The organism is Stomatobaculum sp. (genome assembly GCF_057248925.1).
This window is the reverse complement of the sequence record NZ_DBHIHF010000010.1, coordinates 1-57,671: the sequence shown is the minus strand read 5'-3', so window position 1 is coordinate 57,671 and position 57,671 is coordinate 1. Positions and strand designations below refer to the sequence as shown.

The following is a 57,671-nucleotide window of genomic DNA, read 5'->3' as shown; positions in this document are numbered from 1 at the left end:
AGCGCAGCTTACGCGCATCGCGGCGTTGCAGGAGAAGGTGGCAATCCTTCGGAGCGCAAATATGTCGCTCGGCGTGAATCTTCTGATGAAACTCGCAGCCGAGGCGGCGACTGTGCTCGCGGCGAAGGGCTTTGACATTGAGATTGTCGAGAAGCACCACAGAAGAAAGGTGGATGCGCCGAGCGGAACGGCACTTGCCATCGCCGACGAGATTAACGCGGCCTGCGACGAGCGCTTTCACTATGTCTACGACCGCGAGTCGCGCCACACGGCGCGGGAGCAGGACGAAATCGGCATTTCCGCGGTGCGCGGCGGCACGATTCCGGGCGACCACGATGTGATTTACGCGGGCGATGACGAGGTGTTGACCCTGAGCCACCGCGCATACTCGCGCCGCATTTTCTCACAGGGCGCGGTCGAGGCGGCAAAGTTTCTCGCGGAACAGAAGCCGGGGCGTTATACGATGGCGGATGTGATTGCCGCAAGTTTACAGGTTTAAGAGGAAAGACGGGATGGAGAAGAGAGAGAGTATCGGCGGCACGGCCGTGACGCGGTGCTATGCGACGGATACCGAGGGCGTGACCCTCGTCGAGTGGCTGGATCAGGTCGCGGATGCGGACGGCAGAACCGAGACCGTCGCCGACAAGGGGATAGTCGCGAGCCGCATGACGGCCAGCCTGTTTCGCCATCTCGAGACCAAGGGGATACGGACAGCTTTTCTGGAAGAGATTTCGGCGCGGGAATTAAGTTTCCGCGCCGTGCATCGTTATTCCTTTGATCTCGTGGTGCGAAATTTCAGTGCGGGCAGTTTTGCGGAGAGAACCGGCGTGGCAGAGGGCAAAGCGCTCTCGCGCCCCACGGCGGAGCTCCGGAACCGGAAAGACGGCGGACAGCGGTATTTCTTAAACGGTTATGACGCGCTCGCGCTTGACCTGGTCAAAGAGGAGGACTTGCGGAAGATGACACAGCTCGCTTTCCGCATCAACGAGATTCTGATTTCCTACTTTGCGGAGCGCCGGGTGGATTTAATCGACCTCTCGCTTGCCTTCGGCAAAAACAAGGAGGAAGTGGTATTGACCGGGGCCCTGTCGCCGGACAATATGCGCCTCTGGGACCGGGATACGCACGAGCGCCTGGATGCGGACCGCTTCCGCCGGAATCTCGGCAATGTGCGAGAGGCCTATCTCGAAATTTACAAGCGCCTCGGCATCGGCTCCTTAAAGCCGGAGGAACTGCTGGGCGAGTAAGGAGGAAGCGTTTGGAAGAGACCAGAATTGCGGTGATGAGTATCATCGTGGAGGACAGAGACAGCGCGGAGCCCCTGAATCAGCTGTTGCACAGCTACGGGAGTTATATCATCGGGCGCATGGGACTGCCGTACGAAAAGAAGAATATAAGCCTCATGGCGATTGCCCTCGACGCGCCGGAGAACACGATTGCGGAGCTCGCCGGGAAGGTCGGGAATCTGCCGCATGTGAGTGTCAAAACTGCCTATGCGAAGCGCTGACGAGAGAGCCCTCGTCCTGCTCGACAAATTGGAGCGGGAGCGGGGGCTTGCTTTTTCGGAATATGCGGAATTAATCGGTGCCGAGACGGAGATACTCCGGCAGGAGGCGGCCGAGAGAGCGGTGCGGCTTCGAAAAAGGATTTACGGAGATCAGGTGTTCACGCGGGGCCTCATTGAATTTACGAGTTACTGTAAGAACGACTGTCACTACTGCGGTCTGCAGCGGAGCAACGCGGAGGCGGAGCGATATCGACTTTCGGAGGAGGATATACTGCTCTGTTGCCGCGAGGGTTACCGGCTCGGCTTTCGCACCTTCGTTTTGCAGGGCGGCGAAGACCCGTACTTTACCGATGACAGGCTGATCCGGATTGTCCGCGCAATGAAGGCGCAGCACCCGGACTGCGCGATTACGCTTTCGATTGGCGAACGAACGCACGAGAGCTATCAGCGGCTCTTCGATGCGGGCGCGGAGCGCTATCTCCTCCGCCACGAGACCGCGGATGAGGCACACTACCGGAAGCTGCATCCGGCGGAACTCTCGCTTCGCCACCGACTTGACTGCCTCGAGGACCTGAAGCGCATAGGCTATCAGGTGGGCTGCGGCTTTATGGTCGGCTCGCCCGGACAGACGGTCGAGACACTCGCGGAGGATTTCTGCTTCATTCAGGAATTCAAGCCCGCCATGTGCGGCATCGGCCCCTTTATCCCGCAGCACGCGACTGTGTTCCGGGACGAGAAGCAGGGGGATTTGCATCAGACCCTGTTTTTGCTCTCCCTGCTCCGGATATTGCAGCCGAATCTTTTATTGCCGGCCACCACGGCGCTCGGCACCATACATCCCATGGGGCGGGAGCTGGGCATACAGGCGGGGGCAAACGTCGTGATGCCTAATCTGTCTCCGGTCGAAGTCCGGAAAAAATATCTGCTCTATGACAATAAAATCTGCACCGGAGACGAGTCGGCAGCTTGCCGTTCTTGTTTAAGCCGGCGCATGGAATCCATCGGCTACCGGCTGACCGAGACACGCGGGGACGTGAAACCGCTCCCTTCGCCATCGGCGCTTGAGTAGTACCTCAATCCTATTTCAATCTGAACGGAACGGGTCCCCCGGACCGCAAGAAAGGAAACCCTTCATGGCTACATCTGCAAGCACATCTTATAACCCTGCCTCTCTCAGGGCAGAGGAGTTTATTTCCCACGAAGAAATCTTAGAGACCCTTCGCTATGCGGAGGAAAACAAACGAAACGAAGAACTGATCGATCGCATACTCGAAAAGGCGCGCCCCAAGTATGAGGGCGGGAAAGTCCGCTGTGAGGGACTCACGCACCGGGAGGCCTCGGTCTTATTGGCGTGCGATCTTCCCGAAAAAAATGCCGAGATGATGAAACGCGCAGAGGAAATCAAGCTTGCCTTTTACGGAAATCGTATTGTCCTCTTTGCGCCGCTCTACCTCTCGAACTACTGCGTGAACGGCTGCACCTACTGTCCCTATCATGCGGAAAATAAGCACATCAAGCGGAGAAAGCTGACGCAGGAAGAAGTGCGGCAGGAGGTCATTGCGCTCCAGGACATGGGGCATAAGCGCCTTGCGCTCGAGGCGGGCGAGGACCCGCTGCACAATCCGATTGACTATATCCTGGAGTGCATCCATACCATCTACGGCATTCATCATAAAAACGGCGACATCCGCCGCGTCAATGTGAATATCGCTGCGACCACGGTCGAAAACTATCGAAAACTCAGGGACGCCGGCATCGGCACCTATATTTTATTCCAGGAGACCTACCACAAAGAGAGCTATGAGGCGCTGCATCCCACCGGCCCGAAGCACGACTATCGCTACCACACCGAGGCGATGGACCGCGCGATGGAGGGTGGAATCGACGATGTGGGAATCGGCGTGCTCTTTGGACTCGACAAGTATCGCTACGAGTTTGCGGGGCTCTTGATGCACGCGGAGCATTTGGAAGCCGTGCACGGCGTGGGCCCTCACACCATCAGTGTGCCGCGCCTCAAAAAGGCGGACGATATCGATCCGAGCAAGTTCGAGAACGGCATTGACGATGAGACTTTCCTGAAGATCATTGCCTGCATCCGCATTGCGGTTCCCTATACGGGCATGATTATCTCGACCCGTGAGTCGGAGGCGGTGCGCGGCAAAGCGCTTCGGGTCGGCATCTCGCAGATTTCCGGAGGCTCCCGTACCTCGGTGGGCGGCTATGCCGAGGAAGAACGCTTGCATGACACCGAGCAGTTCGATGTCTCGGACCAGAGAACCCTGGATGAAGTTCTGCTCTGGCTTATGCGGGACGGCTTCCTGCCCTCATTCTGCACGGCCTGCTACCGGGAGGGGCGCACGGGCGACCGCTTCATGAGTCTCTTAAAGAGCGGTCAGATTCATAACTGTTGCCATCCGAATGCACTCATGACGCTCGCGGAATACCTGACCGACTATGCATCCGAGGAGACCAAGGAAACCGGCAAGGCCTTGGTGGAAGCCGAACTTACGAGCATTCCGAACGAAAGAAGCCGCGCAATCGCAGCGGAGAATATCAAAGAGATCTACGCCTCGAACCGCAGAGATTTCCGCTTCTAAGTCGCAGCGTTGCGGGAGAAAAGAGCAGGTTCTGCTGGACAAGAGAGAGAAGTCGGGATAAGATGGTAGTTCAGTAGTCATAGCTAATCTGAAACAAAGGAGGTATACGCCACGAGACAAACAAAATGGCTTGTTCTCTGCCTGATACTCGCAGCGCTGGCCTCGGCGCTCGTCACGCTTTGCATGGGGGCGGTGCGAATTCCGGTCGAAACGACCTGGGCCGTTTTACAGCGCCATCTCTTCGGGCAAAGCGGTCGCAGCATTCCGGTTTCGATGGAGCAGATTGTCTGGCAAATCCGCGTGCCGCGAATTATCCTCGGTTTTCTCGCGGGGAGCGGTCTTGCGCTCTGCGGCTGCGTGATGCAGGCGGTCGTGCAGAATCCAATGGCAGACCCTTATATTCTTGGGGTGTCGGCCGGGGCGACGCTCGGCGCAACGGGCTCTCTGTTTCTCGGTGTCGGTATTGTGTCGGGTTTCTGGGCATTTCTCGGCGCAGGTTTCGCCTGCTTTCTGGTGCTCACACTGGCCTCGGCGGACGGAAAGACCACTTCGGTTAAGTTAATCCTCGCCGGCATGATCGTGAACGCGCTGCTCACTGCCTTTTCCAATTTCATCATTGCGGTCGCGGGCAATTCCGACGGCATCATGTCGATTAAGTTCTGGACCATGGGGGCGCTGACGCGTGCTGCTTGGAAGAACATCGGGCTCATTGCCGTGATTGTTCTGCTGGCAACGCTCTTTTTTATGAGTCAGGCGAGGACTTTAGACGGCCTTTTGCTCGGGGAAGAGGCAGCTGTCACGATCGGCATCGATACCTTTCGCTGCCGCCTCGTGTATTTGCTGGTGCTCTCGCTGCTCACGGGCGCTCTGATTTCAGCCTGCGGCACGATAGGCTTTGTGGGGCTCATCATTCCGCATCTCGCGCGGGCTCTGGTCGGTACCGCACATCGAAGACTCTTGCCGATCGCGGCGCTCTCCGGGGGGCTCTTCATGCTCTGGGTCGATGCGCTTGCGCGGAGTTTACTGCCGAACACGGAGCTGCCGGTCGGCATATTCACGGCGTTAATCGGTGCTCCCTTCTTTGTCTATGTGATGGTGCGGAAACGCTACGGATTCGGAGGCAAATAAATGAGACTGGAAGCAGAAAACATCGCGGTCTCGATCGCCGGAAAATCCATTGTGAAAAACGTGACGCTCGATGTGCCGGAGCACAAGTTCTCGGCCCTCCTCGGTGCAAACGGGAGCGGCAAGACCACCTTGCTTCGCGCGATTTATAAGACCCAGAAGACGGACAGCGGCACGGTGAGGCTTGACGGCGAGGACATTGCCCGCTTTTCGGGCAAGAAAATTGCGCGCCGCATGGCGGTCATGGGGCAGTTCAATCAGATTAATTTTGACTATACGGTCATGGACATTGCGCTGATGGGGCGCTATCCGTTTCACACGCTGCTCGAGCGGGAAAAGGACAGGGATTACGAGGCGGCGCTCGAGGCGCTTTCGAAGGTCGGCATGAAAGACTACCGCGATCGGAATTTTCAGTCCCTCTCGGGCGGAGAGAAGCAGCGCGTTGTATTGGCACGCGCGCTCACACAAAACCCGAAGGTATTGATTCTGGATGAGCCGACGAATCATCTGGACATACGCTACCGAATTGAAATTCTGTCGATCATCAAAGATCTCGGCATCACGGTGCTCGCGGCGCTGCATGATCTCGGCCTTGCCGCGCAGTACTGCGACTATCTGTATCTCATGCGACAGGGCGAAATCGTGGAGAGCGGTGTGCCGGAAAAGGTGATGACACCCGAAACCATACGGCGGATTTTTGAAATTGAGGCAGCGGTGTATCCGAGCCCCATTGACGGAAAACTCATGATTCAGTATCTCTGACAACAGCGTTTGGCAACAGAAGTTTTAGCGGAGATCCCGCAGAAAGAGAAGGGCTATGAAGAAAAAGACGATGCTTTTACCGCTCGCGGCAGTCGCGGCGGCACTGATGATTACCGCTTGCGGACAAAAGGCAGCGAGCTCCGAGACGAGCGCCGCAAACGCTTCGGAGACGGAGAGCAAGGCAGGTACCGAGAACGGTGCTTCGGCAGAGAGCAGCACTGAGGCGAAAAACAGTGCGGCTGCAAAGACCGCCTATCCCCTGACGCTCAAGATTTACGACGCCGAGGGCAAGGAAGTCGAGATGAGCTATGCCCATGCGCCGGAACACGTGCTCTCGACCCAGCTCTCGATGACTGAGCTTCTGATTAAGCTCGGATTAAAAGATAAAATTGTCGCGGTCTTTGACAACGACAATGCGCTGAAGGGCGACATTGCGACCGAGATTGCCTCGTTAAAGAGTCTCGGCGACAAGAAGTCGGTCTCGAAGGAGAGTATACTGGCGCTCGAGCCGGATTTGATTCTCGGCAAGGGTCCTCTCATGTTCACCGACACGGCAATCGGCACGGTGCAGTCCTATCAGGAACTCGGCATTCCGGTCTATACCGAACTCGCAAGCGCTTCGATTGAGCAGTCGCTCAAAAACATTCCGGAGGATGTCCGCAACATCGGCAAAATCTTTGATGTGCAGGAGAAGGCGAATGCGTATGCGGACGAACTTGACAAGCGGATTGACGCGCTGCTCACCAAGGTCAGCAACCAAAAGGGAGAGCCGAAGAAGGTGCTCTTTATGGCGGGCTATACGGACGGTACCTTTGCCGGCTTCAACTCGAAGATGAGCAGCTGCATGTTAAAGACCCTGAACGCGGAAAATGTGCTCGAGAAGGGCGGCAACGGCCTCACGCTCGAAAATCTGATTTCGATGAATCCGGATGTGATTGTCTATGTGCGCTCGGATCGCTTTGCGGCGGCGGATGTGAATGCGGTCGCTTCGCTCAGCGAAAACGCGGTGGTGCAGGATGTGCCGGCAATCAAGAACAAAAAGATTATCGAGATGGACTATGACGATGTGATGGATTACGGCGCGCGCGTCATTGACTCCGCCGAGAAGCTCTATGACTTCATGTATGAGAAATAAGCGATTTACCCGAGGAAGGCGGATGGGCGGAGAGCTCATCCGCTTTTTTTCGGAAGCATACAAGAATAAAGCAGAACGAAGATAGACAGGCTTCAGAAAGCCGGAAGTCAGAGAGACAGAAATTAAGAGAGACAGAAATTAAAACAGAAAGAAATTAAGACAGACAGAAATCAGAGAGGAAGCAGCGCATGCAAGAATTCGGAGCAAGCGAAAAATTTCGCGTGAATATAGGTATTTTCGGCGCGAGAAATGCGGGCAAGTCGAGCCTCTTCAATGCGTTGAGCGCACAGAAGGCCGCGCTGGTCTCGGATACGCCCGGAACGACCACAGATCCGGTGAAAAAGACCATGGAGATTTTGCCGCTCGGGCCCGTTACCTTAATCGACACCCCGGGCATCGATGACGAAGGGGAACTCGGCAGAGAACGCGTGCGGCGCACCGAGGAGATGCAAAAGCGCTGTGACGCGGCAGTGCTCTGTCTCGCGGGAAAAAAAGAGGCGGGAGCGGCGGAGGAGCGACTCTTTTGTGCGCTCGCGGCACAGGGAATTCCGCTTTTAGCGGTCATCACCAAGGCGGAAGCGCTCACGGAGACCGAGCGCAGGGAGGCAGAGGCTTACTTCAGAGGGCTTATTACACGCTGCGGGGCCAAGGTCAAAGAAATTTATCTTTGCTCTGCCGTGAGCGGAGAAGGCATAGAGGAAGTTAAGACTGCCATCGGCATGCTTCCGCGTAAGGCGGAAAAGAAGGCGCTGCTCATGGATCTCGTTGCGCCCGGGGATACGGTTGTCCTCGTCTGTCCGCAGGATGAATCCGCGCCGCGCGGTCGCCTCATTCTGCCGCAGCAGATGGCGGTGCGGGAACTTCTCGATGGTGGAGCCTTTCCCTTTCTCTGTCAGCCGGAAGGGCTTTCCGCCTTGCTTGCGGCGCTTAGAACAGCGCCGGCTCTCATCATCACGGATTCGCAGGCCTTTGCGGAGGTTGCCGCTCTGATCCCCGACACACAGCCGCTCAGTTCCTTCAGTATGCTGCTTGCCAGACAGAGCGGTGTACTCGAAGAAGCGCTGGTCGGCGCGGAGGCCATACGGAGACTCGAGGACGGCGCTGCCGTATTAATCTCCGAGGGCTGTACCCATAAGCGCCAGTGCAAGGACATCGGCACGGTGAAGCTCCCGAAGCTGCTCGAAAAGGCCTCGGGGAAAAAGCTCCGCTTTTATTTCAGCTCGGGGCACGAGTTCCCGGACGACCTGCGCGAAAAAAACATAAGCCTGGTGGTGCACTGCGGTGCCTGTATGCTCGGGGATACGGAGCTTTTGTCGCGCTTTCAAGAAAGCCGCAACGCGGAAATACCGATTACCAATTACGGCGTGGCACTCGCCGCGATGCAGGGCATACTGCCGCGCGCGGCCGTGCCGCTGCTACAGGAAAAGCAATCCCGGGATTAAGTCGAAGGGTATTTGTGATTGCGACAAAGCGTGTAGGCAGAACAAAGCGGGGAGCAGTCGTCAACGGACAGCGGTAACAGAGATGTTTCCGTTTGTTCTCGGAGGAACGGGGAAGCACGCTTTCACGGCGTGCTTTTTGTGTGTGCGGTTCGGAGTATGTTTCCTGTATGCAGTGGGACTGGAGTTAAGCCTGTATTCGTGTTAAAATACAGAGTGTTATGGAAATTGGAGTAGTCTGCCAATCGGAACAAGAAGGAGACCGCATATGCAAAAAGAATACAATAAATACCTGAGTCCGCTTTCCGAGCGCTATGCCTCGGCGGAGATGCAGTATTTGTTTTCACCGGAGAAGAAGTTTCGCACCTGGAGAAAACTCTGGATTGCACTCGCAGAGACAGAGAGGGAACTCGGACTTCCGATTACGGAGGAGCAGATTGCGGAATTAAAGGCGCATGCCGAGGATATCAACTACGAAGTCGCAGAGGCGCGAGAACGTGAAGTGCGCCACGATGTGATGAGCCATGTCTATGCGTACGGCAAGCAGTGCCCGAGCGCAAAGGGCATCATCCACCTCGGCGCAACCAGTTGCTATGTGGGCGATAACACGGATATCATCCTCATGACGGAGGGGCTCCGCATTGTGCGCCGCGAACTCCTGAATGTCGTTGCGGAGCTCGCAACCTTCGCGGAGAAGTATAAGACCCTTCCGACCCTCGCCTTTACCCACTTCCAGCCGGCACAGCCGACCACGGTCGGCAAGCGCGCCACGCTCTGGATCAACGAGCTCCTTCTGGATCTTGAGGATCTTGACCATGTGCTCGCAAACATGAAGCTGCTCGGCTGCAAGGGCACCACGGGCACGCAGGCTTCGTTTAAAGAGCTCTTTGAGGGCGATGAAGAAAAGATTAAGAAGATCGATCCGATGATCGCGGAGAAGATGGGCTTTTCGGCCTGTGTCCCGGTCTCCGGCCAGACCTACTCGCGGAAGATCGACACCCGCGTGTTGAATGTACTCGCGGGCATTGCGCAGAGCGCGCACAAGTTCTCGAACGACATTCGCCTCCTGCAGCACTTAAAGGAGGTCGAGGAGCCGTTTGAGAAGAGCCAGATCGGTTCCTCGGCCATGGCCTACAAGCGGAACCCGATGCGCTGTGAGCGCATGGCGAGCCTTGCGAACTATGTGATGAGCGATGTGATGAACCCGATGCTTGTCGCAAGCACGCAGTGGTTCGAGCGCACGCTCGACGACTCCGCGAACAAGCGCCTCTCAATTCCGGAGGGCTTTCTCGCAATCGACGGCATCCTCCACCTGTACATGAATGTCGTGGATGGCCTCGTGGTTTACCCGAAGGTCATTGAGAAGCGTCTCATGGCGGAGCTTCCGTTCATGGCGACCGAGAATATCATGATGGACGCGGTCAAGGCGGGCGGCGACCGCCAGGAACTGCACGAGAAGATTCGCGAGCTCTCGATGATTGCCGGACAGCATGTGAAGGCAGAGGGCAGGGACAACGACCTTCTGGCGCTGATTGCCGCAGAGCCTTCGTTCCACCTGAATCTGGCGGATCTCGAGAAGACCATGCAGCCGGAGCGCTACATCGGCAGAAGTGCGGAGCAGGTCACGGATTACCTGAACGAAGTGGTGAATCCGCTGCTGAAAGAGAATCAGGATGCACTTGGCGAAAAGGCCGAGATTCAGGTCTAAGGGTCGAAAAGAGAGAGGAGTTTATCATATGTCAGTCAAAGCAATTGTCGGTGCCAACTGGGGTGATGAAGGCAAGGGAAAGATTACGGATGTGCTCGCGCAGGATGCGGACATTGTGGTGCGCTTCCAGGGCGGTGCAAACGCGGGTCATACGATTATCAACCACTACGGTAGATTTGCACTGCACCTTCTGCCGTCGGGCGTGTTCTCCGAGAATATCACCAATGTCATCGGCAACGGTGTCGCATTCCACATTCCTTCGTTCGTGAAGGAACTCGCGAGCATCGAGGAACAGGGCGTGCCGGCACCGAAGATTCTGGTCTCCGACCGCGTGCAACTTTTGATGCCCTATCACATTTTACAGGACAGCTACGAGGAGGCGAGACTCGCGGGTAAGGCCTTTGGTTCCACAAAGTCCGGCATCGCGCCGTTCTATTCGGATAAGTACGCGAAAATCGGCATTCAGGCGGCCGAGCTCTTCGACGAAGAGGCACTGCGCGAGAAGGTCGAAAACATCTGCACCATTAAGAATGCGCTCTTTGTGCACCTCTATCACCAGGAGCCGCTGAAGGCGGATGAGATTATGCAGACCCTGGCGGAGTACCGCGAGGCGATTGCTCCCTATCTCGCGGACACGGGTGCTTTCCTCACCGAGGCGCTTCGCGCAGGCAAAACGGTTCTTGTCGAGGGCCAGCTCGGCTCCCTCAAGGACCCGGATCAGGGGATTTACCCGATGGTCACGAGCTCGCACACGACGGCGGCTTTTGCGGCGGTCGGTGCGGCCTTCCCGCCCTATGAGTTAAAGGACATTGTGACGGTCACCAAGGCTTACTCGAGCTCGGTCGGCGCAGGTGAATTTGTCTCCGAAATTCTCGACGAGACCGAGGCAGAGGAACTCAGAAAGCGCGGCGGTGATAAGGGCGAGTACGGTGCGACCACCGGAAGACCGCGCCGCGTCGGCTGGTTCGATGCGGTCGCGACGCGCTACGGCTGCCGCGTTCAGGGCAGCACGGAGGTTGCGCTCACGGTGTTGGATGCACTCGGCTATCTCGACGAGATTCCGGTCTGCACGGGTTACGAGCTGGATGGTAAGATCATAGACTACTTCCCGGTCACGCCGCTCTTAAAGCGTTGCAAGCCGGTGCTCACGGTCCTGCCGGGCTGGAAGCAGGATATCCGCGGCATCACGCGCTATGAGGAGCTGCCGGAGAACTGCAGGAAGTATGTCGAGTTCATCGAGAAAGAGATCGGCGTTCCGATTACGATGGTCTCAAACGGACCGGGCAGAGAGGAACTCATTCACCGCAAGAAGTAAAAAGAAGGTTTCGACAGGGCACAGTCATTTGAGAAAAGGAGGATTTTGCCATGGATCTCGCATTGCTTCGCACCTTAGTTCCTGTTATCCTCATTGTTTTCTTTCTGATCGTCGTACTCTCCGGTTATGTCAAGGCACCGCCGGACAAGGCGTTCATCATCTCTGGGTATCGGAAGACGCCGAAGATTTTAATCGGACGGGCCGGCGTTAAAGTTCCGTTCCTCGAGCGCCTCGATGTGCTCTACCTCGGTCAGATGACGGTCGATATCAAGACCGAACAGTCGGTGCCGACGACGGACTTTATCAACGTCAATGTGGATGCGGTCGCGAAAGTGCGAATCGCGCCGGACAGTAAGGGCATTGAAAAGGCGTCTCGCAACTTCCTGAATAAGAAACCTGAGCAGATTGCGATGGACTTGCAGGACTCTCTGCAGGGTAACATGCGTGAGATCATCGGCACGCTGACCTTAAAGGACATCAACACGAACCGCGATTCCTTCTCGGATCAGGTGATGATGAAGGCGGCTGCCGATATGGAGAAACTCGGCATCGAGATTCTCTCCTGCAACATCCAGAACGTGACGGATGAGAAGGGGCTCATCAACGACCTCGGCGCGGACAACACTTCGAAGATTAAGAAGGACGCCGCGATTGCGAAGGCGCAGGCGGACCGCGATGTCGCGATTGCACAGGCCGAGGCAAACAAGGCCGCAAACGATGCGCGTGTCCAGGCGGACACCGAGATTGCGCAGAAGAACAATGAACTTGCGATACGTCAGTCGGAGTTGAAGGTCATTTCTGATACGAAGAAGGCAGAGGCGGATGCCGCTTACGAGATTCAGAAGCAGGCGCAAGAGAAGAATATCCAGATTGCGACGGTCAACGCCGCAATTGCAAAGGCAGAGCGCGACTCGGAGCTGAAGAAGCAGGAAGTCGCGGTCATGCAGCAGGCCCTCGACGCCGAAATCAACAAGAAGGCCGATGCCGAGAAGTACCGTGTGGAGCAGGCGGCTGCCGCTGAACTCGCAAAGCGCCAGAGAGAGGCGGAGGCGAGAAAGTACGAGCAGGAGCGCGAGGCAGAGGCGAGAAAGGCCGTCGCAGAGGCTGCAAAGTACGCTGCGGAGCAGGAGGCAAGCGGTATCCGCGCGAAGTACGAAGCGGAGGCAAGCGGTATTGCCCTGCGCGGTAAGGCAGAGGCAGAGGCGAGAAGAGCCGTGGGTCTTGCGGAAGCCGAGGCCATGGAAAAGAAGGCCGAGGCTTACCAGAAGTACAACAATGCCGCAATGGCGGAGATGCTGATCAAGGTGCTCCCGGACATTGCGAGTGAGATTGCGAAGCCGCTCGCGCAGATTGATAAGATTACGATCATCGGCGGCAGCGGCAGCAACGAGAACGGCGTGTCGCAGCTTGCGTCGAATGTCCCCGTTGTCATGGGCAAGCTCTTTGAGTCGATGAAGGAGACCACGGGCATCGATCTCGGCGAGATCATGCGCGCAGGTACCTATGACGCGAAGGTAAATCGGAATCTCAATGTGACCGGCCTGGAGCACGCGAGTGTGTGCGCGGAGGGCGGCAAGGAGGCGGAGGCTGCGCATCCCGCAGGCTTTGTTCCGGCCAAGGACAGCGAAAAGAAGAGCGGCGAAACGGCAGGTGCCGCGGCACCTGAGAAAAAGGCCGCAGAGAAAGAGCCGCAGCAGCGAAAACAAGATTGAGGACTTAAAGACAAAAAGGCGACAGCGCAGGCTGTCGCCTTTTTGTAGCAAGGGGAATTTCTCCGTTATTTTCCTCTTCTGTGTTTGGTGATCAGCAAAAAGCCGTAGAGGATCACGGGAATCGTGACATCCATGAAGATCAGAGCGCGGAGCAGCGGAAGACCGCTTGCGCCGCCAAAGAGCCCCACCAAGAGGGTCGATAGCAGAATGACAACCAGAAACAGCACGAGTGCGAGGCTGAAGACACGTTTCATAGGCAGCTCCTTTGATGACAGTCAGTCGGCGAGCGTTTCCCAGCGCTCATAGCAGTCGGCGAGTTCCTCTTCGGCGCTGTCTTTTCGCTTTTGAATCGCGAGGAGAGCAGCGGCGTCTCTCTGGTTTTCGGGGAGCAGGAACTCTTCTTCAATGCCGCGGAGTGTGTCCTCGAGTTCGGCGATGCGCTTCTCGCAGGCTTCCAATTCGGCGCGGCGCTTTTTCTCGGCGGCTTTCTGCGCTTTCTGGGTCTTATAGTCCTCGGCACTCGTCGGCGGCGCATCGATTTCGCGCTGCTCGGCCGCGACCGTGTTCGCGGGGAGCGCGGCGCGCTCGGCATCCGCTTTTTTCTCGAGATAGTAGTCGTAATTGCCGATGTAGTTCACAAGGCAGTGTTCGGTCAGATTCAGAATGCGAGTCGCTGTGCGGTTAATGAAATAACGGTCGTGGGATACGTAGAGCACCGTGCCCGGAAAGGCGCGGATGGCGCGCTCCAGGATTTCTTTGCTCTCCATGTCGAGATGGTTGGTCGGCTCGTCGAGGAGCAGGAAGTTTGCGTGGGAGAGCATGAGTTTTGCAAGAGACACACGGCCGCGCTCGCCGCCGGATAAATCCTTGATGCGCTTAAAGACATCGTCCCCGGTAAAGAGGAAGGCTGCGAGCATATTGCGGACCTCGGTGTTGGTCATGTCCGGCCAGGTGTCCTGAAGTTCCTCAAAGAGTGTTTTCTCGGGGTGCAGCACCTGGTGCTCCTGATCGTAGTAAGAGCAGAAGACCTTGGTCCCGAGGGTCACCGTGCCGCTGTCCGGCGGAAGCAAACCGTTGATGATTTTCAGAAGCGTGGTCTTGCCGGTGCCGTTTCCGCCCATAATGGCGACATGTTCGCCGCGCTTTAAGGAGAAATTGAGGTCAGAAAAGAGGACATTGTCGCCAAACGCTTTGCCGAGGTGCTCGACCGAGAGAACATCGTTGCCGCTGACCTCGTCCGGCGTAAAGTAGAGCGCCATGTCCTTTTTCGTTTCATACGGATTGTCGAGGCGCTCCACCTTGTCGAGCAGTTTTTCGCGGCTCTCGGCGCGCTTAATCGACTTCTCTCGGTTAAAGGCGCGGAGTTTCTGAATCACGGCCTCCTGGTGTTTGATTTCGGCCTGCTGGTTTGCATAGGCGCGGGCGGCGGCTTCGGCGAGCGCTTCTTTCTTCTCGGTGAATTGTGTGTAATTGCCGTCGTAGCTTGTCACCTTGCCGTGGTTTAAGTCAAAAATCTTATTGACGATGCGGTCCAAGAAGAAGCGGTCGTGCGAGACAATCAGAACTGCACCGGCATAGTTCATGAGATAGGTCTCGAGCCACTCGATGCTCTCGAGATCCAGGTGGTTGGTCGGCTCGTCGAGCAGAATCAAATCGGGCTCTTCGAGCAGAAGTTTGCCGAGAAACACACGGGTCTTCTGACCGCCGGAGAGCGAGGAGAGCGGCCGCGCGGCATCGGCCTCGCTGAAGCCGAGACCCCGGATAATACCGGTCACACGGCTTCTGACCGCATAGCCGTCCATCAGCTCGTAGCGGTGCTCGGCCTCGGTATAGGCGGCGAGCAGTTTTTCGAGCGCCGCGCCTTCGGCGTGCTTCATTTCTTCTTGTAATGCGGCGAGCTGAGATTCTAAGTCCAGGATGGGCTGAATGACTTTGGTCAGCTCCTCCTCGATGGTGAGCGCAGAGTCGAGCGTGTTGTCCTGGTGAAGATAGCCCATGGTAGCGCCTTTTTTCAGCGTGACATCGCCGCCGTCACGTGACAGTTCACCGGTCAGAAGATTTAAGAGCGTGCTCTTTCCGGCGCCGTTCGGACCGACAATCGCCGCCTTGTCATGTTCGTTCAGGAAAAAGGAGGCGTCGTCAATGACGGTCTCCCCCACAAAACTCTTTTTTAAATGCGCGGCATTCAGTATCATAAGCACCCCATTTTCACGCAAGCTTTACAATGAATACTCCGCTGTAGTATAGCGAAATGCCGTCGGATTGACAAGGCAGAGAAAACTCCCTATACTTTAAACTTAAGCGCCAAACGGCAACTGGGTTTTAAGACACAGGAAAGCAGGAAGTGAAGTCTTGAAAGATAAAGTATCCACGGCGGTTATTCAACGCCTACCGCGCTACTATCGTTATCTCTCGGATTTACTGGAGGAAAATGTAGAGCGCATTTCTTCAAGCGATCTCGCGGCGCGCATGCACGTCACGGCGTCACAGATACGCCAGGATTTGAATACCTTCGGCGGATTCGGACAGCAGGGTTACGGCTATCATGTGCCGCATTTGCATGCGGAGATCGGGAAGCTGCTCGGCATCGATCAGCAAAAGTATATCGTTATTGTCGGCGCCGGGAATCTCGGACAGGCACTCGCAAATTATCAGAATTTTACAAAGCGCGGATTTCAGGTCAAAGCGCTTTTTGACATCGATCCGGAAGTAATCGGCAGAACCATTCAGGGCGCGCAGGTCTTCCCGTTGGAATATCTGGAGGCATATCTCGAGAAGAATGCAATCGATATCGCGACGCTGACGCTCCCGAGAGATCGTGCAATCGAGGTCGCCAAGCGGCTGTGTCGCTGCGGTATCAAGGCAATCTGGAATTTTGCACACACGGATCTCCAGGTGGATGAGGATGTACTTGTCGAGAATGTGCACCTCTCGGAGAGTCTCATGCAGCTCTCCTACCGGATGATTGCAGCCAGACGGAAACAAAAGAAGACGGAGGAGACGGGTGATACTGGGACTGGGGTGCGATCTGATTGAGATTGCCCGCGTGGAGAAAGCGGCGCGAGAGGAGCGTTTCCTCGTGCGCACCTTTACAGAGGAGGAACGGCGGCAGTCGGGGGGAAACGTGGCTTTTCTCGCCGGCTGTTTTGCTGTCAAGGAAGCGGTCGTGAAGTGCTTCGGGACGGGGTTCCGGGGGATTGAACCGGCGGAAATCGAAGTGCTGCGCGATGCGCTCGGGAAACCCTATGTGCGGCTTTCGGGCGCTGCGGCGGCACGGTGTGCGGCGTTCGGCGGACAGACACCGCTGGTCAGCATCAGCGATACCCGGACGCACGCGATGGCAGTCGCCGTGTTCGAGCGAGAAGACGGAGGAGAAACAAAATGAGAAGGGAAGCGGACGACGCACTGGTGCTGGAGGAGAGTGATCTCTGCAGAATTCCGGCGAGACAGAGAGACTCCAACAAAGGGACTTACGGTCCCCTGCTCTGCATTGCGGGGAGCGAAGGCATGGCGGGGGCAGCGTATCTCACGGCACTCGGCGCCTACCGGAGCGGCGCGGGGCTGGTGCGCATTCTGACACCGGAGGTGAACCGCTCGGTGCTGCAGATTCAGTTGCCCGAGGCCATCGTGGAAAGTTACGATCTGGAAACAGAGGAAGTCACGGCAGAAAACCCCGGGAGACAGTTTCTCGCAGAGCGGCAGGGGAGCATCACGGTCTCCGAAGAGGAGGAACCGGCGGGACAGGCGAAAAATCAGCGTCTGCCGCTCCCGCTTGCGAGGCTTGAAGAATTGCTCGCTTCGAGTAAGGCGGTTGTGATTGGGCCGGGGCTCGGACAGACGGAGGCCGCTGTTGCCTTGGTCAAAGAGACCCTTTCCCGCTGCAAGGTTCCGCTTGTGGTCGATGCCGACGCGCTGAATCTGATTGCGCGCCGTCCGTCCCTTTTGTCCTGCCGGAAGAGCAACTGGATTTTTACGCCGCATCCCGGCGAGATGTCCCGGCTCACGGAACATGAGATACCGGAAATCCTGTGCGAGAGCCGTGCGATTGCGGCAGCCTATCGGGACCACTACGGGGTGACGGTCTGCCTGAAGACTTCGGAGAGCATCATTGCGATTGCGGAGAGTCAGAACATTTACCGGAACGAGAGCGGAACGCCGGCGCTCGCAAAGGCGGGGAGCGGCGATGTGCTGAGCGGCATCATTGCGGGCCTGCTCTGCCTCGGCATGGAGCCCGGTGCAGCGGCGGCCTACGGTTCTTACCTGCACGGGCGCGCCGGACAGGTCGCGGCGGGCAAGTTCTCGCTGCACGGTATTCTCGCGCGGGACATTGCCGATGCGGTTCCGACGGTGATGCGGTCCGCGCAGACCATTGAACCGGAAGATATGGGAGAGGAGTGAACGGAAGTGCAGCAGGAAGAGAGAGAAAAGCGCCGCGTCTATGCCAAAATCAGCAAAGCGGCGCTCTGTCACAACATGGAGGCCATGCAGGCTTCTCTGCCTGCAGGCGTCAAAATGGCCGGTGTCGTGAAGGCCGACGGCTACGGGCACGGCGCGGCTTCCGTCTGTGAGGTGATTGCGCCCTATGTCGCGTTTTACTGTGTTGCGGCGGCAGAGGAGGCCTTGGAGCTGCGGAAAAAGGGAATCGAAAAGCCGATTCTGATTCTCGGCCCCGTGCCGGGCGACGATTATGCGGCGCTGATTCGCGCCGGAATCCGTCCGTCGATCTTTACCGAAGAACAGGCTGCGGCGCTCTCGGCCGCAGCGGTTGCGCTCGGTATCCGGGCGCCGTTTCACCTCGCTGTCGACACGGGCATGAACCGCATCGGGCTCAGAGCGGACGAGACAGGGGTTGCGCTCGCCGAGAAGATTGCGGCCTATCCGATGCTCGACTTTGAGGGGATGTTCACACATTTTTACCGCGCGGATGAGTGGAATCTCGAGACCACGGAGCGCCAGACGGCGCGCTTCCGGAACTTTAAGACAGCGCTCGCCGCAAAGGGCTTAACCGCTCGGATTTGCCATGTCGCGAATTCCGCAGGCATTCTGAACCTGCACGGGACGGACTTTGACATGGTGCGGGCCGGCATCGCGCTCTACGGCATCTATCCCGCGGAGGAAATGGCGCACACGGTGCGCCTTGAACCGGCGCTTTCGCTGCACAGCACGGTGACCTATGTGAAAGAAGTGCCTGCCGGAGAGGCAATCAGCTACGGCGGCACCTATGTCGCGGCGTCCGCGAGATGGGTGGCGACGGTTCCGGTCGGTTACGGCGACGGCTACCCGCGTTCGCTCAGCAACAAGGGCGAAGTTTTGATTCACGGCAAGCGCTGTCGCATTCTGGGGCGGGTCTGCATGGATCAGCTTATGGTCGATGTGAGCGAGGTGAGAGAGGCAGCGCCGGGATCGCCGGTTACCTTGCTCGGCGCAGACGGGAACGAGTGCATCACGCTCGAAGAACTGGCGGAGAAATCCGGGCGTTTTCCCTATGAGTTTATGTGTTGTCTGAACCGAAGAGTGCCCCGCATATATTGCTGAAGCGGAGAGAGGAGTTTTTTTGGACAGTTTACTGCCGAGTCTGATCGGCTTTTTGCTGGCACTGTTGCTTTGTAATGCGGGCTTTTCGTTTGGCGCGGCCCTGCAGAATCTGAGTGAGAAGGAACTCGCGGCGGCCCTCGAGGAGGGCGATAAGCGCGCCGGGGAGCTGCTCCGGCAGAAAGAGCGCCCGGGCAGGTTTGTGCGCAGTCTTCAGCTGCTCACGGTGCTCCTCGGCTTTCTGGTCGGAGGTCTTTGTCTCCTTCCGCTCACCGCACTGCTCGCGAAGGCGGCTTTTTGGCACGGCCTGTCCGCGGCGCGGGTTGTGTCGGCTGTGCTGGTCTACGGGCTTGCTACCATACTCTTTGCGGCCTTCGGCACAGTGCTGCCGAAGCGGCTCGCCGAGCGAGATCCGGAAAAGACAGCGAGAAGAGCACTCAGGCTGGTGCACATCTTTATGGCAGTGCTCTTCGTCCCGGAGTGGATTGTGCGAAATCTGGTAAATGTGGTGCTGAGGCTATGCGGCATTAATCCCGAGAAGAACGGAGAAAATGTCACGGAAGAGGACATCATGTCCATGGTCAACGAAGGCCATGAGCAGGGCGTCGTCGAGTCGGATGAGGCCAAGATGATCACCAACATCTTTCGCCTGAACGATAAGACGGCCGAAGATATTATGACACAGCGGAAGCGTGTCATTGCGCTGGACGCCGAGATGAAGCTTTCGGATGCGGTCGCTTTTCTGTTGCAGGAAAATGTCCACTCGCGCTTCCCGGTCTACAGGGAAGACATTGACCACATCATCGGCATCCTGCATCTGCGCGACGCCATCAGCTTTGCACAGACACCTTCGCGCCGCGACAAAAAGCTTTCGGAGCTTCCGGGGCTGCTTCGTGACGCTCACTTTGTGCCGGACACGCGCGCGGTCGATGTGCTGTTTCGCGAGATGCAATACCGGAAACTGCAGATGGTGATTGTCGTCGATGAGTACGGCCAGACGGACGGCGTGGTCAGTATGGAGGACATTCTCGAGGAGATTGTCGGCAACATTGCGGACGAGTACGACCGCGACGAAGAGGAAATCCGCGCGTTGCCGGACGGCAGCTGGATTATGCACGGCTTCACGCGTCTTTCGGACGCCGAGGAGGCGAGCGGTATTCCGTTTACCAAGGAGGAGCTTGAGGACTTCGACACGCTGAATGGTTTCCTGATTGCGAAGCTCGACCATTTCCCGGAGGACAATGAGAGAGCCAGCATACAGGCGCACGGTTACCTGTTCCAGATCCTGAAGGCGGAAAATAGGATGATTAAGACAGTCAAAGTCGAGTGGCAGGAGGACTAAACCTTACAATTTTCAGTCGGCTTTGCATTCCGGCGCGGAATCTCTTTACAGAAATTTAAGTTGTCGCTATGATAGAGACAAGAAAGTCCGACAGTAAAGGGGGAAGCAGGCATGAAGATTGCGAAGTTGGTTGTGGCGTCGGTGGCGCTCACACTTGCGCTCGGTTTTACATCATTTGCGGGCACCTGGAGACAGGGCGAGAGCCGCCCGGATGCCTGGTGGTATGACTACGGTGACGGACAGTATCCGTCGAACACCTGGGTCTGGCTGGATGGCAACAAAGACGGCATTGCGGAGTGCTACTACTTCGACAAGGACGGCTGGCTGCTCACGGACACCACGACGCCGGACGGTTACCAGGTCAATGCGGACGGTCAGTGGATTACCTACGGTCAGATTCGCCGCGTCTATTCGACGGCAGCGACGAGAGAGGCTGTGCGCACGGCAAACGACAAGACCTACCGTCCGAGAGAAGCTGCCCGCAACCACGGCAAGGACGGCAGCTTTGACGAGGATACAGGCAAGCGCGTCGGCGGACCGGAGTCTCCGTTCACGCAGCAGACTTTTTGATTCGGAACAGAGTGTGAAAGCGCGCGTCGGTTGACGCGCGTTTTTTCGCGTGTTAGTATGGGACGGAAACGACGGCAAAGCGCCGCACAGAAGATTAAGACAAAGGAGTTTTTGGCATGTCAGGACATTCCAAGTTTGCGAATATCAAGCACAAAAAAGAGAAAAACGACGCCGCAAAGGGCAAGATTTTCACCGTGATCGGCAGAGAGATTGCTGTCGCAGTCAAAGAGGGCGGTCCCGATCCCGCCAACAACTCGAAGCTCCGGGACGTCATCGCGAAGGCGAAGGCAAACAATGTCCCGAACGATACGATCAACAACGGTATCAAGAAGGCAGCGGGCGGTCTGGACAGCGTGAACTACGAGCAGAATGTCTACGAGGGCTACGGCCCGTCCGGTGTCGCAATTATCGTTGAGACCCTGACGGACAACAAGAACCGCACGGCGGCAAATGTGCGCGCGGCGTTCTCGAAGGGCGGCGGCAATGTCGGTACGCCGGGCTGCGTCTCCTTCATGTTTGACCGCAAGGGTCAGATTATCATTGACAAGGAAGAGTGCGACATGGATGCGGATGAGCTCATGATGTTCGCGCTCGATGCGGGCGCGGAGGATTTTGCGGACAATGAGGACAGCTACGAGGTGCTCACGGATCCGGAGCAGTTCTCGGCGGTGCGCGAGGCGTTCGAGCAGAAGGGCATTCCGATGCTCGAGGCGGATGTCAAGATGATTCCGCAGAATTGGGTCAGCTTAAAGAGCGAAGAGGATCAGAAGAAGATGCAGCGCATTCTGGATCTGCTCGACGAGGACGATGATGTCCAGGCCGTGTTCCACAGCTGGGATGAGGAATAAGACAGTTTGCGTTTCAGAAGGGGGAGAGGAGGAAAAGAACCTCTCCCCCTTTGTCATGGTGAAGGAAGGAAGGGTTGTTTGGGAGAATTTTTAAACGCAGTGTCGGCGGTGTTTGTGATTTTCAGTCTGATGGCCGTGGGAATTTTGCTCGGAAAGCTTAAGTTTATGACGGCGACTGAGAAAAAGTTCGTGAGCCGCTATGTCATCAACATTGCGGTGCCGCTGAATACGATTGTCGGCATCCAGAAGAATCTGAAGCGCTCGGATATGCTCGAGATGGGGCAGCTCCTGCTGGTGCCGCTGATCACGATACTGATTTGTCTCGCGGTCTCGATTCTGGTCGCAAAGATGCTGAAACTGCCGAAGCGGCGGAGCGGCGTCTTTGTGGCGCTCGCGTTTCTCTCAAACACGCTTTTCATCGGTCTTCCCATGGCGCAGGAACTGTTCGGCGATGTCAGTCTGCCCTATGTGATGATTTACTACATGTGCTCGACGGTCTTCACCCAGACGGTTGCGTTGATGCTGGTGGAGCGCTCGGGCGAGGTCGCGGAACAGACGGGAAAGAAACAGAATCTGCTGGTTTCGCTGGTTACGAAGCCGCCGATTCTCGGTATCATTGCGGCCTATGTGCTGCTATTCCTGGACATCCGCCTGCCGCGTATCGCGATGAGTTTCATGAACTATGTGAGTGCGACCGTGACGCCGCTCGCGCTGTTTTACTGCGGCTTTGTGATTTACGAGCTCGGGAAAAAGAGCTTGCGTTTAGAGCGCGGCATACCGGCCATGCTGGTGCTCCGCTTACTCTTTGCGCCGCTGGTCTCGATTCTCGTGACCCGGGTACTCGGCGTGACGGGGCTTCCGCAGAAAGTCTTCTTGATTGAGGCGGCATTGCCCTCGGTCTCGCAGATTACGGTCATGGCGGGCGCTTACGGTGCGGACGAGCAGTACGCGGCCGTCGGCTCGGTACTGTCGACCATCGGCATCTTTATCACGGTGCCGATTCTGATGGTTTTGTTCTGACGAAGCGAGCAAGTTGTTTTCGGCAGTGCAAAATAGAAAGGCGTTAGGATGAAAGCTGAATTTTGGAGTTTGCAGGCAGACGAAGTGCTCGCGGGACTCTCGACCGCTGCGTCGGGACTCTCGTCGGCGGAAGCGGAAAAACGGCTCGGGACCGACGGCAAAAACCGCCTGACCAAGGGGAACGGCGACAGTGCGTTCCGGGTATTCCTCAGGCAGTTTGAGAGCCCGGTCACGCTGCTCCTGCTCTTTGCAACCGCGATTTCGTTTTTGATGCAGGATACGACGGACGCCCTGATCATCTTTGCGATTGTGCTGTTTTCGGCGGTGCTCAGCTTTTTCCAGGAGTACCGCGCGGGCGTCGCGGTCGAAGAACTCCTCAAAGTGGTCGGCGACAAGGTGACCGTGTGTCGGGACGGCAGAGAACAGGAAATCTCTGCAGAGAATCTCGTCCGCGGCGATGTGATAGTGCTCCGGGTCGGTGACCTTGTTCCGGCGGACTGCTATCTCCTGTCGGCGAGCAGTCTCACGGCAAATGAGAGCGCTCTGACCGGCGAGACTTTTCCGGCGGAGAAGCGCGCCGGTGCGCTCGACGCCGGGACTGTGCTCGCGAAGCGCAGCAACTGCCTCTACATGGGGACAGGCATTAAGACCGGTTCGGGGCGGGCGGTCGTCGTGCACACGGCGCCGGAGAGCGAGTTCGGAAAGATTTCAAAGAGCGTGCAGGGAAAAGAAGCACCGACCGACTTTGAACGCGGCGTGCAGAAATTCGGCGCGTTTCTGATTCGCATCACGGCGGTGATGCTCGCAGGTATTTTCTTCTTCAATGTCCTGATGAAGAAGCCGGTTTTTGACTCCTTTATGTTCGCGCTGGCCCTCTCGGTCGGCTTGACGCCGCAGCTTTTGCCGGCGATTATCAGCATTAACCTCGCAAAAGGCGCAAAGCGGATGGCAGAGCAGAAGGTCATTGTCCGGAAGCTCAACGCAATCGAGAACTTCGGCAGCATGGATGTCCTCTGCTCCGACAAGACGGGCACGATTACGCGGGGCGAGGCTGCGCTCTCCGGCGCGGTCACGGCGGGTGAGGGTTTGCAGGATGAAATTTCGGAGGGAACGGCGTTGCCGGAGATGCTCGCGGTTGCCAGAGAGCGCCTGTTGCTCGCGGCATATTTAAATGCGAAATTGCAGGAGGGCTACCGGAATCCGCTCGACGACGCGCTGACCAGCCGGGAGCGCCCCATTGACGGCTACCGGAAAGTCGCGGAAATTCCCTACAGTTTTGAGAGCCGCTGCCTGACTGTCACGGCAGACACGCCGGAAAACTCGCTGTTTCACGGTGCGCGCGTCATGATTACGAAGGGTGCGCTCGAGGAGATTCTCGCGCGTTCGGTATCAGTCGTGAATGTCGAAGGGCAGGAAGTCCCGCTCGATGAGATGAAGAATGACATCGAGACCCAGTATGCGCATTATGCGGGGCTCGGTTACCGCGCAATCGGTGTCGCGACCCGCACGCTCTCCGCGGACGAAGATGCCGTGGCAGCCAAGGATCAGGGACTCATATTTCAGGGCATGCTGCTCTTTCTCGATCCCTTGAAGGACAATGTGCAAAATACGGTGGCGGCCATCCGGCGCGAGGGCGTGAGCCTCAAAATCATCACGGGTGACAATGCGCTGATTGCGGCAAACATTGCGGGACAGCTCGACATGGATGTGAAACACATTATGACGGGCGGCGAAATCGCTTCTCTCTCGAAGGAGGAATTAAAGGCGCGGGTCCGCGAGGCCGAACTCTTTGCGGAGGTGGATCCCGGGCAGAAGGAGGCCATTATCCTTGCGCTGAAGGACGCCGGTGCGGTCGTCGGCTATATGGGTGACGGCATCAACGATGCGCCGGCTCTGCACGCGGCGGATGTCGGCATCTCGGTGGAGAGCGCGAGCGACATCGCAAAGAGCGCGGCCTCGATTGTGCTGCTCGAACAGGATCTCGGCGTGTTGCTCGCCGGCATCCGCGAGGGCAGAAAGACCTTCGCGAACACCCTGAAATACATCTTTATGACGACGAGCGCAAACTTCGGCAATATGTTCAGCATGGCGGGCATCTCGCTGATTCTGCCCTTCCTGCCGCTTTTGCCGAAGCAGATTCTCAGCACGAACGTGCTGACCGATATGCCCGAGGTGCAGATTGCGGACGATGTCGTGGATGCCGAGTGGGTCAGCCACCCGATACGCTGGGACTTCCGCATGATACGCCGCTTTATGCTGCTCTTCGGCCTCATCAGTTCTTCGTTTGACTATCTGACCTTCTATGTACTGCTTCGCGTTTTCCACGCGGACGCAGGGCTTTTCCGGAGCGGCTGGTTTGTCGAGTCTGTCGTCTCGGCGGCGCTCGTGGTTCTGGTGATCCGGACGGCGAAGCCTTTCTTCAAGAGCCGTGTAGGCAAAGGACTCTGCTTTGCGACCATTCTCTCGATTCTCGCGGCGATTGCCCTGCCCTACACGCCGCTCGGCGCACTGCTCGGGCTCGTGCCGCTGCCGGGTTCTCTGCTCGCGGCACTGGGACTGGTTGTGGTATGCTATATGGTGACAGCCGAGATTGCAAAGCACTGGTTTTATCGGAACGGAAACGGCATCTAAGCGAATAATAAGCAGGAGGACACGACCATGAAGCACCATCTTGTCATCACGATTGAGCGGGAGTACGGGAGCGGCGGACGTCTGCTCGGCAAGGTACTTTCGGAGGAACTCGGCATTCCCTACTACGACGACGAAATTATCCGCGCGGCATCCGAACATGCGGCGGTCGGTGAGAAGTATTTTCGCCTCTACGACGAAAAGCCCGGGAAGCGTCTCTTCGGACAGGCGCGGGATGTGGTCGGAAAGCCGCGCCTCGCGGGCAATATCACCCACCCCGACAATCTGTTCCGCTTTGAGGCGGAGACCATACGCGAGATGGCGGACAAGGGATCCTGTATCTTCATCGGCCGGAGTGCGGACTTTGTGCTCGATGCGACGGAGTTCGGGGACTTTGTGAGTCTTTTTGTTTACTGTGATATGGCAAATAAGATGCGGCGCGTCATGGAGGTGGACGGTGTGGACGCCAACGAGGCGATGGCGCGTATCCAGAAGATCAATCGTCAGCGCCGGGAGTACTGCCGCTACTTCACAGGTAACACCTGGGGCGATCCGATGCTCTACGATTTACCGCTCAACACGACCCATCTCACGATTCCGGAGACGACGGAGCTGGTGAAGACCTATCTCAGACTGCGGGGACTCCTTGAGGCCTAACGCCAATTCACAGTTTTTTTACAGACAGGACAAGTGCGTCAAGGTATAATATAGGCGCTTTCGTCTGGAGGGAAGCGCTATGAACAATGATCCGAGAAAGAATCTGGGCGGTGGACTGACGCCGCAAAAGCGAAGAAGACGGCGCGCGGCGACCACCGCGCAAAAGACAGCGGCGGGTCTCGGCGCTGTTCTTTTGGTCTTCGGAACCGTCTTTTTTGTGCAGGGGAGATCGGGCAAAGGTGCCCGGAACAGAAGTACCGCGCAGAATGCGGCGCGCGCGTCGACGGCAGCCGTCGAGAGCATTGAGGCGACGCTCTCGCCGGAAGAGTCGCGCGCCGCAGAACTGGAGGCCAATGCGCGCACCGTTGTGGACGGCTATCATAATCTGGGCATCGTCAATGTCGAGGGCTACCTCAACATGCACAAAGAGGGATCTCAGAACAGTGAGATCAACGGAAAGCTCTACGGCGGCTCTGCCTGCGAGATTCTCGATAAGACGGCGGACGGCTGGTATCATATCTCCTCGGGCGGTTTTGAGGGCTATGTGCACAGCGACTATGTGAAGACCGGAGAAGAGGCAAAGACTCTCGCGCTGCAAAATGTGAAGCGGCGCGCGATTGTGAAAGCCGACAAGCTGAACATACGCTCCGCGCCGAGTAAGGACGCGGACAGCGTCGGAACGGCGTTGCAGAACGAGCGCTATGAGGTGCTCGGCGAGGAGAACGGTTTCGTGAAGACGCGCTCCGGCTACATCAGCGCGGACTATGTGGAAATTCGGGACTGTCTGAACGAGGCCAGGAAGCAGGATCTCCGCGCAATGGTTCTCAATATGTATGACAATCTCGGTGTCTCCGAGGTGACGGGTTACTTAAATATCCGCGAGGAACCGAAGGAAGACGGCAAGATTATCGGCAAGCTTACCTCGAAGGCGGGCTGCGATGTCCTTGAGAACGCAAACGGCTGGATGAAAATCAAGTCCGGCGGCATCACCGGCTATGTCAAGGCAGAGTACATCGCAACCGGCGAGCAGGCCAAGGAAGAGGCGATGAAGAGCGCCTCGCTGATGGCGATTGTGAACACGGATGTTCTGAATGCGCGCTCCGAGCCGAAGGAGGACAGTGCCATCTGGACGCAGATCAACAACAGCGAGCGCTATCCGGTTGTGGAACAGCTGGACGGCTGGGTCAAGCTGGAACTCGAGGAGGGCGACGATGTCTTCGTGAAGAGCGAATACGTCGATGTGCGCTATGCGCTGAATGAGGCGATTCATTTCAGCCCGCAGGAAGAGGCGGAGCACGCGTCGCTCTCGAGACGGCAACAGATTGTGAACTTTGCGCTCCAGTATCTCGGCAACCCCTATGTCTGGGGCGGCACGAGCCTCGAGCACGGCTGCGATTGTTCAGGCTTTACGATGAAGGTCATGGAACACTACGGGGTCTCGCTCCCGCATTACTCGGGCTCCCAGGCGCAGATGGGCAAGAAGGTTACGCAGGACGAGATGCGGCCGGGCGATCTGATCTTTTACTCGAACTCGCGCGGCACGATTAACCATGTCGGCATTTACATCGGCAACGGTCAGATTGTCAACGCGGCGAGCCGTCGCTCCGGCATCAAGATTTCAACCTGGAACTACCGTACCCCGCGCGCCATTCGGAACGTGCTCGGCGACTAAGGGAAACAGGCAGGCAAGTGACAGGACAAACGTGTGTCAGAAAGGCAGCCGCGAAAAGCGGCTGAAAGGGTATTCGGTATGAAAGAGCAGCGTGTCGAGCGGATTCTGAAAGCACTGGAGGAGCAGGGACTTTCCCAGATGTTAATTGTAGATCCGCTGTCGATTTACTATCTGACGGAGTATTCAAACGATCCGTACGAGCGTTTCTTCGGACTTCTGCTTCGGAAGGACGGACAGCATGTCCTCTTCCTCAACAAGCTTTTCTATGCGCCCGAGAACAGCGGCGTTCAGGAAGTCTGGTTCTCCGATACCGATCCGGTCGCAGAGGTGGTTGCACCGTATCTCATGCGGGATGCTGTCCTCGGCGTAGACAAGGAGCTCACGGCGCGCTTCCTGCTGCCGCTCATGGAGAAAAAGGCGGCGGCCGGCTTTGTGAACAGCTCGCTCGCAGTCGATAAGACTCGCGGCGTGAAGGACGCGGAGGAGCAGGAGAAGATGCGCCGCGCCTCGGCCGTCAACGACGCAGCTATGGCAAAATTCCGCTCTCTCGTGCACGAGGGCGTGACCGAGCGGGAGATTGCGGATCAGATGTTGCAGATTTATCAGAACCTCGGCGCCGAGGGCTTTTCCTTTACGCCGCTTGTCGCTTTCGGGGGCAATGCCGCCGACCCGCACCACGAGCCGGATGACACGGTGTTGAAGGAGGGCGATTGCGTGCTCTTTGATGTGGGCTGTGTGAAGGATCACTATTGCTCGGACATGACCCGCACCTTTTATTATAAGAGCGTGAGTGAGCACTGCCGCGAGGTCTATGAGATCACGCGCGCGGCGAACGAGGCTGCGGTCGCGATGATTCGCCCCGGCGTGAGACTTTGCGACATCGACAAGGCAGCGCGCGACCTGATTACGGAAAAGGGCTACGGTCCGCAGTTTAACCATCGCCTCGGGCACTTCATCGGTTTAAAGGATCACGAGTTCGGCGATGTCTCCTCGGCCTTCGACTGGAAGGTGGAGCCCGGCATGATTTTCTCGATTGAGCCGGGCATCTATCTGGTCGGAGACACGGGGGTCCGCGTCGAAGACCTCGTGATGGTCACCGAGGACGGCGTGGAGCCCTTGAACCACTATTCACATGAGCTGGATGTGATCGACGAAAGACAGCAGTAACATGAATCCGGCCACCCGGCAAAAGGGGTGCGCCGGATTTTTTTGGCAAAAGCAGTCGCAGGGAGGCTGTGCTATGATAGTATCTGAATGAGATAGGTTCAAATCGCAGCAAAGACTGAGAGGAGACGCAGACATGGAACCCAAACCTTTTTTAAAGCCTTACCTCAAGCTGCATCTTAAGAGCGGGGCGAAGATTGTCATAGAACTTTGGCCGGAAGTTGCGCCGAATGCGGTCAACAGTCTGATTGATGTGGCCTCTCACGGCTGGATGGACCACCATGCGATTCAGCGCATTGCGCCGGGCAAGTGGGTGGACTTGAGCTACAATGCATACGGACACGAGGAGTGCCGCTATCTGATTCCGGACGAGTATCAACTTCACCCGGAAATTGAGCCCCTGACCCCGCGCCCCGGCGTTATCTGCATGGGAGGCTACGATGAAGCGGGACTTGCGAGTTCGGAAATATTCTTCCCGCTCAAAGAGTTTCCGGAGTTTCGCGGCATATATCCGGTGCTCGGCGAAGTAATCGAGGGGATGGATGAAATCCTTCGGATTTCGGAGCTTCCGACCAGGGAGATTAACTACCCGGGCAGCAATAAGAAGATTCTGGAGCCCGCCGAGCCCCAAATTATCGAGCGGGCAGAGATCGAACTCTTCGGCGTAAGCTACCCCGAGCCCTTGCGAATGGAGAAGCAGGAACTGCCGCCTTGCTGGCGCTGAAGTGAATGCAGAGGAGAAGGGTGGGGCATGCCTGCACCGCAGCCTCATGTTGAAGAAGATGCAATGAAATATTGTGTTGTAAAACACACAAAAAATCCCTGAAGTGCTTGTATGCGCAAGTACTTCAGGGATTTCTTGTTCCTTTCATTCGACAAACAGTCGAAACGTTTGCATCATAGGAGAGTTATAGGACAAAGCTTCTTATTCTCCTTTATAGCATGTTCCCAAGATTCGCGTTTCGCATCTTGGGAAACCGGATTGCCATAGTAGTACCCTTGTCGCTGCTTTCCTCAATCCAAATCTCTGCGCCGTGGAGCGAGACAATCTCCCTAACGAGGGCAAGGCCGAGCCCCGCGCCGCCGTACTGACGGCTCCGCGATTTGTCCACGCGGAAAAAAGGCTGAAAAATGCTCTCGCAAAACTGCGCCGGTATCCCTGTGCCGCTGTCTGATACGCGAATTTCGATTCCGTTTTCGCCCTCGGTGACCGAGAGCTTTACCCAGCCGTTCGGGCGGTTATAGCGGATTGCATTTTCGCTGAGGTTAAAGAGCAGGCGGTAAATCAGGGTGTCACTGCCGATCAGCATGGCATTCCCTTCGTAGTTTAGTTCAATGTTCTGTTGTTCGGCGAGCGGCGTGAGATCGGTGCAAAGTTCCTCCATCAGGGGTTCCAGTTCTATCCTGTCCGCACAGGGAACGGAGCGGAGCTCACTCAGTTCCAGGAGAGTCTTACTCATTTCCGCCATGCGCTCGGTCTGTTCCGCGAGGAGGCAGAGGAACTCCTTGGTTTCATCATCCGCGTTCGGGTGCTCGGCAGAAAAGAGTTCAAGTTTTGCCTGCATGAGGGCGAGCGGTGTTCTGAGTTCGTGGGCCGCATTGCCGGTGAACTGTTTCTGGGCGTGAAATCCTTCATCGAGGCGGTCCAGCATACGGTTAAAGGCATCGCGGGAGCGGCGAAACTCCGGCAGGACTTCGGCGGGTAACTTCATCTCGCTGAGGTTGTTCGGCTCAATTTCCTCGAGGCGGTTGGCAAAGCGATGCAAAGGACGCAGCGCCTGTCCGCTCACAAAATAGGCGAGCGCCGCACTTAAGAGCGTCACTGCGGCGGTGATGAGCCAGTTGCTCGCGGTAAAGGCGGCCTGCGCACCGTCGATCACGATGACCAGATCGGAGTTCGGTGCGAGCGTTGCCGTATCCGGGAAATCAGAGGTATTTTGTGCCGCATCGTTTCCCGAAACCGTTTCGCTGTAAGCGGAGATCGAAGTGCCGATGCGTTCCATATAGTGCCTGCCGGAGTAGCCGAGTAAGAGGCTCATGCTGATGCAGGCTGTGGCAATGAGCAGCGCTGTCATCAGTGTGATGCGCCACTGCAAAGAGAGACGTTTCATTCTGCGGCCTCCGTGAGCACGTAGCCCTCGCCGATGCGGTTTACGATCGGGTCGTAACCGAGCGCAGCGCGCAGTTTTTTGCGGAGAGTGGAGATGTGGACGCGAATCGAGTTACTGAAGCGGTCCGCATTGCTGTCCCAGACATGGTCCAGTAATTCCTCCTGACTGACCGGACGTCCCCGGTGGAGTAAGAGATATTCTAGGATACCGAGTTCTTTCTTGGTGAGTGCAATCGGTGAATCGGCGACACGCACGCTTCGCGTCTTACTGTCAAAAGAGAGTTTTCCGCAGGAGAGCAGAACCTCATGCTGCGTGAACTGTCTCAGGGTCAAACTTCGGATTCTGGCCTCGAGCTCGGCGAGGTGAAAGGGCTTTGCAAGGTAGTCGTTCGCGCCGGCATCGAGCCCGGCAACCTTGTCCGTGACTTCACTCCGCGCCGAGAGAATCAGGACGCGCGTCTCGCGGTCGTACTTGCGGAGCGTTCTGAGTACAGTCATGCCGTCCGCGCCCGGTAAGTTTAGGTCGAGGACAATGAGATCGAAACGTTCGCTTTCCAGCAGTTCTAAAGCTACGTTGCCGTCAAAACAAAAATCCACGCTGTAGGCGAGGCGGCGAAGACTTTGGACTATGGTCTCACAGAGCGCGCGCTCATCCTCAACGACTAAGATATGCATAAGAAATCCTCCTTCCGCATTGCTGGCTTCAAATTCAAGGATACGGATTCGATAGAAGTCTTCTTAAGTTGTATCACAAGCCGACATAAAATCCGCGTTAAGTTTTCTCTTAACAAAGATTTTACACGCCTTGCACTACAATGGATACAAACGAAAGGAGGAATTGCGGTGAAGTTCTCAAAGAAAACAGCTTTGCAAGTGGTTTTACTGGTATCTTCGGTCGCAATGATTGGCTTCGGTGCCTGGCGCGGGGAGGCAGATACCGTGCTGAGCAAGGCGATACGTCTCTGTCTGGAGTGTGTCGGCATTGGATAGAAAATGGATACAGGCTGCGGCCGCCTTGCTCACCAACATACATCTGCCGAATTTTTTAAAGGGGAGCATCTACCGGGGGAAGGGAAAACTGGCCTGCGCGCCCGGGCTCAACTGCTATTCCTGTCCCGCGGCCTCGGGTTCCTGTCCGATCGGTGCGTTTCAGGCGGTTGTCGGAAGTTCCAAGTTCAGCTTTTCCTACTATGTGACAGGCATACTGATCTTTTTCGGCGTTCTTCTCGGGCGCTTTGTCTGCGGCTTTCTCTGCCCCTTCGGCTGGTTCCAGGAGCTGCTTCACAAGTTGCCGGGGAAAAAGCTGTCGACCAAAAACCTACGCCCTTTGACCTTCATCAAATACGCGGTACTGCTTTTCATGGTGGTGCTTCTCCCCGCGTTCGTTGTCAACGATCTCGGCATGGGAGAACCCTTTTTCTGCAAGTACCTCTGCCCGCAGGGCGTCTTAGAAGGCGCGATACCGCTCTCCGTCGTGAACTCGGGGATACGCGCGGCACTCGGCAAACTCTTTGCCTGGAAGCTCGGCATTTTGCTTAGCTTTATCCTGCTGAGTGTCTTCATCTACCGCCCCTTCTGCAAGTGGATATGCCCGCTCGGCGCTTTCTATGCCTTACTGAACAAGGTCTCGCTGGTCGGCATGCGGGTGGATGAGAGCCGCTGCATTTCCTGCGGGAGATGTGCGCGGGCCTGCAAGATGGATGTCGATGTGACCAAGACGCCGGACCACAGCGAATGCATACGCTGCGGCATGTGTGTGGAAGCCTGCCCGACCAAGGCCGTGCATTTTCGCTGCGGCTTCGGCGCCGGAAAAACGATAGAAAACAAAAAGATAAAACGCAATCGGGAGGAAGCAAAATGAAGAAAGCAAAACTGTTGACCGGAATCGCTCTTGCACTGACCATGGGGAGTCTGGTTGCCTGCGGCGGAAAGGAAACACAGGCGGCCAAAACAAGTGAAGCCGGAACAAGCGCGGTTGTCTCGGCAAGCGGCAGTCTTGACGGCACGGCGAGCACGGATCTCGACACGCTCTTAAACCTGGAGGTCGATAACACCGAGACAGCCATGGCGCTGCACCAAAAGCTCACGGAGGCAGAGACCGCCGTACTCACGGAGAATCAGGCGCTCTGGGAAAAGGTATTTCTCGCGGCGGATAAGGGCTCGGCGATGATTGAGGACGGCAGCAACTACGGGGATTTTCTCTTAAAGACCATTGAGGACGCAAAAGGGCAGTTTAGCGAAGAGGAACTCAAAACGCTTCGCGAAGGTGCGGAGAAGATTCAAAAGATTGAGGGAAAGCTTACCATCTTGGAGCAGAAATACCCGGAGAGCGGCGCGAAGCCGGATGGCGGCAATACCGGTGTTCCGGCGGAAAACGGCAAGCCTGTCTCCGAGAGCTCGCTCGGCAGCTTCCCGGCTTTTGAGGGCAAGGATTTAGACGGCAATGCGGTGAAGAGCAGCGAACTCTTCGGCGGGAATACCGTGACGGTCGTAAACTTCTGGTTTACAAGTTGCAGACCCTGCGTGGAAGAACTCTCGGCGCTGGATGCGTTGAACAAGCAGCTCGCGGAAAAAGGCGGCGCCGTGGTCGGCATCAACAGCTTTACGCTGGACGGCGACGCGGCAGCGATTGCGGAGGCAAAGGATGTGCTTGCGAAGAAGGGCGCCGGTTACCGGAACCTCTGGTTCGACACCAAGGGGGAGGCCGGCAAGTTTGCAATGGGCATCTATTCCTTCCCGACCAGCTATGTGGTAGACCAAAAGGGGAACATTGTGGGGGAGCCTATCGTCGGCGCAATCACGGAGAAAAAGCAGGCGGAGCGCCTCAATCAGCTGATTGCGCAGGCGCTTGCAAGCGCAAAAAAATAAGCGCAGCGGAAACAAGCGAAGTTCTCAAAGGGCAGAAATGCCGGAAGAGAAAAAGAAGAGAAGATAAGCGGACACTCGGTCTTTGAAACGGCCTGTCGCATGGTATAATTTCGTTGACGCGGTTCCTTTGCGAAATTTGAGAAAACGAGGTTATTTTGCGATGGGCTTTTATTATGGTGCTTTGCTGTTTGTGGGGATGACGCTGCTATCTGCCTGCATGGTGCCTGTCGTGTACTTTCAACTTCGCAGTGCAGTCCTTGCGGAGAGAGAGGTGCCGGGCTGGGTTTATAAGCTCGGACATGCAGTGCACGGTCGCGGCCCGGATCACTATGAGGACTTGACCACGCCCGAGGCGCTCAGAGAGGCGAGATTGTTTCTGCTTGGCATTTTTCTCGGGAATATCCTGGTCATTGCCTATAAGTATCACAGCGGTCTCAATCTCTATGCGGCCGGCTATTTTGCGCTACGCGCGGAATTTGGGATTGTCCTCGTGATGCGCATTCTCGTGGTACAGGGAAAGAATCTTTGGTGGCTGTTTCATCGCCATGAAGAGATGCATTACTATTCTGCCTCCATGGCAGTCTGGGGCACGGCATTTTTTACCTCCTTTCTCCTCATGCTAACGGTGAGCTTGACGGGAGTTCCGGCGCCGCCGCTTCGGGTACAGATTGCGGAGAGCACACTGACGCCCGGTTTGAGCCGCGGAAGGGATTTGCTGGCCGAGGGATTTTCGCTCGATGGGTATAGCGCCGATACGGAGGTGGAATTCGCGGAGATCAAGGGCGTCTATGATTACAAAGCGCTTACCATGGAGCTTCGGCGAGACGGGAAGCGCTACGGCAGGGTCAGGCTGGTACCGAACGGAAGGCCGCACGCCAAGCTGAAAGACTGTGTGCTGGTTTCCTGCTATTTCACACCGGAAGACGAGGGCTTTTCGGAGGTCGCCGTGCAGGGCAAAAAGATAGCGGAACTGAAGGTGCAGGATTTTCAAAAACACCCCCCCGCAGAGCTGTTTGCGATTGAGGCGCCGGATGTGAAAGAATCGGTGCAAGCGGATTTTGTGTTCCTGCGACTGCAGACCGAACCCTACACACTCTTTACGAGCTATGTGTTTGAAGGCAGCTTTACCATGGAGGGAGAGCCGCTCCGTTACAAGGTTCATGCGGATCAAACACGCTGGGAGTGAGAGCAAATAAACCGGAAAACCTTGCGCGTCGCTAAGACGACTCGGGCAGGTCTATACCGCAACGTAAGAGACGGGTGCTACTCAGAACATCCATGCGGTCCGGTATAGGCTTTGCGTCACTCTGTTGTCCTGGCGAAAGATAAGGTACGGCTGTTGCCTTGTCAAAAACAGTCGGAAATGGTGTTATAATTTTGTCAAATAGAGAAATTGACGGAGAATGGAGAGAACTGGTAGTATCTAAGGCACAAGTTACTGTGCTGCGCGGTTTGGCGTTGTTTTCTGCCACAGGCAGAGAAAGGATACTATGTCAGAGAAAGTACTGACCGGACTCGGGTGGTTTGCAACCTGTGTCTCCGTCATGATGTATGTCTCCTACATTCCGCAGATTATGAACAATCTGCACGGAATGAAGGGCACACCGATTCAACCGCTGGTTGCAGCGATTAACTGTACCCTATGGGTTATTTACGCGCTCTCTAAAAAGAAGAGAGACTATCCGGTGGCTATGGCGAACGCGCCGGGCATCATTTTCGGATTGATTGCCGCGATTACGGCGCTGATCTGAGTGTGTAATTGAAATCATATTTGCGAAGAGAGCCCTCTACTGCGTAGCGGACTCTCTTTTATCGATTGGTATACAAATCGGGAATATGGCAGCTCGGCGAGTGCTGCGTTTCTGCAAAACGCAATACTCTGGTATCCCTGTTCCGAAAACGGTGCGAACAGGCAGAAGCGGGGGTATGAAAGATGCACATAAAAGGCACATTGTAACAAGCCGGAAACGCAAGGAGAAAAGAAGTGAACGAAGTCAAACAAGAAAGTGTAAAGCAGTCGCTGGAGGAGAGAAATCGGGGCATCGTTAGAACTTCCGCCATCGGTATCGCCGCCAACATTTTTCTCGCGGCCCTAAAGGCGGTCATCGGAATCGCGTCAAATTCAATCGCCGTAACCCTGGATGCGATCAATAATCTGACCGACGCCCTCTCTTCGGTGATTACGATTATCGGAACCAAGCTCGCGGGAAAACAGCCGGACAAAGAACATCCGATGGGCCACGGACGCATTGAGTACTTAAGTGCTCTTCTGGTCTCTGCACTGGTGCTCTATGCGGGTCTCAGCTCGCTGGTGGAATCCGTCAAGAAGATTCTGCACCCAGAAAAGGCAAGTTATTCTCTGCTGAGTCTCGGCATCATTGCGTCAGCGGTTCTTGTAAAGCTGATGATGGGCAGCTATGTGAAGCGACAGGGAGAAAAACTGAATTCCGCGGCTCTGATTGCCTCCGGTTCCGATGCATCCTTTGACGCTTTGCTCTCCGGCTCGGTGCTTGTTTCGGCCTTGATTTTTCTGTTCACCGGGATTTCCCTCGAGGCCTATGTCGGCGCGCTGCTCTCGGTCGTCATTGTGAAGTCCGGCTATGAGATGATGCAATCCACGCTCGATGAAATACTCGGCAAGCGAGCGGATGCGGCGCTCACACAGAAGATTCGCGCGCTGCTCACGGAGGACAAAGAGGTCATCGGTGCCTACGATCTATTTCTCAATGATTACGGTCCCGATCGCTTTTACGGAACAGTGCATCTGGAACTCCCGGATACGATGACGGTAGAGGAGGTGGATGTACTCTCAAGAAAGCTACAGAAAAAGGTGTTCCGAGCGACGGGCGTTATCATGGTTTCCATCGGTGTTTACGCTTACAATACCAAGGGCGATGCGGCGGCGGAAATGCGCAATGAAGTGCAGAAACTTGCGCTCTCGCACGAGTGGATTTTACAGCTGCACGGGTTTTATGCCGAATTGGATAAAAAATACCTGCGTTTTGATATTGTCGTGGATTTCTCGAAGAGCCCGAAAGAGGCAGCGGAGGCGTTGAAGCAAGAGATAGAGGCGCGTTATCCGGGGTATATCGTGGATATTACCGCCGATGCGGATATTTCCGACTGATAGAATACTTGCATTTTTTCTACACTTCGGGTAAAATGTAATAAATTTGTAAAGATTATAAGCGGAGTCGAGAGGAAGAGCATGAAGAGAAATATGGGTGCGGGAAAAAAAGTTATCACGGCAGTTGTCATCAGCGCTGCGATTTTTGCCGGCAGCTTTGCGGCGCTCGGCGCCAAGAAGAGCGCCTATACCTTCCAGAGCGGCGGCGCAAAGATTACCTGCGGCCAGAGCGCCAAGGGTATTCTCAACGCACTCGGCAAGGCGGATAAGATGATTGTCCAGGAAGCGGTGCAGGGCAACGGCAAGGAGAGAATTTACAGCTTCAAGGGCTTTGAACTCTGTACTTTGAGCGAGAACAACGGCGCACAGAAGGTACAGTCGGTCTGCATTCTCGATAAGAATGTCAGCACCCCGGAGGGCATACGCCTCGGTTCTACGCGCGAGGCGGTTGAGAAGGCCTACGGCACGGGCTGCAAAGAGGACGAGGGCGTGCTCTATTACACGCTCGGCGACACCGAACTCAAGATTTATCTGACCAATGATGTGGTCGACGGCATCGAATATCTGATTGCAGACAAATCATAAGGCGGAAGCGGCGCTCGAAAGGGTGCCGCTTTTTCTGTCCTGCAACAAAATCCAAAAAAAGTTAGCACTCAAACCTTGACACTGCTAACAACAAATGTTATAACTGCTCTTGTTGAGAAGATAAAAACAAAATGCAGTTCATGTTTGGTGAAGGAGGCATTGTATTATGAAGCTGGTACCGTTATTTGACCGTGTCGTGCTGAAGAAGATGGTTGAGGAAGAGACCACCGCATCCGGAATTGTGTTGCCGGGTCAGGGCGACAAGGAGAAGCCGGGTCAGGGCGAGATCATTGCGGTGGGTCCGGGCGGACTTGTGGACGGCAAGGAAGTCAAGATGCAGGTCAAGGCAGGCGACAAGGTTCTGTACTCGAGATATGCGGGTTCCGATGTGGAGCTCGACGGCGTGAAGTATGTCGTGATTAAGCAGAGCGATATCCTTGCGGTGATGGAATAAGAGAGCGGACAGGAGGAGAGTGGAATTATGGCAAAGGAAGTAAAGTTTGGCGTCGAGGCAAGAGAGGCGCTGATTCAGGGTGTCAATGAGCTTGCGAATGCGGTGCGCGTCACCATCGGCCCGAAGGGCAGAAATGTTGTGCTGGACAAGGCTTACGGTGCGCCGCTCATCACGAACGACGGTGTGACAATTGCAAAGGAAATTGAGCTGGAGGATGCGTTCGCAAACATGGGCGCACAGCTCGTCAAGGAAGTTGCGACGAAGACCAACGATGTCGCAGGTGACGGCACGACGACCGCAACCGTTCTCGCGCAGGCGATGATCAACGAGGGCGTGAAGAACATTGCGGCAGGTTCCAACCCGATTGTGCTCCGGAAGGGCATGAAGAAGGCTTGCGACAAGGCTGTCGAGACCATCAAGGAGATGTCTCAGCCGATTTCCGGTAAGAAGCAGATTGCGAGAGTCGCTGCGATTTCCGCTTCGAACGACGAAGTCGGTGAGATGGTCGCGGACGCAATGGAGAAGGTCACGAACAACGGTGTCATCACGATTGAAGAGTCCAAGACCATGAAGACCGAGCTCGATCTGGTCGAGGGCATGCAGTTTGACCGCGGCTATATCTCCGCTTACATGGCAAACGATGTCGAGAAGATGGAGGCGACCCTCGAGGATCCGTACATCCTGATTACCGACAAGAAGATTTCCAACATTCAGGAAGTGCTTCCGCTGCTCGAGGAAGTTGTAAAGAGCGGTGCAAAGCTCCTGATTATCGCAGAGGATGTCGAGGGTGAGGCACTCACGACCCTCATTGTGAACAAGCTTCGCGGCACGTTCAACGTGGTTGCGGTCAAGGCACCGGGCTACGGCGACAGAAGAAAAGAAATGCTGCAGGATATCGCGGTTCTGACCGGCGGTACCGTGATCAGCGAGCAGCTCGGCCTGGAACTGAAGGATGCGAGAATGGCGCAGCTCGGCCGTGCAAAGTCGGTCAAGGTCACGAAGGAGAACACCGTGATTGTGGACGGCCTCGGCAAGAAGGCGGATATTGACGCGAGAACCGCGCAGATTAAGGCGCAGCTCGCAGAGACCACGTCCGAGTTCGACAAGGAGAAGCTCCAGGAGCGCCTGGCAAAGCTCTCCGGCGGTGTCGCGGTGATTCGCGTCGGCGCGGCAACTGAGACCGAGATGAAGGAAGCAAAGCTCCGCATGGAGGATGCACTCAACGCGACCAGAGCAGCAGTCGAAGAGGGCATTGTCGCAGGCGGCGGCACGGCGTATATCAACGCATCGAAGGAAGTACAGAAGCTGGTGGACAGCCTCGAGGGCGATGAGAAGACCGGCGCAAAGATTGTCATGAAGGCACTGGAGGCTCCGCTCTTCTACATTGCGGAGAACGCGGGTCTTGAGGGCGCTGTCATTGTGAACCAGGTCAAGGAGAGCAAGAAGGGCATCGGCTTCGACGCTTACAATGAGGTCTATGTCGACATGGTCAAGGAGGGCATTCTGGATCCAGCAAAGGTGACCAGAACGGCACTCGAGAACGCGACAAGCGTTGCGAGCACCCTGCTCACGACCGAGTCCGCAGTTGCGACCATCAAGGAGCCCCAGGCGGCACCGGCAATGCCGGCAGGCGGCATGGGCGGCATGATGTAAGCAGCCGTTTCGGTACAAAACAAATAAAAACAGCGGGCAGTTCGGAAATTCCGAGCTGCCCGCTGTTTTTGTTTGCCATTCAAAAGAGAGTTTTTTTTATGGTGTGGCTGCAGAATGCGGCTGGGAAATCTGTTCCCTGTATTTTCCGGGCGAGATTCCGATTTCTTTGTGGAATACGGTAATGAAATAGTTGTAATCGGGATAGCCGCAGCGGTAGGCGATTTCTGAAATCGAGAGCCGGGGATTCTCTGTCAGCAACAACTTAGCCTTTTCAAGGCGCATATGCTGAATCTGTTTGGCCGGTCCCCGCCCGTAATTCTGTTTACATAATTCGTAGAGTCGCGTTCTTCCGATTTTGAAGTGGGAAGCAATTTCAGAGGACGTAAGATTTTCTGTGAAATGTTCTTGTAAGAAGGCGTCTAAACTGACGGGAAGTTTCTCTTGGTGGAGAGAGACCATACGTTCCATACATAGATAAATGCCGACCGCTGAGAGAATTTTGGTTGCGGACTTGATGTATTCTTCGGAAGTTAAAGGACGTTCCCAACAAGCCCCTTTCAAGACAGTGTAATCGACGTTCAATTTTTTCGTGTATTCTTTTATTTTTTCCCATCCGTCCTCTCGGTTCCGATAACTGAACACATGGCCGAGAAGTAGGTAGCCTACCACCAAGTTCCCGATGACAAGCGGGGAAATGCTCTCTGTCATGCCGGCATAACATCGATAGGTATAGGTGCTTTTGGTTCTGGCGGCATAGGCACAGGAGCGAGCATCACACTCACGGCATTCGTTGTAGCCGTTCGGAGTGGCGCGCAGTATCCGGCAAAACGAAGGGAGCGACTCCGGATAAGAGGCGAGCTCATGAAAGTTCTCATCAAAAACACAAGTTCGGATTTTGGTCAATGTGTAGAAATCTTTCAGCAAACTATGGAGTTTTACCAGGTCGAATGTTGAAATCATCCTCAAATCCCCCTTTGGTTATTTCTCGTATTATACAATAGCGACGAACAAAAACAAAGTTTTTAGGACGCTTCTGTATATATTAGCGAAGGTTGAGTCAGTAGAATACAAGTACAAGCTTACGGAAACCGGAAAGGAGGATGGTTAAATGTTAATAACATTAAAAGATATGATGGGAATTGCAGAAAAAGAGGGGATAGCGATAGGCGGTTTCAATACGCCGAATCTTGCTTCCTTAGGCGCCGTAATCGGTGCTGCGGAAGAAGAGAACTTACCGGTAATCTTGATGTTTGCGGAGTGTCATGATGAATGGGTATCTTTAGATCTCATCGGACCGGCAATGTTAAAAGCGGCAAGACAAGCAACTGTTCCTGTTTGTGTCCACCTTGATCACGGAGAACATTTAGAGTATTTGAAAAAAGCACTCGAGCTTGGATTTACGGGGATCATGTATGACGGATCCGTATTGCCGTATGAAGAAAATGTAGCGAACACAAAGAAAGCCGTAGAAATGGCACGCGCGCACGGTGCTTCGGTGGAGGCGGAACTGGGCTCCATGGGGAGGCGTGAGTCGGGAGCCGATGATCGAAGCGGAGATTGTGATGAAACGAAGATCTACACAGATCCGGATTTGGCAGCGGAATTTGTCTCCGCTACGGGGATAGATCTTCTGGCGTGTTCGTTTGGCACGACACACGGGATCTACTTAAAAGAGCCTAAATTAGACTTGGGAATTGTTCGTGAAGTGCGTAAAGCTACCGATGACGTACCGGTGGTGATGCACGGTGGCAGCGGAGTGAGCCGAGATGACTATCACGCTGTGATACAGGCCGGCGTCAGAAAAATCAATTACTTCACCTATATGGACAAGGCCGGAGGATCGGGAGCAAAAAAACACCTCGATGGTCTGGCGCCGGATGCACCGCAGTTCTATTCTTCCGTCTTTTTGGCAGCGAGAGATGAAATGAAGGAAAATGTCAGACATGCAATCAGGATGTTCGCATTGAAAGAGTAAAGGCAGGCAGGCACGACCATAAAGTTGTGATTACTGATTCGACGCATGGTGACAAGAGAGTAGGAGGATAGTCATGGACAAGAAGAAAATAACATTTGCACTCGCCTTTTGTAATCGAGGATTCATGCCGGGAGAGCTGATTTACGCTGCGCGTGAGGAGCTGATTCAGGCGGTCCAAAATGCCGGATATGATTATATCGCCATGGATCCGGAGGCAACAAAGTTCGGTGGAATCGAAACCCGAGAAGAAGGTGCCTTATATGCGGAATGGTTGAACAATCATCGGGGACAGTTTGACGGCGTTATTTTCTCAATGCCGATTTTTGCCGATGAAAACGGTGCGATCGCTGCGTTGCAGGATGCCGGAGTTCCCATTCTGATGCAGGCTTATCCGGACGAATTGGACAAAATGGACTTTGCGCATAGAAGAGATGCGTATTGCGGTAAATTTTCGGTGACGGATGTGTTTACGCAGTACGGTGTTCCCTTTACCTGCTTACAGCCGCACGTCGTCCATCCGCTGTCGAGTGCATTTGCAAAGAACCTCAAGGATTTTGCGGCCATCTGTCGTGTCGTGAACGGCATGAAACGGTTCAACATAGGATGTATCGGCGCAAGAACAACGGCTTTCAAAACAGTACGTTTTGACGAAATCACACTTCAAAAATACGGAATCAATGTCGAGTCCTTCGATTTGTCGGAGTTTTTCTTCAAGGTAAGGGAATTGGATGATAACGACCCCGTTGTCAAGAATAAGATTGAGGAGCTAGAGAATTATACGGACTTCAGCAATGTTCCCGAGGCAAATAAGAAGAATCTTGCGAAGTCTGCCGTGGTTCTGGATCGTTACATCGCAAAATACCGTCTGGATGCGCTTGCGCTTCGGTGTTGGAACGAATTTGAACAGGTGTTGCGCATCTGTCCCTGTGTGTTGCTGTCTTACTTAAATGATAAGGGTATCGTGGCTTCCTGCGAGATTGATATGTGCTCGGCATTGATGATGAGAGCAATGTCACTGGCTTCGGAGCAGCCTACAGCTGTTTTGGATTGGAATAACAATTACGGCGATGATCCGGATAAGGTAATCCTCTTCCATTGCGGACCGGTAGCGCAGAGTTTGATGACGGCAAAAGGGCAGGTCACCAATCACAAGATGTTTGATAAGACAGATCCGGGCAGTGGTTGGGGAACGAACGAAGGGCGAATCAAAGCGTTTCCGACAACGATTTCCAACTGTCAGACGAAGGACGGAAAAATTATCACCTATGCTTCCGAGGGGGAATTCACGGCAGACAGAATACCGGAGGAATTCTTTGGATGTGCCGGTGTATGTGAAATTCCCCACTTACAGGATAAGCTGCAAAGGCTTGCATACGGTGGATTTAAACACCACACTTCTGTCGGCGTAGGCCATATGCGTGAAGTACTTCACGAGGCGTTTGTTAATTACCTTCATTACGAATGGGTAGACATAGATCACGGGACTTACTGATTTCTAAGATCTGTTGTACCGAGCGGGATACGAAAGCGCATAGGAGCAAACGAGTGAGAATCTAAGCACAAAGCAGAGGTCGAAAGTCTCGAATGAAATTGAGCTTTCTGTGAGGTGAATATGAAGATTGCCGGGGTTGATATAGGGACAACCGGATGCAAATGCACGGTGTTTGATGATGTCGGAAAGTACTTGGGACGAGCTTATCGTGAGTACCCCGCGAATAGAAGTGACAACGGCCACGAAATTGACGCAGAGCTGGTACGGAAGGCAGTGTTCGAAACCATTGCTGAAATGGCGAAGCAGTTTCCGGATATAGCCGGCATAGGAGTTACGAGCTTTGGTGAAACCTTTGTCATGACCGATGAAAAGGGAATTCCGCTACATAAGGCGATGTTATATACCGATCCCAGAGGGGACAAGCAGAATCAGTCTCTGATTGAGGCACTCGGAAGTCGGCCAATACAGAAGATAACCGGAGTAAAGCCTCATGTCACTTACTCGTTGGCGAAGATGATGTGGGTCAAAGAAAATATGCCTGAAGTTTATAATCGCGCAGCTCACATTTTTTTGATGGAAGATTTTGTGGTTTATCATCTGACGGGTGTTGCGCAAATTGATTACTCATTGGCATCCAGAACGCAGGCCTTTGATATTCGCAATCTATGTTGGAGCAAGGTCATTTTTGATCAGGCCATGATTGATATGGCTAAAATGTCAAAGCCTGTGCCGACAGGGACTCCGGCCGGTGCAGTAAGGGAAGAGACGGCAAAAGAACTTGGGCTAATGCTCGGCACGATGATTGTGAACGCAGCGCATGATCAAGTGGCTGCTGCAATCGGAGCGGGTGTATTTGACGGAAGTGTTGCCGCAGACGGAGCGGGTACGGTCGAATGTATGGTTCCGGTGTATGACAGCCTGCCCGACATGGATGTGATGTATGAGGGGAATTATGCAGTGGTACCCTACGTTGTTCCGGGGAAATATGTTACCTATGCCTATTCATACACGGGCGGAGCGCTGATTCAGTATTGTGTCGATACACTGGCCGACAAAGAAAAAAAGCAGGCAGAAGCAGAAAAAATCTCGGTTTATGAACTCCTGGAGAAACAGTACATCGAAGCAAGAGGGGATGTTCCCGGTAAATTGCTGGTACTGCCTCACTTTGCGGGAGCGGCAACACCGTATATGGATGCCGGTTCAAAAGGTGCCATCCTCGGACTTACCATGGACAGCAAGGTCTTCGATATTTACCGGGGCTGCATGGAAGGCGTGGTGTATGAGATGCTTGTCAATTTCGAACTTCTCAAAAAAAGCGGCGTGGTTTGCAAAAGAATGGCTGCGACAGGAGGCGGAGCAAAATCTCGCACTTGGATGCAGATGAAGGCAAATATCCTGAATATTCCCATTACGGCATTGTCGACTGTGGATGCGGGAACCGTGGGGGCCGTTATGTTGACCGGAATTGCCATAGGTGCCTTTCATGACTTGAAAGATGCGGCAATACATATGGTACAGGAGACGATTACCTATCAGCCGAATGAAGAAATGCACGAATGGTACAGAGGTAAATTTGAGCGCTATGCAAAGCTCTATGATGCGGTAAGACCGCTTGTAGGAGGTGGCGTGTGAACTCTTATATAGGTCATGACAGCCAGCTTTACGGGGTGGAAGAACTCAGACTGATTGGCGGTAAGGGAGACGGGATGCGACTTTATCAGATCCACAACGGAAAGGGACTGGATCTTACCGTTTCACCGGATCGGAATGGAGATATTACGAGACTTCGCTATAAGGGCTTGAACATGAGCTATCTGTCCCCTTCCGGCTACGTTGCTCCTGCCTACTATGACAGTGTGGGAACCAACTGGCTTAGCAGTTTTACGGCGGGGTTTCTCACCACTTGCGGGCTTAATAATGTCGGTACACCGAATACAGATCAGGGAGAGGTTTTACCGTTGCATGGAAGTATCGCCAATCTTCCGGCGGACTACAGTTATTGGACGATAGAAGAGAGAGAGAACGGTACCTGTTTGGTGGTGCACTCCGAGACGAAGGACGAGACTCTGTTTGGCAGGAAGCTGCGCTTGGCGAGAGAAATTAAAGTCAGCACAGACAAGAATGAGTTTTGTATCTGGGATACCATCGTGAATACTGGCGATAAAATCGAGCCTTATGAAATCCTATATCACATGAATATGGGATATCCCCTGTTGGATGAAGATTCCGTGATAGAAATTCGTTCTGCGGAAGTCGTGCCCAGAAACGAGCATGCCGCAACGGAGCTTGCAAAGTGGATGCACATGCAGAGACCGACCGCAGGGTATGAAGAATGCTGTTATTACCACAAATTTGCGGGTAAAGAAGGAAGGGCAAAGATATACCAGCCGAAACTCGGGATTTCTCTGGAGATTTGCTTTGATGCGGAGAAATTGGATGGCTTCGTGGAGTGGAAGATGATGGGCATTCGTGATTATGTCCTGGGACTGGAATGTGGGAACTGTTATCCGGACGGGCGCGATGTGATGCGCAAGGTGGGAATGCTTAAATTCTTAAGTCCGGGAGAGTCAAAGGAGTACGAAGTCCGTATTCGCCTAAAGGATGAATGATGTCAAGTGAAAGCAATCAAAGGCAAAGTAAGTGTATGCAAGTACAAAGCGCAGAGCAGAGCGGAGCGTACGGAGAAATAGAAGGCGTTGGTAAGAAGATAAGTCGAATTTTTCTTGGAACGGCGATAAGTCCTTTTCTGGACGGAAAGGAGGCGGATGTTTTGCTGGATCAAATGTATGCCTTGGGTATCAATGCGTTTGATTCGGCAAGGGGGTATGGATTATCGGAAAGCGTGTTGGGACGATGGGTAAAACATAGGAAGAACCGCGAGGATGTAGTGCTCCTTACAAAATGTGGGAATGCCTCTCCGACAGGCGCAGTTCATATCGACAGAGGCGTAATGACAGATGAGCTCAAACAGTCTTTGAGGGAACTGGGGACAGAGTATGCGGATATTCTGCTTTTGCACCGGGATGATGCGAACACATCGACAGCAGAGTTTCTGGAGACCTTTAACGATTTTGTGAGAGAAGTCATCATCAAGTCTTTCGGCGTATCCAACTGGACTGTAGAGCGTATCCAAGAAGCAAATGCATATGCTGCAAAGCATGGTCTGCGTCCGTTTGCCGTTTCCAGTCCGAATTTCGGGCTGGCGGAGCAGGTAAACGATCCTTGGGGAGGCAACTGTGTCACAATTTCCGGTCAAGGAAACCAAGCGGCGCGAGATTGGTATTCCCGAATGAACATGCCGGTGCTTGCATATTCTGCTTTGGGAAGAGGCTTTTTTTCGGGAAGGTTTGAAGCCGGAGATTATGAAAAGGCCAAGTCGATTCTGGATGCTTATGCGCAGAAGGGATACTTGTACCCAGTGAATATGGAACGACTGGAACGATGCCAAATTTTGGCGGAAAAGCGCAAGTGTTCCGTCGCAGAGATAGCAATGAGTTACATCTTTTCTCACGCAATGAACGTATTTGCGGTTGTATCTACGACGAGCCCGGCCAGGATGAAGCTGAATATCGATTCGTTCAAGCGAAAACTCGATGAGGAAGAGGTACTGTTTCTTGAGTCCGGTGCAAGATAGTCGGTGCTGAGGGAGAGAATGTGGTTCTTCTATGAAAAGGAATGCTCAAAAACTATTTTTTCAAGGAGGGAAAGACACATGAAGGCAAAGAGAATCATCAGTATTGCGACGGCAGCTATCGTTACGGTCGGTTTAGTGGGGTGCGGAAAGTCAACGTCCACAGGATCTTCGTCGGCAACGCAGGCGGCATCTGACCAGAGTCAGACCGCAGGCAGTGCCTCGGGCGGAGGTGTCGCGAATAAGGATAAGCCGATTGCGTGGTTTAACAAACAGCCTTCTAACAGCACAACTGGAGAGTTGGATATGCACGCGCTACACTTTAACGACAAGACCTACTACGTAGGGTTTGATGCCAATCAAGGTGCGGAGCTACAGGGCGAGATGGCGTTAGACTATATCAAAAAACACGCCAAGGATATAGACCGGAACGGAGACGGCATTATCGGATATGTACTTGCCGTCGGTGATATCGGACACAACGACTCACTGGCTCGTACCAGGGGCGTTCGCAAAGCCTTCGGTACCGGTGTAGAAAAGGACGGTCTCATCAATCCCGATCCGATCGGAACCAATACGGACGGAAGTTCGCGTATTGTAAAGGATGGCACCATTAAAGTAGACGGTAAGACCTACGTAATCCGCGAACTGGCTTCCCAGGAAATGAAGAACTCCGCGGGAGCAACGTGGGATGCCGCTACCGCAGGAAATGCCATCATCACTTGGAGCGCTTCTTTCGGCGATCAAATTGATATGGTCGCTTCAAACAATGACGGCATGGGTATGTCCATGTTCAATGCATGGAGCAAGGAGAAAGGTGTTCCGACCTTTGGTTATGACGCGAATGCAGATGCCGTTGCCGCAATTGCGGACGGATATGTAGGGACCATTAGTCAGCACGCAGATGTTCAGGCATACCTGACCCTCCGAGTTCTGCGTAACTCTCTGGATGGCGTGGATATCAGCACCGGCATCAGCAAGCCGGATGAAGAAGGCAATGTTCTTTCCGATGATGTGTATCGTTACGACAAAGAGACTCGCTGTTTCTATGCGCTCAACGTGGCAATTACGAAGGAAAACTATCGTGAACACATGGATTCCACGAAAGTTTACGAGCCGGTCAGCAAACCATTGGATGTATCGAAGCACGCAACCAAAAAGGTGTGGCTATGTATTTACAATGCTGCGGACAACTTCCTGGGGTCCACCTATCAGCCGCTGTTAAAGCAGTATGATGATATTCTGAATCTCGATGTGGAATACATCGGCGGTGACGGACAGACGGAATCGAACATCACGAATCGTTTGGGGAATCCGGATCAGTATGATGCTTTCGCAATCGACATGGTGAAGACGGACAACGCGGCGTCTTATACCGCATTGCTGAGCGAGTAACAGAATAGCAAAAAGAAAGGCTTGCCGGGGAATGCCGGCAAGCCTTTTTCGTCGAACGGAGGAGAACGGAAAATAAAGCGCATGGAAGCGTTACTCCGTTCGGATATTTGATAGCATCGAAAGACTAACCGTACCGCGCATACCGAATGGCTGTGTAAGTGCCGGGATTCAGATTTCTGCCCGCGGTTTTGCCATCATGGACCAGTTGCTGTGGTAGATCACAAAGCCGGGCGGTGCGCCGTTCACCTTTTTCACGTTGCGGCGCTGGAGGTAGTCGATTTCTACCTTGTCCTGATCCCGCCCCTTGGAATAGTAGGCGGCGAGGGCGGCTGCCTCTTCAAAGCAGCGGTCCGGGAGTTCCTGCCCGTTTGCTTTGACAATGACATGGGAGCCCGGCATGCCCTTCGCGTGAAACCACCAGTCGGAACCCGAGGCAACTTTAAAGGTGAGTTCCTCGTTCTGGAAATTGTTCTTGCCGACATAGATATCGAAGCCGTCACTCGAGCGGAAGTGAAGCGGGTGCGACTGAATTTTTTGCGGGCGTTTTCCCTTCGGCGTGCGCTGACGTTTCACATACTGGAAGGCAGCGAGTTCCTCCCGAATTTCGGCGAGATCGCTCTCCTCGGTCGCGAGCTCCAGGGCAGTCAGAACGGAGGAGAGGTGTGCCTCTTCCTGCACGGTTTTTTCAAGCTCCTGACCGACCGCAAGCTCGGTGCGCTTTAACTTGGCGTAGCGGTCAAAATATTTTTTGGCATTCTCGGCCGGCGTTAGGTTTTTGTCGAGCGGAATCCGAAGCGGCTTGTTGTCATCGTAAAAGTTTTCGGCGACAAAGGAGTCGGCACCCGCTGTCACCTGAAAGGCGTAGGTATTCAGAAGGTCACCGTAGACGCGGTACTTCTCCTTTTTCTGACTGTCCGCGAGTTGTTTTTCCTGCAAAATACGCTTTCGCTGGCTGCGCTCTAAATGGTTCTGGACAAGGCGGCGGAGATCCGAGGATTTTTGCCGCATGCGGGCGCTCTCCGCGCGGAGCGAATAGTAGGAATAGAGAAGCTCGCTCATCGAGTCATAGGCGCGTGCAGAGAGCCCTTCGGCTTCGAGCATTGCGAGCGGCAGCGCGGCAAATTCGGCGGGAAGTTCATCCTTGACATACATGACGGGAGAAAACTGTCCGTTTCGGACCTTTTCGATGACACTGTCAAAAGTCGCAAAGAGTCGCGCCTTTTCTTCGGGCTGCAAATCAGAAAAAACGGCGCGCGGATCAAGTGAAGCGCGGTACAGGATGTCCTGGGAAGCCAGCGAAGAGATGCCGGAGAAAGCGGCCGAGAGGGCGCGGTCCAGGGGAAGACCGCGCGCCGCGGCGAGTGCGGCGGCAAAGGTCTCTTCTGTGAGCGAGAGCGGATTGGTTTTTTGCAATTTCTCGGGGACAAAGTAGGGGCGGCCCGGCAGCACTTCGCGGAGCGAGCTCACACTGGCGGGGACGCGGCGCATGCTGTCCAGGATGACATTATTTTCATCGGTAAAGATAATGTTCGAATACTTGCCCATGAGCTCTACATAGAGGGCGCGCGGCGCGATGTCTCCGAGCTCATTGAGTTGTGTCGTCTCAATGCGGACAATGCGCTCCAGCCCCAGCTGTTCGATTGCGGTGATTTTGCCGGAGCCGATGTGTTTCCGGAGTAACATTGCAAAGCCGGGCGCCGTGAGCGGACTCGGCTTATTCTCCCGCTGCAGATAGAGGAGCGGAAGGGCCGCCTCGCAGGAAATCAGGAGACGGTGCTGAGCCGCATTGTTTTTAATGGTCAGAAGGAGCTCATTGTTCTCGGGCATCGCGATTTTCTGGATATGCCCGCCGAGCAGAGTGCGTCGCAACTCTTGAACGAGTGCGGCAATGACAATACCGTCTAAAGCCATAGTTTTTCCTTTCTGTAATCGGATATTTATCAGCGTAAAAACCCAAAAATGAAGGCCTGCAAGGGAAATATACTTGCAAACTTTTGAGAAATGCGGTAAGGTAAATCACGCTTTCTTGCTATAGGAGCTATTTCGCATTTTTTCGCGGAAATTACAATACTTTTTGAGAGGAATGCAATCACATGGCGTCAAATTTAGTGATCGTAGAGTCACCTGCGAAGGTGAAGACAATTAAAAAGTTTTTGGGATCCAATTATGTGGTGGACGCGAGCCAGGGACATGTCCGCGACCTCCCGAAATCACAACTCGGTATCGATGTCGAGCACGGATATGAACCAAAGTATATCACAATTCGCGGAAAAGGCGATGTACTTGCAAAACTTCGGAAAGAAGTGAAGAAAGCGGACAAGATTTATCTTGCAACGGACCCGGATCGCGAAGGAGAGGCCATCAGCTGGCATCTGCAAAAAGCGCTGAAACTGGAGGAGACAGGGAAAAAGGTATACCGCATTACGTTCAATGAAATTACAAAGAACGCTGTTCGCGAGAGCATCAAGCATCCGAGAGAGATTGATATGGATCTGGTTGATGCACAGCAGACGCGCCGCATCTTGGACCGCATGGTGGGCTACAGCATAAGCCCCCTGCTCTGGGCGAAGGTGAAGCGCGGGCTCTCCGCCGGCAGAGTGCAGTCGGTCGCGCTTCGTATGATATGCGACCGCGAGGCGGAAATCGAGGCGTTCGTGCCGAAAGAGTACTGGTCCCTCGAAGCCATCACGCACGCAGCGGGTGGCAAAAAGCCTCTGAAGGCGCGCTACTACGGGGTCGGCAAGGAAAAGGTGGAACTTCACAGCGAGGCGGAGTGTCTTTCAGTCATCAAGGACTGCGAGGGCAAGCCGCTCCTCGTACAGGAAATCAAAAAGAGTGAGCGGAGCCGGAAGGCGCCATTGCCCTTTACCACTTCGACTTTGCAGCAGGAAGCATCAAAACGCCTGAATTTCTCGACGCAAAAGACCATGCGCATCGCGCAGCAGCTCTACGAGGGCGTCGAGGTCGAGGGCAGAGGTACCATCGCACTGATTACCTATCTGAGAACCGACAGCACGCGTGTCGCCGAAGAGGCGGATGCAGCGGCGCGGACTTATATCCGTGAGAACTACGGTGAAGCGTATGTCGCCGCCGAGCGGAAGGAAAAACAGGGCGGGCAGAAGATTCAAGATGCCCACGAGGCCATTCGCCCGATTGACATCACGCTAACACCGGCGACGGTAAAAGCCTCGCTGTCCCGCGACCAGTTCCGTCTCTATCAGCTGATCTGGAAGCGCTTTGCGGCGGGACGCATGCAGGAGGCGGTCTATGCCTCCACTTCGGTCAAACTGATCTGCGGCGAGCACCGCTTTTCGCTCTCCGGTTCTTCGCTCAAGTTCTCGGGCTTCATGGAAGTCTACAGCGACAGCGAGGAGGAAGAGGAGGAGAAGCCGGATGTAGCGCTCTTAAAGCTCAGCGAGGGCGAGGAACTTGCGCTCGAGAGCTTTGACAAGGAGCGACATTTTACGCAGCCGCCGGCGCATTACACCGAGGCAAGTCTGGTTCGCGCGATGGAGGAACAGGGCATCGGTCGCCCGAGTACTTATGCACCGACCATCACGACGATACTGGCGCGGCGCTATGTGATCAAAGAGCAGAAAAACCTCTATGTCACGGAGCTCGGTCAGGTTGTAAACCGCATGATGGTGAAGTCGTTTCCGGTCATCGTGGAACCGCAGTTCACGGCGAATTTGGAACGCTTGCTTGACTCGGTCGGAGAGGGTAAAATGAATTGGAAGACTGTCGTTGAGAATTTTTATCCGGATCTCAACGCAGCCGTCAAGCAGGCGGAAAAAGAGCTGGAGAGCGTAAAAATCGCAGACGAAGAAAGTGATGTCGACTGTGAGCTCTGCGGCAGACGCATGGTAATCAAGTATGGACCTCACGGCAAGTTTCTCGCGTGTCCGGGTTTTCCGGAGTGCCGGAATACGAAACCCTATCTCGAAAAGATCGGGGTCAAATGTCCGAAGTGCGGCGGCGAGCTGGTACGCAAGAGAACGAAGAAGGGACGCATTTACTACGGCTGCGAAAACAATCCGACCTGTGAGTTTATGAGTTGGGCCAAGCCGTCGGAGAAGCGTTGCCCGAAGTGCGGTGGGTATATGACAGAGAGAGGCAATAAGCTGGTCTGCGCCGATGAGGCGTGCGGTTACAGCGAGGTGCTCGGAAAGGAGGACAAGGGCTGAAAAGTTTAATTGCAGCAAAGAAATAACAACCGGGTTAATGACATACGAGGAGAGACATCATGAGCGTGCAATTACTTGACAAAACCAGAAAGATAAACCAGTTGCTGCAAAACGGCAGAAACATGAAGGTAAAGTTCAGCGACATTCTGACAGTGCTGAGCAATGTCCTGGACGGCAGTACCTTGGTTATCAGCAAGAAAGGTAAGATTCTTGGTACAGGTGGTATCGGCGGGGGAGAGAAAGAAGAGTTTTGCGGTCTCCTGTCAGGCAAGGTAGGCAGTTTTGCCGATCCGTTGTTGAACGAGCGGCTGCTTGCTATTTTGTCGACCAAGGAGAATGTGAATCTGGAAACACTGGGATTTGCGCGCGAGGTGGTACAGAACCGCCAGGCGCTTGTTACACCGATCTACATTGCAGGTGAGCGTCTTGGAACTTTGATGGCATACAAGGAAGCGGCCTTCACCATTGACGATATCATCGTGAGCGAATATACCGCGACGGTTATCGGCATGGCGATGCGCCAGAGCGTGAACGAAGAATATCAGGAAGAGGCGAGAAAACTCCAGATTGTGCGCGGGGCAATTCAGACTTTGAGTTTTTCCGAGCTCGAAGCAGTCACGCACATCTTCAGCGAGCTGAATGGGACCGAGGGCGTCCTGGTCGCGAGCAAGATCGCAGACCGGGTCGGCATCACCCGCTCCGTAATCGTAAATGCACTCCGGAAGTTTGAGAGCGCGGGCGTCATTGAGAGCCGCTCAAGCGGTATGCGGGGTACCTACATCAAAATTTTGAATGACGCGGTCTTCGACGAGGTCGCTGCCTATCAGGAGGAGAACGGCAAGCGGCGGACAGCTGCCGCAAAGCGATAAAATCCTTTTGCAATATGGCAAAAAAAGTGATAAAGTAAGATAGTTACGGGATTTTTCCCAGACAACACGTCGGCCGAGGCGTGCGCCGGGTGCTGCGAGAGCGGTGGCGTGCGCCGAAAGGCCGGCGGAAGAACAACCCTCAGGAGGAAAAAAACATGGGCGTAGTATCAATGAAGCAGCTTTTAGAGGCGGGTGTGCACTTCGGTCACCAGACGAGACGCTGGAACCCCAAGATGGCACCGTACATCTACACGGAGAGAAACGGCATCCACATCATTGACCTGCAGAAGACGGTCGGCATGGTGGATGATGCTTACAAGGCAGTCATGGACATTGCTGCTGCGGGCGGCACGATTCTCTTTGTCGGCACGAAGAAGCAGGCGCAGGATGCCATCAAGGAAGAGGCAGAGCGCTGCGGCCAGTTCTATGTGAACGAGAGATGGCTCGGTGGTATGCTCACCAACTTCAAGACCATTCAGTCCAGAGTTAAGAGACTGCGCCAGATCGAGGAGATGAGCCAGGACGGCACCTTCGACCGCCTTCCGAAGAAGGAAGTGACGGAGCTCAAGAAGGAGCTCGAAAAGCTCGAGAAGAATCTCGGCGGCATCAAGGATATGAAGAAGATCCCGGACGCAATCGTGATCATCGACCCGAAGAAGGAGCACATCTGCGTCACGGAAGCACATAAGCTGAACATCCCGCTGATCGGCATTGCGGATACGAACTCGGATCCGGAAGAGCTGACCTATGTGATCCCGGGCAACGATGATGCAATCCGCGCGGTGAGACTCATTGTCTCCAAGCTCGCAGACGCTGTTGTCGAGGCACACCAGGGTGAGGAGAACCGCAGCGAGGAAGTCGCAGAGGGTGATGACACGGCTACAGGCGCAATCAAGGCGGCAATCGAAGCAAACGCGCGATAAGCAAGCAGGCGAGAGGAGAGAAAAAATGGGTGCAATTACAGCGGCAATGGTAAAAGAGCTCAGAGAGCTCACCGGCGCAGGCATGATGGACAGCAAGAAGGCTCTCGCGGCAGTTGAGGGCGATATGGAAAAGGCAATCGAGTTTCTTCGCGAGAAGGGACTCGCAGGCGCGCAGAAGAAGGCGAGCCGCATCGCAGCCGAGGGTATAGTTGCTGTGCTTGTCAGCGAGGACGGCAAGAAGGGCGTTGCGGTCGAGGTGAACGCAGAGACCGACTTCGTCGCGAAGAACGAGAAGTTCAGAACCTATGTCGGCGAGGTCGCACAGCAGGCGCTGAACACCAATGCAACGGACCTCGAGGGCTTCCTCGCAGAGCCGTGGACGGCAGATCCGTCGCTCACGGTCAAGGAAGAACTCTCCTCGATGATTTCCGTAATCGGTGAGAAGCTTGACATCCGTCGCTTCCGTCAGCTCAAGGAGGAGAACGGTTTCGTTGAGTCCTATGTCCACGCGGGCGGAAAAATCGGCGTTCTCCTTGCGGTCGAGACCGATGTCGTGAACGATGCGGTCAGAGAGATGGCGAAGAATGTCGCAATGCAGGTCGCAGCGCTGAAGCCGCTCTACACGAGCGATGCCGAGGTCGATGCGGACTACCTCGAGAAGGAGAGAGAGATTCTCGCAGCGCAGATTAAGAATGACCCGAAGATGGCGAACAAGCCGGAGAAGGTCATTGAGGGCGCAGTGCAGGGCCGTCTCCAGAAGGAGCTGAAGGAAATCTGCCTTCTGGATCAGGTCTATGTCAAGGCTGAGGACGGCAAGCAGAATGTCGCTTCTTATGTGGCTTCGGTCGCAAAGGCAAATCAGGCGCACATCACAATCAAAACCTTTGTCCGCTATGAGACCGGCGAAGGTCTTGAGCACAAGAGCGAGAACTTTGCGGAAGAAGTCGCAAAGCAGATGCAGGGCTAATTCGAGCTCGCGTTGCACTTCGTTTCCCGGACGGGTAACTTCACCGCCGGACTGTCGTATTCAAACTACGGCAGTTCGGCGGTTTTTTGTTGCGGATTCCGGAGGATGCGTGCTTCGAAAGCGAAGAGCTTGAAGAGGCAGAGTCTGCGGCGGAGCCCCGGACTGCTTCGGCCGAAACGGCGACGGAAAGTACGATGGTTTCGAATAAGGATGGGGGGAAAAGCCGAAACGGCGGAAGCACAGTCCGTTGCGGAGACACTTGTGTTGAATCGTGAGGGATTTAAAATTACTGCGAAAGAACTGGATGTGAACGAAAGCTTGGGACCTGTCCTCAAACTGCTGATTGAAAATGAGACGAATCAAAATGTGACGGTACAGATTCGTGATATGAGCGTAAACGGCTACATGATTTCGCCGCTGATGTCCTCGATGATCGATAAGGGTGAAACGAAGGAAGATGTGATCGGGTTTTCTTCCCGTGAGTTAAAGCTTAGCGGCATTTACCACCTTTGCAGAGCTTGCGTTTCGCTTCCATGTGTATGACGCGGATATAATGGAAATTCGATGACAGCGGGGACTTGGCGTATGAGGGAGACGGCGTCAAGCTTGTTTTCCGAACGAGGATTCTCTTATCCGGTTGATGGGTTCCGTTCTGATAGAGCAGAACAGTCTGAGCCAATCGGGGAAGGTTATCTTCCAAAAGGAGTCCTATGAGGCTTTGTTGACTTCAGATGTTCAAGAGAAACTTTTGATGATTGCAAAGGACAGGCGACTATGCCGGCTGCCTGATGCAACTTATACCTGAAGGTAATTTACACACAAATATGGACTTGACCGGAGCCGGAAGGAACTGACCGAAGTGCGGCGCGATAAAATAGGCCTTGTGTTTCAACAGTTTCACCTTGTGAACTACCTGACTGCGCTCGAAAATGTTATGATGGCACAGTATTACCACTCGACATCTGCCAAACCAGCTCTCGGGCGGTGAGCAGCAGCGAGTCTGCATTGCCCGCGCCCTGATCAATCATCCGGCACTGCTCCTTGCGGACGAGCCGACCGGAAACCTTGACGAGAAGAACGAGTATCTTGTCATGGATATCTTCGAGAAGCTTCACAATGCAGGAAGCTCCATCATCGTTGTGACACATGACCCGGAAGTCGGCGACGAGGCGGAGAGAATGATTGTGCCGGAGCACGGACGCATTGCCCGCGAGGAGAAGAAAAAGCGGCAGAGACCTGTCATTGCGGAATAAAGGAGGAAAACAAAGATGAAAAAGAGAATTGTACTGTTCGCGGCACTGATGCTGCTTAGCCTTGCGGCCTGCGGTAAGAAGGAGAACGCGGAAAGCAAGTCCGCGGAAAGACAGGGCACGGAGAGCACGGCTGTGGCGAGCAAGACCGCGGAGAGTAAGACCGCCGAGAGGAAGACCCCGGAGAGTAAGACCGCAGCGGGCTACAAGGACGGAACGTACAGCGGAGAGGCTGAGGTCAAGGAAGTCGGCGGGACCATAAAGCTCGAGCTTGTGGTTTCGGGCGGGAAAATTACGAGTATAGATATGCAGAATCTGGACCGTGAGGGCAAGGAAAAGGGTCAGGACTACGGAAAGAGCGAGCCTATGAATCAGGGGCTTTATAGCATTGCGCAGAATTCGATTCTGGGCACCGATAAGTACCCTTCCCGCCTGATCGAGAGTCAGGATCCGGACCAAATAGACGCTGTGAGCGGCGCGACACTCTCCCGCGATGCTTTTGTTCAGGCGGCTAAGGCTGCACTGGACAGCGCAAAGTAAGGAGTCTTAGTGAATGCAGGATGAAAAGTGGCTCAATGCGCGGGGGCTCGCGCCTTGCAGTGCCCTACTTTCTCTTCGCAAGTGGGAGAGAGCGGGATATGAAAGCCTCCTGTAAGATTTTCTTCACAAATCCTTCGTCTGTCGTACACGCTTTTTGACACTGTCTGTGGTAGAATCAGAGCGTTCGACGGTACGGAGGATTTTTCATGCAAATCTGGATGCAACTCATGCAGTGGATTCACCATATGACCCCTTGGGCCGCGGTTGGGATGGCAGCGCTCGAATCGCTGTTTCCGCCGATTCCGCTGACGGCGGTCGTCGCGGCGAATGTGGCGGCGTTCGGCGCTGTCTTCGGCTTTCTGTACAGCTGGATCGGTAGTGCCGTCGGCAGCGCGCTCGTCTTTTTTGCGGTGCGCGCCGTCGCGGGACTGCCAGCGGTCCGGCGTTTTCTCGGGCGAGACAAGATAGAAAAGGCGAGAAAACTGATCGGAGGCCTGAAGCCGCTCGCCCTGTTTTTCATTATCATGTTGCCGTTTACGCCGTCGTCCTTCGTGAATTTTGCCTGCGGTGTGAGCCACTATCGGGGACGGCGTTATCTCGCCGTCATGCTGCCCGCAAAGGCCGTCATGGTGGCTTCGCTTTCCCTGCTCGGTGAGAGCTTGCAGCGGGCGGCAAATCCGCTCTGGATTGCGGCGGCGCTACTTTTACTTCTGCTACTATATCTGATTTCCAAATGGGTGACAAAGCACCATCATCTGGAGGATGAAAAAATCCAAAAAAAACGAGAAAAAATTTGAAAAACGCTTGACGCCCTGATACAGGAATGGTATAGTACACAAGCTTGCTCATGAGGGCGAGCCAAGAACCTTGAAAATCAAAGATCAGACAGTACAAACAACCCTGAAATCTCTGTGA

At 54.8% G+C, this 57,671-nt stretch carries 54 protein-coding genes (1 of these 54 running past the window's edge); 48 read left to right on the top strand and 6 right to left on the bottom strand.

The window, feature by feature from the left end:
• The 12 genes from dapB to ACO4XG_RS04970 form a co-directional block, all read left to right on the top strand.
• Window positions 1-499, top strand: partial view of a 4-hydroxy-tetrahydrodipicolinate reductase gene (gene dapB / locus ACO4XG_RS05025; protein ID WP_308508348.1) — the 3' portion only. 272 nt of this gene lie to the left of the window's left edge; the window shows 499 of its 771 coding nt (coding positions 273-771); the start codon falls outside the window, past its left edge; the stop codon is at window positions 497-499.
• A gap of 13 nt (window positions 500-512) precedes the next feature.
• Window positions 513-1,247 (top strand): phosphoribosylaminoimidazolesuccinocarboxamide synthase, encoded by a 735-nt coding sequence (locus ACO4XG_RS05020; protein ID WP_308508349.1) that lies wholly within the window; start codon window positions 513-515, stop codon window positions 1,245-1,247.
• Between the two features lie 11 nt (window positions 1,248-1,258).
• The gene (locus ACO4XG_RS05015) at window positions 1,259-1,507 is read left to right on the top strand and encodes a TM1266 family iron-only hydrogenase system putative regulator (protein ID WP_009533674.1); all 249 of its coding nucleotides are present in this window, start codon (window positions 1,259-1,261) and stop codon (window positions 1,505-1,507) included.
• On the top strand, window positions 1,494-2,576 hold the full coding sequence (hydE, locus tag ACO4XG_RS05010) for a [FeFe] hydrogenase H-cluster radical SAM maturase HydE (protein ID WP_308508350.1): 1,083 nt from the start codon (window positions 1,494-1,496) through the stop codon (window positions 2,574-2,576). Before ACO4XG_RS05015 ends, hydE begins: the two co-directional genes overlap by 14 nt.
• Before the next feature lie 64 nt (window positions 2,577-2,640).
• Window positions 2,641-4,104 carry a [FeFe] hydrogenase H-cluster radical SAM maturase HydG gene (gene hydG, locus ACO4XG_RS05005; protein ID WP_308508351.1) on the top strand — a complete coding sequence of 488 codons (1,464 nt, stop codon included), beginning with the start codon at window positions 2,641-2,643 and terminating at the stop codon, window positions 4,102-4,104.
• Window positions 4,105-4,245: 141 nt separating this feature from the next.
• Window positions 4,246-5,232, top strand: a complete 987-nt coding sequence (locus ACO4XG_RS05000; protein ID WP_485129662.1) for a FecCD family ABC transporter permease — start codon at window positions 4,246-4,248, stop codon at window positions 5,230-5,232.
• Window positions 5,233-5,991 carry an ABC transporter ATP-binding protein gene (locus ACO4XG_RS04995; RefSeq protein ID WP_308508352.1) on the top strand — a complete coding sequence of 253 codons (759 nt, stop codon included), beginning with the start codon at window positions 5,233-5,235 and terminating at the stop codon, window positions 5,989-5,991.
• 55 nt (window positions 5,992-6,046) lie between these two features.
• Window positions 6,047-7,126 carry an ABC transporter substrate-binding protein gene (locus tag ACO4XG_RS04990; RefSeq protein ID WP_308508353.1) on the top strand — a complete coding sequence of 360 codons (1,080 nt, stop codon included), beginning with the start codon at window positions 6,047-6,049 and terminating at the stop codon, window positions 7,124-7,126.
• Between the two features lie 188 nt (window positions 7,127-7,314).
• On the top strand, window positions 7,315-8,568 hold the full coding sequence (gene hydF, locus ACO4XG_RS04985; protein ID WP_308508354.1) for a [FeFe] hydrogenase H-cluster maturation GTPase HydF: 1,254 nt from the start codon (window positions 7,315-7,317) through the stop codon (window positions 8,566-8,568).
• Window positions 8,569-8,833: 265 nt separating this feature from the next.
• Window positions 8,834-10,273: an adenylosuccinate lyase gene (purB, locus tag ACO4XG_RS04980; RefSeq protein ID WP_308508355.1), complete on the top strand. Its 1,440-nt coding sequence runs from the start codon at window positions 8,834-8,836 to the stop codon at window positions 10,271-10,273.
• 28 nt (window positions 10,274-10,301) lie between these two features.
• A complete protein-coding gene (locus ACO4XG_RS04975; protein WP_308508356.1) occupies window positions 10,302-11,588 on the top strand; it encodes an adenylosuccinate synthase in 1,287 nt (428 codons plus the stop codon).
• A gap of 50 nt (window positions 11,589-11,638) precedes the next feature.
• A complete protein-coding gene (locus ACO4XG_RS04970; RefSeq protein ID WP_308508357.1) occupies window positions 11,639-13,300 on the top strand; it encodes a flotillin family protein in 1,662 nt (553 codons plus the stop codon).
• Window positions 13,301-13,365: 65 nt separating this feature from the next.
• Here the strand turns inward: ACO4XG_RS04970 and ACO4XG_RS04965 are convergent, their stop codons facing one another.
• Together ACO4XG_RS04965 and ACO4XG_RS04960 are read right to left on the bottom strand one after the other, a co-directional pair.
• Window positions 13,366-13,554 (bottom strand): cell division protein DIVIC, encoded by a 189-nt coding sequence (locus ACO4XG_RS04965; RefSeq protein WP_308508358.1) that lies wholly within the window; start codon window positions 13,552-13,554, stop codon window positions 13,366-13,368.
• Between the two features lie 21 nt (window positions 13,555-13,575).
• Window positions 13,576-15,495: an ABC-F family ATP-binding cassette domain-containing protein gene (locus ACO4XG_RS04960; protein ID WP_308508359.1), complete on the bottom strand. Its 1,920-nt coding sequence runs from the start codon at window positions 15,493-15,495 to the stop codon at window positions 13,576-13,578.
• A gap of 157 nt (window positions 15,496-15,652) precedes the next feature.
• On the opposite strand from ACO4XG_RS04960, the gene ACO4XG_RS04955 reads away from it, so the two are divergent.
• The 13 genes from ACO4XG_RS04955 (at window position 15,653) to ACO4XG_RS04895 (ending at window position 29,457) form a co-directional block, all read left to right on the top strand.
• Complete coding sequence (locus ACO4XG_RS04955) at window positions 15,653-16,336, top strand: redox-sensing transcriptional repressor Rex (RefSeq protein ID WP_308508360.1); 684 nt, start codon at window positions 15,653-15,655, stop codon at window positions 16,334-16,336.
• Entirely contained in the window at window positions 16,305-16,685 is a 381-nt protein-coding gene (gene acpS / locus ACO4XG_RS04950; RefSeq protein WP_308508361.1) for a holo-ACP synthase, read from the top strand. The genes ACO4XG_RS04955 and acpS overlap by 32 nt, the downstream gene beginning before the upstream one ends.
• Window positions 16,682-17,698, top strand: a complete 1,017-nt coding sequence (locus tag ACO4XG_RS04945) for an NAD(P)H-hydrate dehydratase (RefSeq protein WP_308508362.1) — start codon at window positions 16,682-16,684, stop codon at window positions 17,696-17,698. The genes acpS and ACO4XG_RS04945 overlap by 4 nt, the downstream gene beginning before the upstream one ends.
• A gap of 6 nt (window positions 17,699-17,704) precedes the next feature.
• Complete coding sequence (gene alr / locus ACO4XG_RS04940) at window positions 17,705-18,835, top strand: alanine racemase (protein WP_308508363.1); 1,131 nt, start codon at window positions 17,705-17,707, stop codon at window positions 18,833-18,835.
• A 19-nt stretch (window positions 18,836-18,854) separates the two neighbouring features.
• On the top strand, window positions 18,855-20,174 hold the full coding sequence (locus ACO4XG_RS04935) for a hemolysin family protein (RefSeq protein ID WP_308508364.1): 1,320 nt from the start codon (window positions 18,855-18,857) through the stop codon (window positions 20,172-20,174).
• 111 nt (window positions 20,175-20,285) lie between these two features.
• Complete coding sequence (locus ACO4XG_RS04930) at window positions 20,286-20,744, top strand: hypothetical protein (protein WP_308508365.1); 459 nt, start codon at window positions 20,286-20,288, stop codon at window positions 20,742-20,744.
• Between the two features lie 116 nt (window positions 20,745-20,860).
• The gene (locus ACO4XG_RS04925) at window positions 20,861-21,592 is read left to right on the top strand and encodes a YebC/PmpR family DNA-binding transcriptional regulator (protein WP_308508366.1); all 732 of its coding nucleotides are present in this window, start codon (window positions 20,861-20,863) and stop codon (window positions 21,590-21,592) included.
• Between the two features lie 78 nt (window positions 21,593-21,670).
• A complete protein-coding gene (locus ACO4XG_RS04920; protein ID WP_308508367.1) occupies window positions 21,671-22,612 on the top strand; it encodes an AEC family transporter in 942 nt (313 codons plus the stop codon).
• A gap of 48 nt (window positions 22,613-22,660) precedes the next feature.
• A complete protein-coding gene (gene mgtA, locus ACO4XG_RS04915) occupies window positions 22,661-25,243 on the top strand; it encodes a magnesium-translocating P-type ATPase (RefSeq protein ID WP_308508368.1) in 2,583 nt (860 codons plus the stop codon).
• A gap of 27 nt (window positions 25,244-25,270) precedes the next feature.
• On the top strand, window positions 25,271-25,897 hold the full coding sequence (locus tag ACO4XG_RS04910; RefSeq protein ID WP_308508369.1) for a cytidylate kinase-like family protein: 627 nt from the start codon (window positions 25,271-25,273) through the stop codon (window positions 25,895-25,897).
• A gap of 79 nt (window positions 25,898-25,976) precedes the next feature.
• Window positions 25,977-27,569: a C40 family peptidase gene (locus ACO4XG_RS04905; protein ID WP_308508370.1), complete on the top strand. Its 1,593-nt coding sequence runs from the start codon at window positions 25,977-25,979 to the stop codon at window positions 27,567-27,569.
• Between the two features lie 78 nt (window positions 27,570-27,647).
• A complete protein-coding gene (locus ACO4XG_RS04900; protein ID WP_308508371.1) occupies window positions 27,648-28,736 on the top strand; it encodes a M24 family metallopeptidase in 1,089 nt (362 codons plus the stop codon).
• Between the two features lie 133 nt (window positions 28,737-28,869).
• Window positions 28,870-29,457, top strand: a complete 588-nt coding sequence (locus ACO4XG_RS04895; protein ID WP_308508372.1) for a peptidylprolyl isomerase — start codon at window positions 28,870-28,872, stop codon at window positions 29,455-29,457.
• Window positions 29,458-29,668: 211 nt separating this feature from the next.
• On the opposite strand, the gene ACO4XG_RS04890 is transcribed toward ACO4XG_RS04895, so the two are convergent.
• Both ACO4XG_RS04890 and ACO4XG_RS04885 read right to left on the bottom strand, forming a co-directional pair.
• The gene (locus ACO4XG_RS04890) at window positions 29,669-30,844 is read right to left on the bottom strand and encodes a sensor histidine kinase (RefSeq protein ID WP_308508373.1); all 1,176 of its coding nucleotides are present in this window, start codon (window positions 30,842-30,844) and stop codon (window positions 29,669-29,671) included.
• Window positions 30,841-31,518 carry a response regulator transcription factor gene (locus ACO4XG_RS04885; protein ID WP_308508374.1) on the bottom strand — a complete coding sequence of 226 codons (678 nt, stop codon included), beginning with the start codon at window positions 31,516-31,518 and terminating at the stop codon, window positions 30,841-30,843. The genes ACO4XG_RS04890 and ACO4XG_RS04885 overlap by 4 nt, the downstream gene beginning before the upstream one ends.
• Before the next feature lie 168 nt (window positions 31,519-31,686).
• Between ACO4XG_RS04885 and ACO4XG_RS04880 the strand changes: the two genes are divergently transcribed.
• From ACO4XG_RS04880 to groL, 9 genes are all read left to right on the top strand, one after another.
• Complete coding sequence (locus tag ACO4XG_RS04880; protein WP_308508375.1) at window positions 31,687-31,833, top strand: CD1871A family CXXC motif-containing protein; 147 nt, start codon at window positions 31,687-31,689, stop codon at window positions 31,831-31,833.
• A complete protein-coding gene (locus tag ACO4XG_RS04875) occupies window positions 31,826-32,704 on the top strand; it encodes a 4Fe-4S binding protein (protein ID WP_308508376.1) in 879 nt (292 codons plus the stop codon). Before ACO4XG_RS04880 ends, ACO4XG_RS04875 begins: the two co-directional genes overlap by 8 nt.
• The gene (locus ACO4XG_RS04870; RefSeq protein ID WP_308508377.1) at window positions 32,701-33,711 is read left to right on the top strand and encodes a TlpA family protein disulfide reductase; all 1,011 of its coding nucleotides are present in this window, start codon (window positions 32,701-32,703) and stop codon (window positions 33,709-33,711) included. Before ACO4XG_RS04875 ends, ACO4XG_RS04870 begins: the two co-directional genes overlap by 4 nt.
• Window positions 33,712-33,871: 160 nt before the next feature.
• Window positions 33,872-34,897 carry a hypothetical protein gene (locus tag ACO4XG_RS04865; RefSeq protein ID WP_308508378.1) on the top strand — a complete coding sequence of 342 codons (1,026 nt, stop codon included), beginning with the start codon at window positions 33,872-33,874 and terminating at the stop codon, window positions 34,895-34,897.
• Window positions 34,898-35,201: 304 nt separating this feature from the next.
• Window positions 35,202-35,462 carry a SemiSWEET family transporter gene (locus ACO4XG_RS04860; protein ID WP_308508379.1) on the top strand — a complete coding sequence of 87 codons (261 nt, stop codon included), beginning with the start codon at window positions 35,202-35,204 and terminating at the stop codon, window positions 35,460-35,462.
• A gap of 233 nt (window positions 35,463-35,695) precedes the next feature.
• The gene (locus tag ACO4XG_RS04855; protein WP_308508380.1) at window positions 35,696-36,838 is read left to right on the top strand and encodes a cation diffusion facilitator family transporter; all 1,143 of its coding nucleotides are present in this window, start codon (window positions 35,696-35,698) and stop codon (window positions 36,836-36,838) included.
• 81 nt (window positions 36,839-36,919) lie between these two features.
• Window positions 36,920-37,423: a hypothetical protein gene (locus ACO4XG_RS04850; RefSeq protein WP_308508381.1), complete on the top strand. Its 504-nt coding sequence runs from the start codon at window positions 36,920-36,922 to the stop codon at window positions 37,421-37,423.
• Between the two features lie 166 nt (window positions 37,424-37,589).
• Complete coding sequence (locus tag ACO4XG_RS04845; protein WP_009533715.1) at window positions 37,590-37,877, top strand: co-chaperone GroES; 288 nt, start codon at window positions 37,590-37,592, stop codon at window positions 37,875-37,877.
• A 27-nt stretch (window positions 37,878-37,904) separates the two neighbouring features.
• Window positions 37,905-39,530, top strand: coding sequence for a chaperonin GroEL (gene groL, locus ACO4XG_RS04840; RefSeq protein ID WP_308508382.1), 1,626 nt, complete (start codon window positions 37,905-37,907; stop codon window positions 39,528-39,530).
• 96 nt (window positions 39,531-39,626) lie between these two features.
• On the opposite strand, the gene ACO4XG_RS04835 is transcribed toward groL, so the two are convergent.
• The gene (locus tag ACO4XG_RS04835) at window positions 39,627-40,490 is read right to left on the bottom strand and encodes a PocR ligand-binding domain-containing protein (protein WP_308508383.1); all 864 of its coding nucleotides are present in this window, start codon (window positions 40,488-40,490) and stop codon (window positions 39,627-39,629) included.
• 148 nt (window positions 40,491-40,638) lie between these two features.
• Between ACO4XG_RS04835 and ACO4XG_RS04830 the strand changes: the two genes are divergently transcribed.
• The 6 genes from ACO4XG_RS04830 (at window position 40,639) to ACO4XG_RS04805 (ending at window position 48,023) form a co-directional block, all read left to right on the top strand.
• Window positions 40,639-41,505, top strand: coding sequence for a class II fructose-bisphosphate aldolase (locus ACO4XG_RS04830; protein WP_308508384.1), 867 nt, complete (start codon window positions 40,639-40,641; stop codon window positions 41,503-41,505).
• Window positions 41,506-41,578: 73 nt separating this feature from the next.
• Window positions 41,579-42,997, top strand: coding sequence for an L-fucose/L-arabinose isomerase family protein (locus ACO4XG_RS04825; protein WP_308508385.1), 1,419 nt, complete (start codon window positions 41,579-41,581; stop codon window positions 42,995-42,997).
• Between the two features lie 120 nt (window positions 42,998-43,117).
• Entirely contained in the window at window positions 43,118-44,629 is a 1,512-nt protein-coding gene (locus ACO4XG_RS04820) for an FGGY-family carbohydrate kinase (protein WP_308508386.1), read from the top strand.
• Window positions 44,626-45,606, top strand: a complete 981-nt coding sequence (locus ACO4XG_RS04815) for an aldose 1-epimerase family protein (protein WP_308508387.1) — start codon at window positions 44,626-44,628, stop codon at window positions 45,604-45,606. The genes ACO4XG_RS04820 and ACO4XG_RS04815 overlap by 4 nt, the downstream gene beginning before the upstream one ends.
• Window positions 45,606-46,631 carry an aldo/keto reductase gene (locus ACO4XG_RS04810; RefSeq protein ID WP_308508388.1) on the top strand — a complete coding sequence of 342 codons (1,026 nt, stop codon included), beginning with the start codon at window positions 45,606-45,608 and terminating at the stop codon, window positions 46,629-46,631. Before ACO4XG_RS04815 ends, ACO4XG_RS04810 begins: the two co-directional genes overlap by 1 nt.
• Before the next feature lie 78 nt (window positions 46,632-46,709).
• Window positions 46,710-48,023, top strand: a complete 1,314-nt coding sequence (locus ACO4XG_RS04805; protein WP_308508389.1) for a substrate-binding domain-containing protein — start codon at window positions 46,710-46,712, stop codon at window positions 48,021-48,023.
• 168 nt (window positions 48,024-48,191) lie between these two features.
• Here ACO4XG_RS04805 and ACO4XG_RS04800 read toward each other — a convergent pair whose 3' ends face one another.
• The gene (locus ACO4XG_RS04800) at window positions 48,192-49,934 is read right to left on the bottom strand and encodes an Rqc2 family fibronectin-binding protein (RefSeq protein ID WP_308508390.1); all 1,743 of its coding nucleotides are present in this window, start codon (window positions 49,932-49,934) and stop codon (window positions 48,192-48,194) included.
• Window positions 49,935-50,116: 182 nt separating this feature from the next.
• Here ACO4XG_RS04800 and topA point away from each other — a divergent pair, with 182 nt between their 5' ends.
• The 8 genes from topA (at window position 50,117) to ACO4XG_RS04760 (ending at window position 57,553) form a co-directional block, all read left to right on the top strand.
• The gene (gene topA / locus ACO4XG_RS04795) at window positions 50,117-52,207 is read left to right on the top strand and encodes a type I DNA topoisomerase (RefSeq protein WP_308508391.1); all 2,091 of its coding nucleotides are present in this window, start codon (window positions 50,117-50,119) and stop codon (window positions 52,205-52,207) included.
• Window positions 52,208-52,266: 59 nt separating this feature from the next.
• Window positions 52,267-53,076: a GTP-sensing pleiotropic transcriptional regulator CodY gene (gene codY, locus ACO4XG_RS04790; protein WP_308508392.1), complete on the top strand. Its 810-nt coding sequence runs from the start codon at window positions 52,267-52,269 to the stop codon at window positions 53,074-53,076.
• 155 nt (window positions 53,077-53,231) lie between these two features.
• A complete protein-coding gene (gene rpsB / locus ACO4XG_RS04785; protein ID WP_308508393.1) occupies window positions 53,232-53,999 on the top strand; it encodes a 30S ribosomal protein S2 in 768 nt (255 codons plus the stop codon).
• Between the two features lie 25 nt (window positions 54,000-54,024).
• Window positions 54,025-54,966 (top strand): translation elongation factor Ts, encoded by a 942-nt coding sequence (tsf, locus tag ACO4XG_RS04780; protein ID WP_308508394.1) that lies wholly within the window; start codon window positions 54,025-54,027, stop codon window positions 54,964-54,966.
• Between the two features lie 264 nt (window positions 54,967-55,230).
• On the top strand, window positions 55,231-55,509 hold the full coding sequence (locus tag ACO4XG_RS04775; protein WP_308508395.1) for a hypothetical protein: 279 nt from the start codon (window positions 55,231-55,233) through the stop codon (window positions 55,507-55,509).
• 461 nt (window positions 55,510-55,970) lie between these two features.
• Window positions 55,971-56,219 carry a hypothetical protein gene (locus ACO4XG_RS04770; RefSeq protein WP_330670120.1) on the top strand — a complete coding sequence of 83 codons (249 nt, stop codon included), beginning with the start codon at window positions 55,971-55,973 and terminating at the stop codon, window positions 56,217-56,219.
• A 15-nt stretch (window positions 56,220-56,234) separates the two neighbouring features.
• A complete protein-coding gene (locus ACO4XG_RS04765; RefSeq protein WP_308508396.1) occupies window positions 56,235-56,756 on the top strand; it encodes an FMN-binding protein in 522 nt (173 codons plus the stop codon).
• A 206-nt stretch (window positions 56,757-56,962) separates the two neighbouring features.
• Window positions 56,963-57,553 carry a TVP38/TMEM64 family protein gene (locus tag ACO4XG_RS04760; RefSeq protein ID WP_308508397.1) on the top strand — a complete coding sequence of 197 codons (591 nt, stop codon included), beginning with the start codon at window positions 56,963-56,965 and terminating at the stop codon, window positions 57,551-57,553.
• Window positions 57,554-57,671 lie beyond the last annotated feature (118 nt).

Coding starts and splice junctions, on each gene's coding strand:
- ACO4XG_RS04865 (WP_308508378.1), top strand. CDS start 33,872: ATGGGCTTTTATTATGGTGCTTTGCTGTTTGTGGGGATGACGCTGCTA.
- ACO4XG_RS04930 (WP_308508365.1), top strand. CDS start 20,286: ATGAAGATTGCGAAGTTGGTTGTGGCGTCGGTGGCGCTCACACTTGCG.
- codY (WP_308508392.1), top strand. CDS start 52,267: ATGAGCGTGCAATTACTTGACAAAACCAGAAAGATAAACCAGTTGCTG.
- ACO4XG_RS04805 (WP_308508389.1), top strand. CDS start 46,710: ATGAAGGCAAAGAGAATCATCAGTATTGCGACGGCAGCTATCGTTACG.
- ACO4XG_RS04900 (WP_308508371.1), top strand. CDS start 27,648: ATGAAAGAGCAGCGTGTCGAGCGGATTCTGAAAGCACTGGAGGAGCAG.
- ACO4XG_RS04870 (WP_308508377.1), top strand. CDS start 32,701: ATGAAGAAAGCAAAACTGTTGACCGGAATCGCTCTTGCACTGACCATG.
- hydG (WP_308508351.1), top strand. CDS start 2,641: ATGGCTACATCTGCAAGCACATCTTATAACCCTGCCTCTCTCAGGGCA.
- ACO4XG_RS04975 (WP_308508356.1), top strand. CDS start 10,302: ATGTCAGTCAAAGCAATTGTCGGTGCCAACTGGGGTGATGAAGGCAAG.
- ACO4XG_RS04825 (WP_308508385.1), top strand. CDS start 41,579: ATGGACAAGAAGAAAATAACATTTGCACTCGCCTTTTGTAATCGAGGA.
- groL (WP_308508382.1), top strand. CDS start 37,905: ATGGCAAAGGAAGTAAAGTTTGGCGTCGAGGCAAGAGAGGCGCTGATT.
- tsf (WP_308508394.1), top strand. CDS start 54,025: ATGGGTGCAATTACAGCGGCAATGGTAAAAGAGCTCAGAGAGCTCACC.
- ACO4XG_RS04925 (WP_308508366.1), top strand. CDS start 20,861: ATGTCAGGACATTCCAAGTTTGCGAATATCAAGCACAAAAAAGAGAAA.
- ACO4XG_RS04990 (WP_308508353.1), top strand. CDS start 6,047: ATGAAGAAAAAGACGATGCTTTTACCGCTCGCGGCAGTCGCGGCGGCA.
- mgtA (WP_308508368.1), top strand. CDS start 22,661: ATGAAAGCTGAATTTTGGAGTTTGCAGGCAGACGAAGTGCTCGCGGGA.
- topA (WP_308508391.1), top strand. CDS start 50,117: ATGGCGTCAAATTTAGTGATCGTAGAGTCACCTGCGAAGGTGAAGACA.
- hydF (WP_308508354.1), top strand. CDS start 7,315: ATGCAAGAATTCGGAGCAAGCGAAAAATTTCGCGTGAATATAGGTATT.
- ACO4XG_RS04830 (WP_308508384.1), top strand. CDS start 40,639: ATGTTAATAACATTAAAAGATATGATGGGAATTGCAGAAAAAGAGGGG.
- ACO4XG_RS04850 (WP_308508381.1), top strand. CDS start 36,920: ATGAAGAGAAATATGGGTGCGGGAAAAAAAGTTATCACGGCAGTTGTC.
- ACO4XG_RS04905 (WP_308508370.1), top strand. CDS start 25,977: ATGAACAATGATCCGAGAAAGAATCTGGGCGGTGGACTGACGCCGCAA.
- ACO4XG_RS04960 (WP_308508359.1), bottom strand. CDS start 15,495: ATGATACTGAATGCCGCGCATTTAAAAAAGAGTTTTGTGGGGGAGACC.
- ACO4XG_RS04835 (WP_308508383.1), bottom strand. CDS start 40,490: ATGATTTCAACATTCGACCTGGTAAAACTCCATAGTTTGCTGAAAGAT.
- ACO4XG_RS04945 (WP_308508362.1), top strand. CDS start 16,682: ATGAGAAGGGAAGCGGACGACGCACTGGTGCTGGAGGAGAGTGATCTC.
- ACO4XG_RS04970 (WP_308508357.1), top strand. CDS start 11,639: ATGGATCTCGCATTGCTTCGCACCTTAGTTCCTGTTATCCTCATTGTT.
- purB (WP_308508355.1), top strand. CDS start 8,834: ATGCAAAAAGAATACAATAAATACCTGAGTCCGCTTTCCGAGCGCTAT.
- ACO4XG_RS04800 (WP_308508390.1), bottom strand. CDS start 49,934: ATGGCTTTAGACGGTATTGTCATTGCCGCACTCGTTCAAGAGTTGCGA.
- ACO4XG_RS04845 (WP_009533715.1), top strand. CDS start 37,590: ATGAAGCTGGTACCGTTATTTGACCGTGTCGTGCTGAAGAAGATGGTT.
- rpsB (WP_308508393.1), top strand. CDS start 53,232: ATGGGCGTAGTATCAATGAAGCAGCTTTTAGAGGCGGGTGTGCACTTC.
- ACO4XG_RS04965 (WP_308508358.1), bottom strand. CDS start 13,554: ATGAAACGTGTCTTCAGCCTCGCACTCGTGCTGTTTCTGGTTGTCATT.
- ACO4XG_RS05020 (WP_308508349.1), top strand. CDS start 513: ATGGAGAAGAGAGAGAGTATCGGCGGCACGGCCGTGACGCGGTGCTAT.
- ACO4XG_RS04910 (WP_308508369.1), top strand. CDS start 25,271: ATGAAGCACCATCTTGTCATCACGATTGAGCGGGAGTACGGGAGCGGC.
- hydE (WP_308508350.1), top strand. CDS start 1,494: ATGCGAAGCGCTGACGAGAGAGCCCTCGTCCTGCTCGACAAATTGGAG.
- ACO4XG_RS04760 (WP_308508397.1), top strand. CDS start 56,963: ATGCAAATCTGGATGCAACTCATGCAGTGGATTCACCATATGACCCCT.
- ACO4XG_RS04895 (WP_308508372.1), top strand. CDS start 28,870: ATGGAACCCAAACCTTTTTTAAAGCCTTACCTCAAGCTGCATCTTAAG.
- ACO4XG_RS04810 (WP_308508388.1), top strand. CDS start 45,606: ATGTCAAGTGAAAGCAATCAAAGGCAAAGTAAGTGTATGCAAGTACAA.
- ACO4XG_RS04995 (WP_308508352.1), top strand. CDS start 5,233: ATGAGACTGGAAGCAGAAAACATCGCGGTCTCGATCGCCGGAAAATCC.
- ACO4XG_RS04885 (WP_308508374.1), bottom strand. CDS start 31,518: ATGCATATCTTAGTCGTTGAGGATGAGCGCGCGCTCTGTGAGACCATA.
- ACO4XG_RS04890 (WP_308508373.1), bottom strand. CDS start 30,844: ATGAAACGTCTCTCTTTGCAGTGGCGCATCACACTGATGACAGCGCTG.
- ACO4XG_RS04860 (WP_308508379.1), top strand. CDS start 35,202: ATGTCAGAGAAAGTACTGACCGGACTCGGGTGGTTTGCAACCTGTGTC.
- ACO4XG_RS04820 (WP_308508386.1), top strand. CDS start 43,118: ATGAAGATTGCCGGGGTTGATATAGGGACAACCGGATGCAAATGCACG.
- ACO4XG_RS04765 (WP_308508396.1), top strand. CDS start 56,235: ATGAAAAAGAGAATTGTACTGTTCGCGGCACTGATGCTGCTTAGCCTT.